This is a genomic window from Nocardia sp. bgisy118 (assembly GCF_057708605.1).
This window is the reverse complement of the sequence record NZ_JBYISM010000023.1, coordinates 55,862-111,619: the sequence shown is the minus strand read 5'-3', so window position 1 is coordinate 111,619 and position 55,758 is coordinate 55,862. Positions and strand designations below refer to the sequence as shown.

The window sequence follows — 55,758 nt, the reverse complement described above, 5'->3', positions numbered from 1 at the left end:
GCGCCGCGCGGTCGAACTGGGCGACGGCTGGATGCCGTTCGGCCTGAGCTCCGAGCGCATCGAGACCATGCTCGGTCGCGTCGAGTTACCCGCGGGATTCGACGTCGTGCTCGGCACCGGCCGCCCGCTCGACCCGCTGAGCGATCCCCGCGCTGCCGGGCGGACGCTCCAGCGCCTTCGCGACGCCGGAGCGACCGCCGTGACCTGCACCGTCCAGGCGACGTCCGCCGCGAACTACTGCGAGCAACTGGAAGCGTTGCGCGCCCTCACCGAAAGGATCGACCACTGATGACACCCGTGCCCACTGTCCCGGCGGAATGGGAGCGACGCCTCCGACGAGTCGAAGACGAACTGGCGATCGGCAAACTCGTCGCCCGCTACGGTCCCGCGGTCGACGCCGCCGACGCCGACGCGGCGGCGGAGTTGTGGACCGAAGACGGAACCTACGACGTCGAAGGCTGGTCCATGAACGGCCGCGACGAGGTGCACGCGATGGTCTGCTCCGCCGAACACCGCGGACTCGTCGAGCGGGGCTGCACCCATTTCCTCGGCCCGGTGGCGACCGTCATCGAGGGCGACCGCGCCACGGCGGTGTGCGAGTCGCTACTGGTCGTGCACCGCGACGGCCGCTTCGTCGTCTCCCGCGCCGGAGCCAACCGATTCGAGCTGACCCGCACCGCCGACGGATGGAAGATCCTGCGTCGCGTCACGCGTGCCCTCGACGGCACTCCCGAGAGCCGTGAGCTGCTCGCGTTGAACCGATGAGCGACCCAGGTCGATTCGGCGATGCGGCAGTTCCACTCGCACCGCCGAACCCGTAGCGGGCGACAAGGAGCCGCCGACGTCGCGCTGACCATGGACCCGGCGTGGGCGGAGAGGACGGTCCCGAATCCGGTGTCTCCCAATCCAAGGCGAACCTGCGCGTAGAGCACGAACGTGGCGAAGGCCGCGCACAACGGAATCTGCACAACTCCCCGGCGCCGATGGGCGCAGTTCTGTCACGTGCGAGCATCCGTCCGATATTCGCTGACGCGGCGAATCGCTGTCGGACGCATCGGTTCGCAGGTCGGCCCATCAGATCGGGGACCGGGCAACACAATCCGGCGAACACCGAGTTCGACGCGTACGCTACCGTCGGGGTCGCCGAGCCGGGCATGGAATGACGACGTCAGGACAGGATCGACTCCCGTGGTCGACAGCGCTGCCGGAGACCCCGCTCGGCGATCGAAGACGAAGGGTGTGACGCAGCACGACGCGGGTACGGCCAAGGTGATGGCGGACCGCGGCGCGGCAGCGCGAGTGGGTGAGTGATCATGAAGACGAAATCGGCGGAGACGGTGAAATGCCGAGGGTGCGAGTGCTGGTGGCCCTTGAGCGCGCACAACGTGTGCCACTGCTCCCAATGCCATCAGACATTCACGGGCGAAAAAGCGGCGAATCTACATCTGGTCGTGGACTACCGACACAAACCACACGTCGTCTGCCGCACACCGCAAAGCGTCGGCCTCGTCGACGCCGCCCGCGACTACCCCTGCTGGGGCTTACCGGAGAAGGCCCTCGCGTGAGCGTTCTCCGGCCCGGACGCTGGTTGCTGTCCATGATCATCGAAAACAGCCGCGCCCGTTGAGCGCGTTGACCTGCGTGGTCAGCCGTTACGCTCCCGCCGTGATGATCGCGGCGGGAGCTACCGCCCGAACCCCCGTCATCGAGAATCAACTGGGCCGCTGACGTATGGGCGGCGGGCAACACCACGGGACGCAGCGTAATCGTCAGGGCGTCAGCGGGCTGCGCGGGCGAAGCGACCGGGTGTGACGCCCGTCCAACGGGTGAAGGCGTGGGTGAAGCTGGAGGCGTCGGAGTAGCCGAGGCGGCCGGCGACGTCTTCGACGGTGGCGCCGATGGACAACAGCTCCTCGGCCAGCATCTGGCGGGTCTCGGCGACGAGTTCACGGTAGGAGGTGCCTTCGTCGGTGAGTCGGCGCCGCAGCGTGCGGGTGCTCATGCGCAGTTCGGCGGCGACCTCGTCCAGGCCCGAGGCGACACCGAGGGTGAGCAAGGCCTCCCGGACCTGGGCCGCGAGTCCCTGCCGCTTGCGGCGCTGCTGCATGATCTCGGCGGCTTGCCGCTCGGCGAAGGCGGCGGTGTACGGGTTCGCCTGAGGGAGGGGCAGATCGAGTAGATCCTGGGCCATGACGACCTTCGTCACCGGAGCGTCGAATTCCGGCTCCATGCCGAGCAGTGCGCCGAACTGGTCGGCGTACGGCGGTGGAGGACAGGCCAGCTCGACGCGGGTGGGCGTCACGGTACCGCCGAACACCTCCTTGGCGATCGCGGCCATCTCGGCGATGTCGCGTTCGAGCAGGAATGTGCGCACCCCGGCGGGGACGGCGGAGTCGTCGATGGTGGCGACCCCGTCGCCAGCGTGCACCTCGAAGCGCCAGCGGGCGAAGGAATAGCCGATATCGATGTGGTCGACGCCGATCCGCCAGGCATGCCGCACCGTGGGGCTGCTGATCACCGCGAAGGCCCAGATGCCGTGGACGAACAGGGGGTAGCGGCGGCCCGCCTCCAAACCGAGCGCGGGAACGTGCCCGATCGCGGTGACCAGGTTGTGAACCAGTCGAAGCTCTTGGCGCGCAAGGATTTCCGATTCCGGATCGGGCAGCGCGGCCGGGGCGATGCCCGTGCCGTCCAGGCACTGCTCGACGGTCATGCCGTGCTCCATGGCGAGTTCGACCAGAATCGCCGCGCTGGCGATCGAGCGCGGCATGTTGAGCCGGGTGGTCATCTGCCAACTGTCGAGAGCGTGGCCGAAAAAGTCAAGTTCTGGCCGTCGACCTCATGGCATGGACACGTCCGGCCTTCTAGCGTGAGAGCACATGACAACCACCGACCAACTCGCCGCCTTCGAACCCGCGTGCACCCGAGAGGCGGCATTGGCGCTGTTCGACGGACTTCCCCCGGTGCGTGCCACCGACCTCACCGGCCGATGGCACGGCAGGGAACTGGCGACGGGCCACCGCATGGACGGCCTCCTGGAAGCGTCGGGGTGGTACGGCAAGCAATTCGACGGCGTCGAGCGCGTCCACCCGCTCCTGTTCGTCGATGCTTCCGGCGAGATCTTCGCCGTCGACCCGAAGCTGGTGCCGCTCGGCGTCGCCCACCGGGTGTCCGCTTCGGTCGTCGGCCGAGGCCGGAGGCTGCTCGGCGCCGTGAAGCCCGCGGTGCGCACCAGGAAGTACCGGGCGCGCTTGCGTGAAATCGAGCATCGAGGCGTCGTGACGGCGGCAATGATCTACGACCATCTCCCGATCATCGACGTCTTCCGGCGAGTCGACGACGACACCGTACTGGGCCTCATGGACTTCCGCGACCGCCCGGAGCCGTACTTCTTCATCCTGTCCCGAGACTGACCGGGCGTTCGGCTCGAGAAATCACCATCGCAACGTTCGGCCGGCGATGGATGCGGGCTTCGGCGATCGCGATCTGCCCGGCATGTTCGACCAGGTCCGGTCCGCGCCGGTGCGATGATGCTGGAAGCCGACCGCTGTACCGCTGATCGCACCCTGCTGTCCGGTCTATTGGAAGGAAAGCCCTTGCCTCTCGACCTCTCGCCGGACGGCCACCGATCGCGTGGCGGGCGCGCCGCCGGGGAACCGGAGCGCGCGTGAACACGCCGCGCACCGCACTGGTCGTTGGCGCCGGGATCGCCGGGCTCAGCGCCGCCTATCACCTGGCGCGGCGCGGCGTCGACGTCACCGTCGTGGAAGCCGAGCACGTCGGCGCCGGTGCTTCACACGGCAACGCCGGTTGGGTCGACCCCGTCCAGACCGGACCGCTGCCCGAACCAGGACTGCTGCGGGATGGGTTGCGGCACATACGCTCTGCCGATTCGGCCACTCATATCGCGTTGCGGGACTACCCACGCCTCATGCCATGGCTGGTGTCTTTCGCGCGGCACTCCACCGCCCGCCGCTACCGTGACGGCACCCTGGCGTTGGCCGAGCTCGGCACCCGCTGTTTCCCGCTGCTGGATCAGCTCGCCGCCGACGGCGTCGAATTCACCCGCAGCGACGCCGGTTTGCTGGCCGTGGCGCGCGATATCCGCACCGTCGAGGCGTTCACCCACACCCTCGAACCGTTCCGCACCGCCGGATTCGCGATATCCCGGACCGTATTGGACGCCCACGCGCTGCGCGCGCTGGAACCCGCGCTGTCGGCGCAGGTGCGCTCCGGCGTGGAACTGCGCGATCACGTGCAGATCGACCCGGGCGCCTTCCTCACCGCGCTGGCCGCCTACCTGCGAACACAGGGAGTGCGCATCGAGGAAGACAGCCTCGTCGCCGGGTTGGCCGAGCCCGGCCCACGGGCCGGAGTCGAGATGCGCGACGGCCGCCGCTACGCCGATGTGGTGATCGTCGCGACCGGTGCGAGCACCGCGCTGATCGGCAAGCGATTCCCGCTGATCGGCGGGCGCGGCTACAGCTTCGATGTTCCCGTCGCCACCGCGGTGCGGCGGTCCATCCTGCTGCTCGACGCGCACATCGCGTGTTCGCCGATCGGTGGCCGCCTGCGCATCGCATCGGGCATGGACTTCGGCCCTTCGGCGCGGCTGAGCGCCGAGCGTCTGGCGCCGATCGCGCGCAACGCGGCGGTCATGCTCGACGGCATCGATTGGACCGATCGGCAGCGCCTTTGGAGCGGGCGGCGACCGTTGACACCCGACGGGCTGCCGATCATCGACCGCCTGCCCGGCCACCCCGACACCTACCTCCTCACGGGACTGTCCATGCTCGGCATGACCCTGGCCTCGCCCGCCGCCGAAGCGCTGACCGGCTACATCCTCGACGGCGCCTGTCCGCCAGTGCTCACACCGTTTCGCGCCGACCGGTTCCGCTGACGCAGGCATCCGGTACCCGAGGACTCATTTCTCGAAGTAGCGACGCGGATTGCGGACCAGGATCGCGTCGATGTCGTCGTCGGTGAGTCCCTTCGCCAGCAGCGCGGGGATGACGTCCTCGCTGATGTGGCGGTAGTTCCACTTGGGTGCCATCTGGGTCTTCGCCTCGTGCGGGAACCAGTCGATGAAGCAGGCCGCGTCGTGCGCGATGGCGATCTTGTCGCGGTAGCCGCGGCGCACCAGCTCCACGATCGTGTTCACCCGGTCCTCGAAGGGGAGCAGGACATCGACGCCGAAGCGGTCCATGCCGAGCAACGAACCGGCGTCGGCCAATTCGGACAGGTACTCGAGATCGGTGGAGTCACCGGAGTGCCCGATCACCACGCGGCTCAGATCCACGCCCTCCTCGGCGAGCACCCGTTGCGCAACGAGACCGGATCGGGTGTGCGGGTTGGTATGCACGGTCACGGGAGCCCCGGTGCGCACCGCGGCCTGCCCTACCGCGCGCATCACCCGTTCCACGCCGGGAGTCAGACCGGGTTCTTCGATGGCGCACTTGAGGAATCCGGCGCGGACGCCGGTGTCCGCGATGCCTTCCGTCAGATCCCTGACGAACAGGTCGACCATCGGCTCCGGTTGGTCGAATGTCAAACCCGGTCCGCTGTAATGGAATTGGAAGGGTACGTCGTTGTACGTGTACACGCCCGTGGCGACGACGATCTGCAATCGTGTCCGGGCCGCGATCCGCTGGATGCGCGGAATGTAGCGGCCGAGCCCGAGCACGGTCGGGTCGAGGATGGTGTCGATGCCGAGCGAATGGAGCTCCTCCAACTGGCGGACGGCGTCGTCGATGCGCGCGTCCTCGTCCCAGTCGCCGTAGTTCTGCTGGAACTCCGTGCCGAGCACGAAGACGTGCTCGTGGACGAGCACGCGGCCGAGCTCGCTCGAGTCGATTGTTCCGGTCACGGTGGGTACTTGTGTCATCCGGCGACCTTGTCCGTCGCGGCGGTGAACACGGTGGGGTCGAGCGCGCGTTTGAGGATCTTGCCGGTGGCGCCCTTGGGCAGCTGGTCGACGAAGGCGAAGCGGTGCGGGACCTTGTAGGCGGACAGGCGTTCCTTCGCCCAGGCCCGCAGCTCTTGCGGATCGAGACGCGCCCCGGGCGCGGCGGCCACGACAGCGCCCACCTCCTCGCCGTAGTGGTCGTCCGGAATGCCGATGACCGCCACTTCCACGATGTCCGGATGCTCGTAGAGCACCTCTTCGACTTCCCGCGGATAGACGTTGTATCCACCGCGAATGATGAGGTCCTTGGCGCGGTCGACGATATAGACGTAACCGTCGGCATCGACGCGTCCCAGGTCGCCGGTCTTCAGCCATCCTCCGGACAGTTCGGCGGCGGTGGCATCGGGGCGGTTCCAATACCCCTTCATGACGCTGGGTCCGCGGAGGAAGAGCTCGCCGACGGCGTCCGCGGGCAGGACGTCGCCCTCCGGATCGCGAACTTCGATCGAGGTCCCCGGCAACGCGACCCCCACCGATCCGACCCGCCGCTCACGATCCAGCGCGTTGTAGGTCGCGGCGCCACTGGATTCGGTGAGTCCGTAACCCTCCAGAATGGTGCAGCCGAACCGATCCGAGAAGGCGCGGATGACCTCGGCGGGAAGCGACGCCCCGCCGGAGGCGGCCAGTCGCAGGCTGGCGAAGTCGTCCGGGCCGTAGTCACCGGCGGTGTGCAGCATGGCGTTCCACATCGTCGGCACGCCGGAGACCACGGTGAGGCGGTGGTCTCTGATCATCTCGATCATCGCCTGCGGCTGGAACGGTGACACCATCGAGAACGAGCATCCCGCGTGCAGCGCCGTGATCAGGCACACCGCTTGGCCGTATACGTGGAACAGCGGCAATCCGGTGCCGAACCGTTCCTCCGGTGTGAGCTGCAGCTGGCCGATGAAGATCCGCGCGGTCTCGATCAGATTCGAGACGGTGAGCTCGACGCCTTTCGGCTTGCCCGTGGTGCCCGAGGTGTACAGCAGGATCGCGGTGTCGTCGGGGTTGCGCCGGACCGGTTCGGCGACCACCCGCGTCGGCTCGGTGTACGCGCCGGGTTCGAGCACGAGCAGCGGAATGTCGCGCTCGGCCGCCGCCTGCCGCGCTGCGGCCTGCGCCGCGTGCCAGGCGATGGCGAGGCGGGCGCCGGAATCGTCCAGCACATAGCCGATTTCGGGCGCGGTGGCCATGGTGTTCACCGGAATGGCGACGGCCCCCACGAGATGGGCCCCGAGGTAGGCGACGACGAACTCCGGGACGGTCGGCGCGACGAGCAGCACGCGGTCGCCCGCTGCCACACCGGAATCGGTGAGAAGGCCACCGAAGGCGGCGCTGCGATGTGCGAGGTCGAGATAGGTGATGCGCTCGTCCCCGATGCGCAGCGCGATGGCGTCGGGGCGCTCGGAGGCGTGCTGCCAGAAACGGTCGGCGACATTGGTCATGGCACATCCAGACAGGTTGAGACCGGACAGGGACAGGCGTGTGACGGGGGTCACGTACGGTCGCACGATATATGAATCCGGCGTCAACTTCAATCGTGTCGATTCGGCGAAGCGTGGGTTGTCGCGCCCGCCAAACTTCGGTGAAACCGCTATTGAACTTGACGCCAGATTCAATTAGAGTCCGCCCAGCGGATGTGTTGATCGTCACACCGAACCGTCCTCTCGGCTGATCCCGCCCCGCGGACCCGGTGACGATCGGCACATCGATCGCCGCCGGAACATCCTGGCCGACAGGAAGATCGGGAGAAGAATATGGCCGCCTTGCTGAGGGTGGAAGAACTGTCGCTGTCGTTGCCCGCAGTGGGCGGCCTGCTTCGCGACGTCGGGTTCGAAGTGGCCGTTGGCGAAGTCGTCGGGCTCGTGGGGGAGAGCGGCAGCGGGAAGACGCTGACGGGACTCGGCGTCCTCGGGCTACACCCGCCCGATGCCCGGGTGACGGGCCGCATCGACTTCTGCGGCGAGGATCTCCTGACGGCGACGCCCGACAGGTTGCGCGCCCTGCGCGGACGCGAAGTCAGCATGATCTTCCAGGAGCCGCGGTCGTCGCTCAATCCGGTCATGACGGTCGGACGTCAGATCGCGAATGTGCTTCGGGCGCACGAGAAGATGACATCGGCCCAGATCGGCGCACGGACCGCGGAGCTGCTCGAAAAGGTCGGCTTGGCCGACTCGGGGCGCCTGATTCGCTCCTATCCCCACGAACTGTCGGGTGGCATGTGCCAGCGGGTCATGATCGCGATGGCATTGGCGTGCAGACCGAAACTACTGATCGCCGATGAACCGACGACCGCACTCGACGTCACCATCCAGGCGCAGATCCTCGAGCTGCTCCGGGGGCTCACCGTGGACGAGGACTTGGCCGTGCTGCTGATCAGCCACGACATCGGCGTGATCACCGAGCTCTGCGATCGCGTCGTGACCATGTACTCGGGAGAAGTCGTCGATATCGCCGTCCGCGACGAGTTGCTGCGTCGTCCGGCCCACCCTTACGCACAGGCGTTGCTCCAGGCATCGAGTCGCGAGACCGCGCCGACGGTCGTGCGGCCGGCACACGAGTCCACGCGCGACGGGAACGGGTGCTTCTATCGAACCCGGTGCCAGTACGCCATCGATGCCTGCCGGACGACACATCCGGATCTGATCGGCGACGCTCGGTCGGCGACGCGCTGCCTGCGCGCCGGCGACCTCGAACTGGCCGGGTTGGCGGCCTGATGACCGAGATCCTGATGAACGTCCGCGATCTGGTCGTCGACTACGGCGGCGGCGCCGACCGGTTGCGCGCGGTCGACACCGTGAGCTTTTCTCTGTACCGCGGCGAAACGTTCGCCGTCATCGGCGAATCCGGCTCGGGAAAGACCTCCCTGGCCCACGCTCTCGCCGGACTCGTCACGCCGGCCGCGGGATCGATCGACCGCGTCCCGGGCGCGCACGACCGCACCGCGGGGACATCCCATGTGATCTTTCAAGATCCGCGGTCGGCGCTCGACCCCCGGATGGCGGTCTGGCAGTGTGTCGCCGAGCCGATGGCGCCGCGCCGGTTGCGGATACCGCGATCGGCGCGCCCGGCCGCGGTCGAGCTGCTGCGCCGGGTCGGCCTCGGCGACGAGCTGGCCGACCGCAAGCCCGCGCAGCTGTCCGGCGGTCAACGGCAGCGCGTGACCATCGCCCGGGCGGTGGCGTCGCGCGCGGAGTTGATCCTGTGCGACGAACCGGTCGCGTCGTTGGACGTGTCCCTGCAGTCCGAAGTGCTCGCGCTGCTGGCCGAACTGCGCGACGAGCACGGGCTGACCTACGTGTTCATCTCACACGACCTGGGTTCGGTGGCGCGCATCGCCGATCGAGTCGGCGTCATGTACATGGGCAAGCTGGTGGAGCTGGGACCGACCGCGTCCGTGCTCGAATCGCCACGGCATCCCTACACCCAGGCACTACTCGCGGCCGTGCCCCATCCGACTCGTGTGCGCAAGGACAGGCGCGGGCTGCTGCTGCGCGGCGAGATTCCCGATCGGCGTAACCCACCGTCGGGCTGCCGATTCCGTACGCGGTGCCAACTGGCCACCGATCGCTGCGCCGCGACCACCCCCGCACTGACCGACGACACCGAAAACCATTCGGCAGCATGCCATTTTCGCCAGCAAGCCATCGAGGCGTGGCAATCCGCGCTTGGTCCCGCCGCGGACCGGAAAGAAGAATCGCGATGAACCGGAAACTGATCGCCGCCGGGGCGGCGGCCGCACTCACTCTCGTGCTCGGCGCCTGCGGCGCCGACCCCTCCGCGTCCGCGCCGGACCCGAACGCGACCATCAAGGTCGCCACGCGGCAGACGCCCAGTTCGTTCGACCCCTGCCGGGGCAATTCGGGGTACGACCTGACCTATCTCAAGCTGCTGTACGCCCCGCTCATCGATACCGACCCGCAAACTCTCGCACCGCAACCGGGGATCGCCACCTCGTGGGAGTTCGCCGGAGCCGACAAACTCACCTTCACGATGAAACTCCGATCGGGCCTGACTTTCCACGACGGCACACCCGTGGACGCGGAAGCGGTGAAGGCCAGCATGCAGCATTGTCTCGGCACCGGTCTGGTGTCCGTTCCGTCGATCAAGAGCATCGACGTCCAGGGCGCGGACACCGTATCGATCAAGTTGAGCAGCCCGACTTCTGGGCTGCCCGGCTACCTCAGCACCCGTCTGGGTTTCGTCGTCTCGCCCGCCGCGCTGCGACAGTACGGTGACGAATTCGGTAACCATCCGGTCGGCGCCGGGCCCTACCAGCTCGCGCGCGCGGTGCCCAACAGCGAATACTCCTTCACGAGGTTCGCCGGATACCAGCCGGTGAGCGACCCCGCACCGCGAGCGGCGGGCATTGATATCGCGATCATCACCAGCGACACGGCACTGACGAACGCCTTGACCTCAGGGACAGCGGATTTCGCCTTCGGGATCGGCGAATCCGCGGCGCCCGCGCTCGAGCGCCTGCCGGGCATCACTGTGGAACGGCATCGGCAACTCGGCTTCACCGCGGTGGTGATCAACACCAAGAACCACCCGGTCGACAACCCGAAGGTACGGTTGGCGATGGAGTACGCGTTGGACCGCAAGGCCATCGCCACGGCCGCGCTGAACAGCGACGCGGGCACTCCCGCCTGGTCGGTCTACCCGCCGGGGGCGACCTTCCATGATTCCGCCAGCGACAACGCCTGGCCCTACGATCCGGACAAGGCGCGGCGGTTGCTCGCCGAGGCCGGCTACCCGAACGGCGTGCACGTGCGAGGCATCGCCGCCGCCGCGCCGCCGTTCTCCACCAACGCACTGCTGGTCGCGGAGCAGTGGAAAGCGGTCGGCATCGACGTCGAATTCACCAACGTTCCCGGTCCGCAGGCTATTTCGCAGTTCGTAGCGCACAACGGCGCGGACGTCTTCAGTGTCGGATGGCCTTCGCAGGCGTCGGCGCCGCTCAACTACAGCGCCCTGCTGGGTCCGACCTCCTACTACCGGCAGAACGCCGCGCCGAATCCGCAACTCGACCAGCTCATCGCACAGCTCAACAACACCTACACCGACGGCGAACAGCTCGAGGTCGTCAAGAAGATCAACCGGATCATCGTCGAACAAGCCGAATTCATCCCGCTCTACCACGGTCCCGCGGTGATCGCCTACACGCAGCGCGTGCAGGGAGTGGTTCCCTCGCTCAGCGGATCGCCCGAACTCGCGTACCTGGCCGTGTCATGAAGCGGATCCGTCCTCGTCGGCCGGTCGGGCCGATACTCGGGCGATCGGTGTCGATCCTGCTCACCGCGTTTCTGACGACGGTGATGACCTTCGGCCTGATCCATCTCGTGCCGGGCGGGCCCGCCGAGGCGCTGATCGGAGTGAGCAGCACCGATGTCGATCCCGCGGTCATCGAGCAGCGGCTCGGTCTCGACAAACCGCTGCCCGAGCAGTACCTCCGGTGGTTGAGCGGGGTGATCCGAGGCGACCTCGGGACCTCCCTGGTCAACAACGCGCCCGTCACCGATCAGGTGCTGCACCGCTTGCCGGTCAGCGCGGAACTCGTCGGGCTCGCGTTGGCGCTGTCGGCCGTGGTCGCGGTGCCGCTCGGTGTCTGGACCGCGTATCGGGCAGGCCGCCGGTCCGACGGGGTCGTTCGCGCGGCGTCCGGAATCGGGCTCGCGATACCGGAATTCTTCCTGGCCATCGTCTTGATCGACGTGTTCGCCGTCGGCCTCGGGTTGTTTCCCGCCTTGGGTTATGTACCTTTCGGCAAGGACCCGGTGGCGAATCTGCGCCACCTGGTCCTCCCCGCGGCGGCACTGGCGGCGGGCGCGAGCGCGATCGTGGTGCGTCAGGTGCGTGCCGCGATGATCGACGCGCTGTCCAGCGAATACGTGCGCGCCGCGCGGGCCATGGGACTGCGTGAGCGCACGATCGTGTGGCGTTACGCGCTACGTAACGTGTCGACGACCGTCGTGACGGTGTACGGGCTGCTCGCGATCGGCTTGCTCGGCGCCACCGTTGTGCTCGAGCAGATCTTCGTGCTGCCCGGCATGAGCGGCGCACTGGTCACCGCCATCGACACCCGCGACTATCCGATGCTGCAAGGCATCGTGCTGACCTACGTCGTGATCGTGCTCGGCATCAACGTGGTGGTCGACGCGGCCACCGGATTCCTCGATCCCCGGCTCCGAGCGGAGGCGAACGCATGAGCACCGTGACACTGGCCGGCGGAACTCGCTCGACCGGTGACGCCCGGCGGCGGTCCCGCACCGGGTTCTGGCTCGCCCTCGCGATACTCGGCATCCTGATCGTGCTCGCGGTGCTGGCGCCGCTGGTGACGCCGTACAGCCCGACCGACCAAGATCTGACGAACAGGTTCGCAGGCCCGAGCGGTGCGCATCTGCTCGGGACGGACAGCTACGGCCGGGATGTGCTGAGCAGGTTGATCTGGGGCGGACGGTCCTCCTTCGTCGCGGTGGCCATCGCGGTCGGCGTCGGGCTCGCGGTCGGGCTGCCATGGGGGCTCGGCGCCGGATACGGTCCGGCCTGGTTGCGAATGTTGTTGCTGCGCGCGGCGGATGCATTCCTGGCGTTCCCGGCGCTGGTGCTGGCTGTGGCCATCACCGGTGTGCTGGGACCGGATCTGGTGACGGCCATGTGCTCGGTCGGCGTCGTGTTCGCTCCCGTCATCGCACGGCTTACCGCAGGGGGAGTGGCGCAGATCAGGCGTTCGGAGTACGTGCTCGGCGCGCAGCTGGCCGGCTGTCCGACGCACGTCACGCTGCTGCGGCACGTCCTGCCCAACGCGGCGGGACCGGTGATAGTGCAGGCCACGCTGTTCTCCGGACTCGCCTTCGCCATCGAAGCCGCGTTGTCGTTCATCGGCCTCGGCATCCAGCCGCCGACGCCGAGCTGGGGCGGCGATTTGAACAACGCCTACCAGCACATACTCGGCGCCCCGAATCAGGTGCTCGCACCGGGCGCGCTGATCGCGGTCGCGGTCATGGCCACGTATCGGATCGGCGACGAAGTTCGAGATCGCTTTTCCGAGCTCGGCTCGGCCCGTGCGGCCGAACAGTCCCGGCGAGAAGCCGAATAGCCCTGGTACGGGCGCACTTCGCGCGCAGGACGGAGGTGCGTCCGACGCTGCCGGGGCGGTGATACGGTGAACACGTCAACCGTCCCATCGACCGACAGTGAGTGGCCAGCGTTGGTGTCCGAGCCCGTTGTGAGCGAGGCCGAGCCTCGGAAAGGCGTCCCGCGCACCAAGCGCGGCGAACGGACGCGCACCGCGTTGATCACCGCGGCACGGGAGGTATTCGAGCGCGACGGGTACCTCGACGCCAAGATCTCCGAGATCTCGAAAGCCGCCGGGACGGCCTCGGGGTCGTTCTACACCTATTTCGACAGCAAGGAAGAGATCTTCGCGGCGGTCGTCGAGCAGGTGCAGGAAGAGATGCTGCACCCGCACGTTCGCGAGCGCACCGGCGTCACCGACCCGCGCGACCTCATCGAGGCGGCCAACCGGGAGTACCTGCGCTCCTACAAGCGCAACGCGCGCCTGATGGCCGTGTTCGAAGAGGTCTCCTTGATCAACGAGGACTTCCGCAGGCTGCGCATCGAACGGGGGAAGGCTTTCGCGGCGCGCAACGCGAAGATGATCAGCGAGCTGCAGGAATCCGGCCGGGCGAGCGCCGACCTCGACCCCATGATCACCGCGCACGCTTTGTCGGTGATGGTCAGCCGGATGGCCTATACGGTCTTCGTCCAGGGTCATCGCATCCCGTTCGAGAAACTCGTCACCACCCTCACACAGCTGTGGGTGAACGCTCTGCAGCTCGAATCGGACTGATTCGCACTCTCCGAACCCTGTTTCCCTGGGATAGCCGGGCCGTGTGCCTGCTCCTTTCCCAATCGGCGGCCCCCCTTGTCCAAACTTGAAATTGACGTAGGATTCAAGTTTGTTGGATGCTCGGCCCGGCGTGGCCGACCGGGGGATCGCTCGCGCCAGGGGAATCTCGGAAGGAGATGTTCGTGAAGGTCGCTGGAAGAACCGCGATTGTCACTGGAGGCGGCGGCGGGATCGGCGGCGCGATCGCGCGGCTCTTGGTGCACGAGGGTGCGCGGGTGGTGGTCGCCGATCTGGACGCCGACGCGGCCGAGTCTCTCGTTCGGTCCATTCCGGAAGACGCCCCCGGCTCGGCGGTGGCTGTCGGGGCGGACGTGTCCGACGCGGCGCAGATCAGCGGGTTGATCGCGCGCGCGGAGGACGAGTTCGGTCCGGTCGACCTGTACTTCGCGAACGCGGGCGTCAGCGGACCGGTCGGTCTCGGCGACGACGCGGGCTGGGACACCGCGATCGATGTGAATGTCAACGCCCACGTGCGGGCCGCCCGGCTGCTGGTCCCCGGCTGGCTCGAACGGGGCGAGGGATACTTCGTCAGCACCGCCTCCGCGGCGGGATTGCTGACCCAGATCGGTTCGGCCGCGTACGCGGTCACCAAGCACGCGGCCGTCGGGTTCGCCGAGTGGTTGTCGGTCACCTACGGCGACAACGGAATTCGGGTGAGCTGCCTGTGCCCGATGGGCGTCGAGACGAAGCTGCTGCGCGCGGGAGCCGAGTCGGGAGACGTGCTCGGTGCGGCGGCGACCAGGGCGGTCACCACCGCCGGGGCGGTGTTGAGCCCGGAGGCGGTCGCGACGGTGGTACTGGACGCCGTCGACGAGGAGCGTTTCCTGATCTTGCCGCATCCCGAGGTGCTCCAGATGTACCGCGGCAAAGGGGCGGACTACGACAGGTGGCTGGGTGGCATGCGCCGCTACCAGGCCGCGCTGTTGCAGACGGCGGAGTGAATCGCGTCGTCGAACGGTGAACGTGGCCTGAACCTCGGTGCGAGCGGGGGTTCGGGCCGCGTGCGCGGGGAAACTTGATGATGAAATCATGTTCGATTAGCGTTCGACCTGGATGCAGGGCGAATCGAGAGGCGAGAGCGAGGGGTAGTGATGCCGAAAACGACGCGGGGTGACATCGCGGCGGAGGGCATCCCATCGCTTGCCGACACATCGGTCCTGCGCGAGCTGCCGATCACGGCGCGGGGTGCGCGAACGCGCGCGGCGCTGGTCGCCGCGGCTCGGACGGTATTCGAACGCGACGGCTATCTCGAGGCCAGGTTGTCCGATATCGCCGCGGAAGCGAAGTGCTCGACGGGCTCCTTCTACACCTATTTCGCGGGCAAGGAGGAGGTCCTGCAAGCGGTGCTCGACCTCGCCCAGGGCGAGATGCTGCACCCTGGCATGCCCCGGCTCGATCCGGACGAGGCGTCACCCGCGGCGGTCATCGAGGCGAGCAATCGGGCCTACTTCGAGACGTACAAACGCAACGCGAAGCTGATGGCCATCCTCGATCAGGTGGCCTCCATCGATCCGAAGTTCCGCGAGGCCCGTCGGCGGCGCAGTCGCGCCTTCTGGGAGCGCAACGCTCGCTCGATCGCGGAGCTGCAGGAGCGCGGGCTGGCCGATCCCGAGCTCGATCCGCACCAAGCGGCCCGAGCGCTGTCGGGCATGGTGGGGCGAATGGCGTACTACGCGTTCGTCCTCGGTGAAGAGGCAAGCATCGACGAGTTGGTGCGCACCGCCACGCGACTGTGGGTGAACGCGGTGCGTATCGGGCCTGCGGCGGCCTGAGCGCGGATCAGGCGCCGCGCCACACGGGCGGGCGCTTCTCGGCGAACGCGCGTGCTCCTTCCAGCGCGTCCGCCGAGGTGTTGACGGTGCGGACGATCTCGAGCTGGGCGTGGAACGCGTCCGTATCGGTGTATCGAATAGCTTGGGAGAGAACCTGTTTCGTTCCACGAATGGCAAGGGGTCCGTTCTCGGCGATGCGTGCGGCCAGTGCCTCGGCCGTCCGGAGGGCTTGTCCGGGTTCGGTGATCGCGTTGACAAGACCGAACTGGTGCGCGCGGACCGCGCCGAGGGTGTCACCGGTCAGGGCGATCTCCATCGCCAGCTGGTAGGGGAGTGTCTTCGGCAGCCGCAGGACGCCGCCACCCGCCGCGATCAGGCCTCGTTTCACTTCCGGCAGGCCGAACTTCGCGTCGGTGGCGGCGACGATGAGGTCGCACGCGAGCGCGAGCTCGAAGCCGCCCGCGAGGGCCCAGCCCTCCACGGCGGCGATGAGCGGTTTCGTCGGCGGTCGCTCGGTGAGGCCGCCGAATCCGCGCTCGGGCAGGACCGGATGCTCGCCGTCGGCGAATGCCTTCAGGTCCATTCCGGCGCTGAACGTGCCCCCGGCGCCGGTGAGGATTCCGACCGCGAGGTCGGGCCGGGATTCGAATTCGTCGATCGCGTCCGCCAGCGCGTGGGCGACCGCGCGGTTCACCGCGTTGCGCGCCTCGGGGCGGTTGATCGTGATGGTGGCAATGCCGTCGGCGAATTCGGTCAGAACGACGCTCACCGCGGACTCCTCTCGGGGGCTTCTCGTGGCCGCCGCGGGTGCGGCTCGGCCGCGTGATGCTCGGCGCCCGCGCGGTCGGCCGTGTCGCCGTGACGCTAGCGAAATCTGAATTCGAGTTCAACATCGTGTCGGTATCCATGGCATGACCTGGTCTTTCGAGTTCTTCGTGAGGCAAGTCACAGACGATTTCCGGGGTGCTCGGTATTGACGCGGCGGCACCCGTCCCGCAAGGTGGCGGGAGAAAAGTAAGCGCTTAGTTAGTTCCTGCACGCTCGGCACCTCACTGCAATTCCACGACAAGCAGATCGGCCTGGAAACGATGTGCGTCGGCGGTGGCCGGGGGCACGGCCATGGTGCTCGAACGACTGTCGTGACCGCAGGCAACAACCGAAAGGATCGACCCGACCCGTGAACAGGTTCGAAGGAAAGACCGCCATCGTCACCGGCGCCAGCCGTGGCATCGGCCTCGGCATCGCCCAGCGTCTGGTCGACGAGGGCGCGAAGGTCGTCATCACCGCCCGCAACGAGAAGTCGCTCGACGAGGCCGTCGAGACGCTGGGCGGTCCGGATCGGGCGCTGGCCGTCGCCGGGCGCTCCGACGACGTCGCCCACCAGGCCGAGACCATCGAGCGGGCGATCGAAGCCTTCGGCAGCGCGGACCTGCTCGTCAACAACACCGGAATCAACCCGGTCTTCGGCCCGATGGTGGAGCTGCCGCTGGAGGCTGCCCGCAAGATCGTCGAGGTCAACTGCCTGGCCGCGCTCTCGTGGGTCCAGCAGGCGTACCAGGCGTGGATGAAGGAGCACGGCGGCGCGATCGTGAACGTCTCCTCGGTCGCCGGGCTGAAGCCCGCGCCGGGCATCGGTTTCTACGGCTCCAGCAAGGCGATGCTGACCCACATCACCCAGGAACTCGCCGTCGAACTCGGCCCGAACCTGCGGGTCAACGCCGTCGCCCCAGCCGTCGTGAAGACCAAGTTCGCCAGCGCCCTGTACGAGGGCCGCGAGGACGAGGTCGCCGCGGCCTACCCGCTCAAGCGGCTCGGCGTGCCCGAGGACATCGGCAGCGTCGTCGCCTTCCTGCTCTCCGAGGACGCCGCGTGGCTCACCGGACAGCTGCTCGTCGTCGACGGCGGCGTCACCCTCACCGGCGGTGTCTGACGTGACGGCGATGAAGGCGTGGCGCGTCCACGAACTCGGCGAGCCGGGCACGGTGCTGCGGCTCGACACCGTGGAGCGCCCCGAGCCCGGTCCACGTCAGGTCCTTGTCCGCGTCACCGGCGCCGCGGCGAACTTCCCTGACGTGCTGATGTGTCGCGGCCTGTACCAGGTGCGCCCGCCGCTGCCGTTCACGCCGGGCGTGGAGGTGTGCGGCTTGGTGGTGGCCGTGGGGTCCGACGTCGCCGGGATCGCGCTCGGCGATCGCGTGATCGGCGGAACCGCCCTGCCGCACGGCGGATTCGCGGAATTCGCCCTGATGGACGCCGCGCAGACGTTCCCCGCGCCGCCCGCGCTCGACGACGCCGAGGCGGCCGCGCTGTACATCGGATACCAGACCGGATGGTTCGGATTGCATCGCCGCGCCGGTCTGAAGGCCGGGGAGACCCTGCTCGTGCACGCCGCGGCCGGTGGCGTCGGCAGTGCCGCCATCCAGCTCGGAAAGGCCGCGGGCGCCAAGGTGATCGGAGTCGTCGGCGGTCCCGAGAAGGCGGCATATGCCGCGAAGCTCGGCGCCGATGTGGTGATCGATCGCCGGACGGAGGATTTCGTCGAGGTCGTCAAGAAGGTGACGAACAATCGGGGCGCCGACGTCGTCTACGACCCGGTCGGCGGCGATGTCTACGCGCGATCGACGAAATGCATCGCCTTCGAAGGCCGGATTCTGGTCGTTGGCTTCGCCGGCGGGGAAATCCAAACGGCCGCACTGAATCACGCGCTGGTCAAGAACTATTCGGTCGTCGGCCTGCACTGGGGTCTGTACAACGCCTACGAACCGGCCGCGGTCGCCGAATGCCATCGCACGCTGACCCGGCTCGCCGCGGAGGGCGCGATCAGGCCACTGGTCAGCGAACGGCTGACGTTGGACGGCATCGCCGAGGGCGTGCAACGCCTCGCCGACGGCAAGACCGTCGGTCGAGTGGTCTACGCGCCGTAACCGCCGAACACACACCACAGAGGAGAACACCATGAGCAACCAGACGCCGCGGATCGCGGTCGTCACCGGCGCGGCGCGCGGCATCGGCGCGGGCGTCGCACGACGGCTCGCCGCGGACGGCATGGCCGTAGCCGTGCTCGATCTGGACGAGGCTGCGGCCAAGCCCGTGGCCGACGAGATCGAAGCCGCGGGCGGCCGCGCACTGGCCATCGGCGCGGACGTGGCCGACGAAGCCGCGGTGACGGCGGCCGTGGACCGCGTCGTCGCCGAACTCGGTCCCCCGACGGTGCTCGTCAACAATGCGGGCATCCTTCGCGACAACCTGCTGTTCAAGATGACCGTCGACGATTGGGACGCCGTCATGGGCGTGCACCTGCGCGGCGCGTTCCTGTGCACCCGCGCGGTGCAGCGCTACATGATCGACCAGGGCTGGGGGCGCATCGTCAGCCTCTCCAGCACGTCGGCGCTCGGCAACCGCGGCCAGGCCAACTACGCCGCGGCCAAGGCCGGTATCCAGGGCTTCAGCAAGACGCTCGCACTCGAACTCGGCAAGTTCGGCGTCACCGCCAACGCCGTTGCGCCAGGATTCATCGAGACGGACATGACCGCGGCCACGGCCGAACGAATGGGCGTGTCCTTCGAGGAATTCAAGAAGGTGGTGATTGCACAGATCCCCGTCGCTCGCGCGGGAACGCCCGATGACATCGCGCACACCGTGTCGTTCCTGGTGAGCGAGGGCGCGGGATTCGTGTCCGGCCAGGTCATTTACGTGGCCGGCGGACCTCGGGACTAGGACGGAAGGACATCGACCGATGAAGGTATTCCAGGGCTTGGCCGAGCTGGAGAAGGCCATCGGAACTCACCTCGGATACAGCGACTGGCACACCGTGACCCAGGAGCAGATCAACCTTTTCGCCGAGGCGACGGGTGATCACCAGTGGATTCACGTGGATCCGGTGAAGGCGGCGACGGGACCGTTCGGGACGACCATCGCCCACGGATTCCTCACGCTCTCACTGATTCCGATGCTGACCCAGCGGATCTATCGCGTGGACGGCTTGTCGATGGGCGTCAATTACGGCGCCAACAAGGTCAGGTTCCCGGCCCCGGTGCCGGTGGGATCCCGGCTGCGCGCGGGCGTCGAGTTGCTCTCGCTCACGCAGGCCACCCTGGGATTCCAGGCTGTCAGCCGCGTCACCGTCGACATCGAAGGCGCCGCCAAGCCCGCGTGTGTCGCCGAGACCGTCTCGGTGCTGGTGCCTTGATGAGCGATGGTCACGGCAAGGATCTGCCCGGCTTGGACATGGATCGCCTGACGGCATGGCTGGACGATGTCGAGCCGGGCCTGCTCACCGGGCCGCTCACCGGTCGCTTGATCGCCGGTGGGAGATCCAATCTGACCTACGAGATCAGCGACGGCAAATCGGCATGGATCGTGCGGCGGCCGCCGCTCGGTCACGTGCTGGCGACCGCGCACGACATGTCCAGGGAATACCGGGTCATGACCGCGCTGGCCGACACCGGCGTACCCGTTCCCATCACCTACGCGCTCTGCGAGGATCCCGAGGTCCTCGGCGCCCCCTTCTATCTGATGGAGCGGGTGATCGGGACGCCGTACCGCACGGCGGCCGAGCTGACGGCGGTCGGCGCGGAACGGACGCGAACCATCTCGGCCGGAATGGTCGACGCGCTGGCCGATCTCCACACCGTCGATCCGGCGAAGGCTGGACTCGCGGATTTCGGACGCCCGAGCGGATTCCTCGCGCGGCAGGTGCACCGCTGGAAGAAGCAAATGGACGCCTCCTACTCCCGGGAACTGCCGAGCGCGGACGAGCTGTACGGAAAGCTGGCGGCCCACCAACCCCCGCAGTCTCCGGACGGAATCGTGCACGGCGACTACCGGCTCGACAACATCCTGGTGGACTCCGGGGACCGGGTGGTCGCCATCATCGATTGGGAGATGGCCACCCTGGGTGATCCGCTCACCGATGTGGCGCTCCTGCTGCTGTACCAGCGCCTCGGCGATATCGGCGTCACCGGTGTGAGCGACGTGGCCCTCGCACCGGGGTTTCTCACCGAGACCGAACTGCTCGACCGGTACGCCGAACGCAGCGGCCGCGACCTCGCGCACTTCGGTTTCTATCTGGGGCTGGCCGCCTTCAAACTCGCGGCGATCCTCGAGGGCATCCACTACCGTCATCTCCACGGGCAAACCGTGGGTTCCGGCTTCGAGACCGTGGGATCCGGGGTCGAACCCCTGCTGCGCACCGGTATCGACGCCCTCGCGGAGAACACTCGATGACCGGCACGGTTCTCGACGACCTGCGTCGGCGCGTGCGCGTCGGCCTCGGCAGTCCCGGTGAGCACCGGTCGGTGCTCACCGAGCTCATCGATCTACGGCTGGGAGAGGACTGAATCCATGGAATCGACACAGATCCGGCTCGCCGCCCGGCCCGAAGGCGAGCCCAAAGACAGCGACTTCGCTGTCGCGACGGTCGACCTGCCGGAACTCGAAGACGGTCAGGTGCTGCTTCGTGTGCTCTACCTGTCGCTGGATCCGTACATGCGGGGCAGGATGAGTGCGGCCAAGTCCTACGCCGCGCCCGTGGAATTGGGCGAGGTGATGGTCGGCGCCACCGTCTGCGAGGTGGTCGAGTCCCGAGCGGATTCGCTCGTGCCGGGGGACGTGGTGCTGTCGTACTCGGGCTGGCAGAGCCATGCGGTCGCCGGCGCTCGTCACGTACGGAAATTGGACCCGGAGTCCGCGCCGGTCTCGACCGCGCTCGGCGTTCTCGGCATGCCCGGGTTCACCGCGTACGGGGGCCTGCTCGAAATCGGCCGCCCGCAGCCCGGTGAGACCGTCGTGGTCGCGGCGGCCACCGGTCCGGTCGGCTCGGCCGTCGGGCAGATCGCCCGAATCAAAGGCGCGCGCGCCGTCGGTATCGCGGGCGGACCCGAGAAGTGCCGCGCCCTGCTCGACGAATTCGGATTCGACGCGGCGGTCGACCACCGTGCGCCCGATTTCGCGGAGCGACTGGCCGAGGCGGTGCCGGACGGCATCGACGTGTATTTCGAGAACGTCGGGGGACAGGTGGCCGAGGCCGTCGTCCCGCTGCTCAATCGCTTCGCCCGGATGCCGGTGTGCGGCCTGGTGGCGCAGTACAACGCCACGGAACTGCCCGCGGGCCCCGACCGATTGCCCGGATTCATGCGGCAGATCCTGACACTGAGCCTGACGGTGCGCGGCTTCATCCAGGACGAGTTCATCCCCACCCGGCAAGCGGACTTCCTCCGCGACATGTCGGGGTGGATCCGCGACGGCTCGGTCCGATACCGGGAAGACGTCGTGGAAGGGCTCGAGAACGCACCCGAGGCGTTCCGGGCCATGCTGGCAGGCCGCAATTTCGGCAAGGCGCTCATCCAGGTCGGCGATTGAGCCCGAGCCGGCGATCCCACCATCGAACGGTGCCGTGACATGCCCTGTCACGGCACCGTTCGTGTCTGTGCCGCGTCTCGTCGCGCGGCCCAAAGTTGAATCCGATGTCGAATTCAAGTACGGTGCGAAGGAACCCAACAGTCACCACGAGGAGTTGCCATGTTCGAGTTCTCGGAGCGAGCGCGCCGATACCAGGAGGACTTGCTCACCTTCATGGACGAGCACGTCTATCCCGCGGAGTCGATCTATCACGCGCAGATGACGGAGTCGGGTGATCCGCACTTCCATCCGCCGATTCTCGAAGAACTCAAGACCGAAGCGCGCAAGCGCGGTCTGTGGAATCTGTTCCACCCGCACCCGGAGTGGGGGCCGGGCCTGACCAACCTGGAATACGCGCCGCTCGCCGAGATCATGGGCCGCAGCGCACACCTGGCGCCGGAGGCGACCAACTGCAACGCGCCGGACACCGGGAACATGGAAGTCCTGACGCTGTTCGGCACGCCCGAGCACAAGGAGACGTGGCTGCGGCCGCTGCTGGACGGCGAGATCGCCTCGGCGTTCGCGATGACCGAGCCCGCGGTCGCCAGCTCGGATGCCACCAATATCGAGCTACGCATGCGGCCCGACGGCGACGAGTACGTGCTCAACGGCCGGAAGTGGTGGACCTCCAACGCCTTGCACAAGAACTGCAAGGTCCTCATCGTCATGGGCAAGACGGATCCGGACGGGCCCGTGCACCGTCAGCAGAGCATGATGGTCGTCCCGATCGACACCCCGGGCGTGACGGTCCTGCGCAACCTGCCGGTCTTCGGGTACCAGGACCGGGAAGGGCACGCGGAGGTGGTGTTCGAGAACGTCCGCGTGCCGCGCACCGCGCTGCTGGCCGGTGAGGGCGACGGGTTCATGATCAGCCAGGCCCGGCTCGGGCCGGGGCGGATCCACCACTGCATGCGCGCGATCGGCATGGCCGAACGGGCGCTGGACCTGATGATCGATCGGGCGCAGTCGCGGATGACGTTCGGCGCGCCGGTGGCCGACCGCGCCAACATCCAGGATTGGATCGCCGAGTCCCGCATCGAGATCGAGATGGCGCGATTGCTGACCCTCAAGGCCGCCTATCTGATGGACACCGTCGGCAACCGCAATGCGCGCGTCGAGATCGCCGCGATCAAGGTGGCCGCGCCCGAGGTCGCGCTGAAAGTGGTCGACCGCGCCATTCAGGTCCACGGCGGCGGCGGCGTCTCCGAGGACTTCCCCTTGGCGAGCATGTACGCGCACCTGCGGACGTTGCGTCTGGCCGACGGACCGGACGAGGTGCACAAGCGCACGATCGCCCAGATGGAGCTGCGCCGCCGCGACCCCTCGTGGGGCAAGCGAAAGTAACCGAACGGAAGAACCGACACAACCCACTCCAAGAGGAGGAACCGATGGCCGAACCCTGCGTGGTGGTGGCGACCATGATCGCGAAGCCGGGCCAGGAAGAGCTGGTGGAGAAGACGTTGCGGGCGGCCGCGCCCGCCGTCCACGCCGAGCCTGGCTGTCTGCTGTACGCCCTGCATCGACGGATCGGTGAACCCGGCCGTTTCGTGATGATCGAGAAATGGGAATCGAAGGAAGCGCTGCGCACCCACGGCCAGGGCGCCGCACTGCGTGAGGTCGGTGCGGCATTGAGCGACGCGCTCACCGGTCCGGCCGAGGTGCTGGTCTTCGACGCGTTGCCCGCGGGCGATCCCGAACTGGGAGCGCTCTGATATCAGAACTCGCCGGTCGGGCGAGTCGGCTCGACGGCGTTGGACGTCGTGCCGCGAGATGGCTCGCGGCACGACGTCACGAACGAGAAGAGATCTCATGACGAAAACTCAGCAGGTGCGCCTCGCGCGGCGCCCGTCGGGACTGCCCGACGCCGACACCTGGAACGTGACGACCGAGGAGCTTCCCGAGCTCGCCGCGGGACAGATTCTGGTCAAGATCGACTTCATCTCCCTCGATCCCGCGATGCGCGGATGGCTCAACGACGTGCGCTCGTACCTGCCGCCGGTCGGGATCGGCGAGGTGATGCGATCGCTGGACATCGCGACGGTCGTCGAGTCGACGCACCCGGACTTCTCCGCCGGCGACACCGTCAGCGGAACCTTCGGGGTGACCGAGTTCGCGATCAGCGACGGGAAGGGCGTCCAGAAGGTCGACGCGGGCGTGGCATCGGGGCCCACCTGGCTCGGCACGCTCGGAATGCCGGGCATGACAGCCTATTTCGGCCTGCTCGAGGTCGGGAAGCTGCGCGCGGGGGAGACCGTCGTCGTGTCGGCCGCGGCCGGAGCCGTCGGCAGCGTGGTGGGGCAGATCGCGAAAGCCAAGGGCGCCACCGTCATCGGCATCGCCGGTGGAGCGGAGAAGTGCCGGTGGCTCACCGAGGAGCTCGGTTTCGACGCGGCCGTCGACTATCGGAACGAGGACGTCCTGCGGCGGTTGCGCGAAGTGGCCCCCAAGGGGATCGACGTCTACTTCGACAATGTGGGCGGCGACATCCTCGACGCCGCGCTCGCCAATCTCCGCTTCGGCGCCCGGGTTGTGCTGTGCGGGGCGATCTCGGCCTACAACGACGACAAGCTGCCGCCCGGGCCGTCGCGTTACATGTCGCTGTTGGTCTTCCGCGCGTCCATGACCGGATTCGTCGTCATGGACTACGCCGACCGCTACGGTGAGGCCGTCGCGGAGATCTCGCAATGGCTGGCCGACGGGACGCTCAAGAGCCGCGAGCACGTCGTCGAGGGCGGCGTCGGACGGTTCGGTGAGACGCTCAACATGCTGTTCGCCGGAGCGAACGTCGGAAAGCTCGTGCTAGCGCTCTGAATTCGAGGCGTCAGGGCCCCGCGCGACACCGCGCGGGGCCCTTTCCGGCGGCCGCCGGGGCGTTCACTTTGCCTAGCGGATCGTCCAGTTCAGGTCGTGGCCGGGGCACCGACGTGGATCCAGCTCTGCGTCGCTGGTCGATGGCGCAGAGCCGGTTCCCGAGAATTCAGTCGACCGAGGCGGGTCCGAGGGGGGCGAAGGCAGGCGGTCTGCGGTCGAGGTAGCTCGTGACGCCTTCGGTCGCGTCCGGATGGGCGAACGCCGCGAGCATCAGATCGTCGGCCAGGGCTACCGCGGCCGCGAAGTCGGAATCCATGGCGCGATGGACCTGGCTCTTGACGATGCTCATCGAGGCGGGGGAGCAGAAGTTCGCCAGGTCGGTCGCGTAGTCGACCGCGGATTGCAGCAGCGTCTCCTGCGGACAGAGGCGGTCGACGAGCCCCATCGCATGGGCCTCGTCACCGCGAATCACTCGGCCGGACAGCAGCAGATCCAGCGCACGGCTGCGGCCGATCACGCGGGGGAGCAGCCAGGCGATCCCGTACTCCGCGATCAAGCCGCGGCGAACGAATGCCGTCGTGAACTTCGCGTCGGGGGTGCTGAATCGCAGGTCGCAATAGAGTGCCTCGACCAGCCCGAGTCCGGCGACCGCGCCGTTGATCGCCGCGATCAACGGTTTGCGTACCGAGAGCGGGAACTCGCGGGGGCGCTGCCGTTCCGGGGCGGTGAGATCCGTCGCCGAACTCGCTGCGGCCAGATCGTCCATGTCCGCTCCGGCGCAGAAGCCCCGCCCCGCCCCGGTGACGACGATGGCTCGGACCTCAGGGTCGTTCTCCGCACCGTCCAGCAATTCGAAGTAGCGGCGCTCGAGCGTGTCGTTCCAGGCGTTGAGCCGGTCCGGCCGGTTGAGCGTCAATATCAGTACCGGGCCGCGTTTCTCGGCCAGAACGGTGTCGGTGGATGCCTGGGCGGTCGTGCTCATCGCCGTGTCCCTTCGTCGTGCTCGCTGACAGGTGCTTCCGGGTGGAGGTCGGTGGATCACCGGGCTCACGACCGGCCGAGAGCGGCCCAGAGCCGCTGAGTGGTGTCCGCCGCGTCGCGGTGCAGGACGCCGGCGAGTCCGGCGCGCTCGGCCGCGACGATATTCTGCGGCAGGTCGTCCACCATCACGGTCGCTCCTGGATCGACATCCAAACGGGCGCAGGCGATGTCGTACGCGCGCCGGGAGGGCTTGCGCACTCCGATCTCGCCGGAGATGGTGACGGCGTCGAACATCGAAGCGAGATCGAATCCGGCGTAGCAGTCGTCGCCCAGTGAATTCGACAGCAGCCCCACGCGGAACCCGGCATCCCTGACTTCGGCCACCAGCTCGATCATGGCGTGGTCGGCGCGCATTCCGGACTGAATACGGCGCACGAGCCCGCTGCCGTCCACCTCGACGCCGTGTGCCCGCAGCCGCACGGCGAAGCCCTGTTCGAACTCTCGCTCGCGCATGCGCCCTTCCTCGTGCGCGACCAGCAGTTCCCGCGCCTCCGCGTCGTCCCTGAACAGGCGCAGCGGTAAGCGTGGGTCGCAGCCGAGCGACTCGCCGAAGGCCTGGAACGCGTCGAAGACGCTGGACGTCAGCACACCCCCGAAGTCGAACAGCACAGCGGTCGCCCGGACGGGGTGCTCGGTGGTTGCGAGTGTCGGACTGGTCATGGGATTCCCTTTCCGCTCGGTGCCGCCGGACCGGACGGGGCGTCATGGTGTCGAGTGCGTGCGGCTGGCGGCGGCGCGGCCGAGCGCTTGGTGCGAGTGTCCAGTTTCGTTTCCGGAATCGAGCGTAGTTGAATCTGAGTTCATGTTCAATCCCGATGGCCGACCGTGAGCGGGCGTTTTGCTCGGCGGTGTGACCCGGCGGGCCATACCGGTCCGCAGGTTTCGGACGGATGGATGCGAGACTGTGCCGGTGACCGGATCAGAAGACCGCTCGCGCGCGGACGAGACGCGAGCACGGCTGTTGGAAGCCGCTGTCGCCGCGTTCGCCGAGCGTGGCTTCCACGGCTCGACGACCCGCGACATCACCTCGATCGCCGGCCTCAGCGCCGCGGCGATCTACGTTCATCACCGTTCCAAGGAGGAGTTGCTCTACCAGGTCTCGCGTGCGGGTCACCAGGACACCCTGGGCAGAATCCGGGGGGCCGTCGCCTCCGCGGACGACCCGGTGGGCCAGTTGATCGCGGTGATGCGGGAATTCTCGATCCATCATGCCCGCGCGCACACCGTGGCCAGGGTCATCAACTACGAACTCGCCGCGCTGAGTCCGGAACATCAGCGGGAGATCACGGCGATCCGGCGGCTCATCGACCGCGAGGTGCGCAGCCTGATCGAGCGCGGCGTCGCGGCGGGCGTCTTCGACAACCCGAATCCGCGCATGGCGGCGATCGCGCTGCTTTCGCTCGGCATCGACCTCGCGCGGTGGTACCGGGACGACGGTCCGTGGTCACCCGAGGAGATCGGCGACTACTACGTCGACCTCGGCCTGCGCATCGTCGGCGCGCGGAAACGGGACACCTGACCTGCCGCGGATTCGCGGGCTGCGCCCGTGAAGCCACCGACTCGGTGCGACTGCCTCCACTCCATCTCTTGAACTTGACATCGGATTCGGGTAATTGTCGAAGTCGAGTTTTCAGTACAACGAGATATCGGAGCAGTCTCTTGACAACGGTCTCCCCGCACAGTGCTCGTCTGACCTTCCGCGCCCTCGAGCCCATCCACGGAATGATCTACTTCACCCCGCACGGCGCCGACGCGTATCGCGACCTGGGCATCACGAATCCGCGGATGATGTACTTCGCATCCAGGTCCGCTGCCTTCGGTCCGGTGGCGGCCGATGTCACCGTGGCCGCGTTCTTCAACTTCAATCCGGCCGCGGTGCACGCCGTCCTCCCGGCCGCGTGGGAAATCGCCACTCCCGCGGCGATTCTGCGCGCCAGGTCGGTCGCCGCGGACCGATCGCTGCGACAGGCGTGGGGCGATGACGTCACCGGCGCCGACGTGCGCGAGGCCGCCGATCTGGCCCGGCGAGCCGCCGAACGCGCCTGCGAGCGGCCCCAGGGGCGTGCGCTGTTCGCGGCCCACGCGGCGCTGCCCTGGCCCGACGAGCCGCACCTGGTGCTCTGGCATGCCCAGACCTTGCTGCGGGAGTACCGAGGCGACGCCCACGTGGCCCTGCTCGCGACGGAGGGGCTCGACGGTGTCGAAGCGTTGATCACGCACAGTGCGACCGGCGAGATCGCGGCAGAGGTGCTGCGCGTGAGCCGAGCCTGGAGCGAGGAGGACTGGGCTTCCGGCGTGGACCGGCTCCGTGGTCGGGGATGGTTGGCGGACGGGGATCTCGCACTGAATGAGCACGGCGCGGCCCGGCGCGGGGCGATCGAGGAGAAGACCGACGAGCTGGCGGTCTATCCGTACGAGGCGATCGGCGAAGAGGGGTGCGCACGGCTGCGTGCGCTGACCTCGTCGTTGGCGATCCGGGTCATCGAAGGCGGCCTGGGATTTCCGCCTGCGCTGTCGGAGCGCTACCGGCAGATCCAGGCCGGATCTCGGTGAGGCGGGCGAATGTGGCGGCGGTGCGACCGGAGATCACCCAGGTACTCGCGATTCCCCCGGCCGTGGTCAGGGAGATCCCGCCGGAGTTCGAGGACGGCAACCGGCACATGAACGTGACGCACTACTTCGGGCTGCACGGCGAGGCGATGTGGCAGCAACACCGTGCGCTCGGTTACGCCGGGTCGGGCAGGTTCGGTCTGTTCGCGATGGAGCAGCACGTCGCCTATTACCGGGAAGTGCTGGTGGGACACGAGGTCTCGGTGCACGTGTGCGATCTGGGGCGCACCGACAAGGTCATGCGCGGCATCTCGTACTTGGTCAATCGCAGCGTCGGCGAGGTCGCGAGCTCGTTCGAATTTCTGAGCATGAACGTCGATCGGGTGTCTCGTCGCCCTGCGGAGTTCGAGGACACCGTCGCCGGGGCCTTGGACGCATCGATCGCGCGCGCTCGGTCGCTCGGTTTCGGTCCCGAGAACGGCGTGCTCGAATTGCGCCCGACGACGGTCCGGGCGCGGGACTGAGCGGCTCCGGGCGGCGGCGTAGCGGCTTCGCGACGCCGCCGCCCGATCGGGCCGCGCGCTGAAAGCTGTTGCGGTCCCGCTCTCTTCGATTCAGCCGAGGCTGCGGGCGAAGTCGATCAGGGCGGCGTTCACTTCGGCCGCGCGTTCCTGTTGGATCCAGTGCCCCGCACCCTCCAGGATGATCGACCCGCGCAGGTCGGACAGCACGGAGGTCATCTTGGCGGTCGGGGTGAACCGGATGACCGGGTCCTCCGACCCGGCGATGAACAGCGCGGGCCGGTCGATCTTCGCGTCGGCCAGGTCCGCGGTGAGCTCCCAGTTCCGGTCCAGGTTGCGGTAGTAGTTGAGCCCGCCGGTGAAGCCGGTGTCGGTGAAAGTCTCGACGTAGTAGCCCAGTTCGGCTTCGCTCGTCCAGTCCGGGACCGCGGGCTCCGCGCCGACGAGAGCACGGGCGCTGATGACGTCGTCCATGAGCAGGGTGCGTCGCACGTCCGCCGCCAGCGCGGCGTCGGCTACGCCCGGCTCCTGGAACCAGCACATGTAGAAGTCGTCGCCGAGCCGGGACCGCAGGATCGCCATCGGCGGCGCCGAGGAGCGCGGAGTGACCGGAACGCTCAGGCCCGCGACCGCCCGCACCCGGCTCGGATACCGAAGGGCGAATTGCCAGACCACCGACGCGCCCCAGTCGTGGCCGACGAAGATCGCGTCGTCGAGACCCGCGTCGTCGAGCAGGCCGACCAGATCGGCGCACAGGGCGGTGACGTCGTAGTCCTCGATCCGGTCCGGGCGGGCGCTGCCGCCGTACCCGCGCATATCCGGGGTCAGCGTACGGAAGCCTGCCTCGGCGAACGCGAAAACCTGATGGCGCCAGGAAAATCCGAGCTCGGGGAAGCCGTGGCAGAAGACGACCGCGGGCCCCTCGCCGTGGTCGACGACCCGCAACTCGATCCCATTCGTCGCGACCTGGCGGCTGCCGAGTCGCAGCCACTCATCCAGCAGATTGCGTGTTTCCATCCCGGAGTCCACCTCGTGTTCGGATGCTGTGTCGCTCATCGACGGTATTCAATTTTGACGTCGAATTCAACTAGCTCGACGGGTCGTGCGGCGGTGGCTGCCCGCCACGCCTCAGACGAACAGGTCGGGGTCGGAAGCGGTGATCTGATCCCACAGCGGCTGGGCCTGGAACCAGCCCGCACGGTGGGTGCCGACCTGTTCTCGCGTGATCAGAGCCGTCTCCCGGTCGATCAGCTTGGGACGTCCCGCGGCCATCGCCAGGAGCTGAGCCTGGCAGGAGCGTTCCATCGTGATGAACCACCACACGGCCTCGGCCACGGAGTGCCCGACCGTGAGCAGGCCGTGGTTCTGCAAGATGACGGCCTTGCAGGAACCCAGCGCGCCGGCGATCCTGCGTCCCTCCTCGGCTTCGTTGACGACGCCGCGGTAGTCGCTGTAGACAGCGTGGTCCTCGAAGAACGCGCACGCGTCCTGGGTGATCGGATCGAGCGGGATGCCCAGGCTGGAGAACGCCTTGCCGTGTACGGAATGCGAGTGCGCCGCCGCCACCACATCGGGACGGGCGGCATGGACGTGCGAATGGATCACGAAAGCCGCCCTGTTGACGGGCCGGTCGCCATGTAGCACTGCGCCTCGGTGATCCACCAGCACTAGGTCCGAGGCCTTGATATGGCTGAAGCTCATGCCGAATGGATTGACCCAGAAGTAGTCCGGGTTCTCGGGGTCGCGGACGGTGATGTGTCCCGCGACCCCTTCGGCGAAACCGAATCTGCCGAAGAGGCGGAATCCCGCGGCGAGCTGTTCTTTGCGGTACTGGCGTTCGGCCTCGATCGAATCGAACGTCGGCGGCGTCGGCAAGGCCGCGCCTTCGGACTGCGGACCGATGGCTGCGATGTGCGGGGCGTTCACGGAGGCCTCCTGAGGGTCGCGCGGGTGGGCGTCGACCGGTGCGATGGCGTGCCGGTGCGCCGTGGATGTGCGCGCGAGGCCGCCGGGCGGCTCAGTGGCGCGCAGCGCTCAGCATAGGCGAATGTGACGTCAGATTCATGTTTATCCGAAAGGCCGTCGGCGGGGAATTCGGGCGAGGCCACCCCTGGAAACGGGTCGGGCAGGGCCGACGCGGTGCGCCGGTCCTGCCTGATCTCGTGTGGTGTCGCCCGTGTCCCCGTCTTCCAGCGTGAGGACGGACGCGACTACGTGTCAGCTGTAGTTGTAGAAACCGCGGCCGGTCTTGCGGCCGAGGCGGCCCGCGTCGACCATCCGGCGCAGCAGCGCGGGCGGGGCGTAGTGCGGCTCGGCGAACTCCGCGTACAGCGACTCCGCGGCGGCCAGGGCGATGTCGAGGCCGACGGTGTCGAGCAGGGTCAGCGGGCCCATGGGGTAGCCGCAGCCGCCCTTCATGGCCGCGTCGATGTCCTCGGCGGTGGCGTACCCCGACTCCAGCATCCGCACCGCCTGGCACAGGTAGGGGATGAGCAGCGCGTTGACGATGAAGCCCGACCGGTCGCCCGCCTGCACGGTGGTCTTACCGAGGGTGTTCTTCGCGTAGTCGGTGACGGCGGCGGCCGTCTCCGGCGCGGTCACGAGGGTGGAGATGATCTCGACCAGCGGCATCACGGGGACCGGGTTGAAGAAGTGCACGCCGACGACCCGCTCGGGGCGCTGGGTGGCGCCCGCGACCTTGATCACCGGGATCGAGGACGTGTTGGTGGCCAGGATGCCGGACGGCTTGACGATCTTGTCGAGCTTGCCGAAGATCTCGTACTTCAGCGACTCGATCTCCGGGGCGGCCTCGATGACCAGGTCGCGGTCCGCGAACTCGTCGATGTCGAGGGTGACGCGCACGCGGGCGATCGCCGCGTCCGCCTCCTCCTGGGTGATCTTGCCCCGGGCGACGCCGCGAGAGATCGACGCGGCGATGCGCTGCTGCGCGGCATCCGCGTACTCCTGCTTGGTCTCGAGCACGAGCACCGAGCTCCCGGCCTTGGCGCATACTTCCGCGATGCCGGCGCCCATGGTGCCGCCACCGATCACTCCGACCAGCTCCACTGTCATCTCTCCAAACTCGAATCCGTCATCGCTAACGGGACCATCCACAACTCCCCGGTAGCGTACTTTCCTTCGTCTGCCACCTCTGACGGTAGGAGGAGGTCGCGACGGCCGGAGTGGGGCGCGTCACACGCCAGGTGCACTCGGCCGAGGCGTGCTCAGAAGGTCGCGTCGCCGACGATCCCGGCGCGCTCCATCTTCCGGACCGCGGGCCAGTAGTCCTGGACCGCGTAGTGCTGGGTGGACCGGTTGTCCCAGATGGCGAAGCTGTTCTTCGTCCACCTCCAGCGCACCTGGTACTCGGGAATGCTCGCCTGTCGCATCAGGTAGTGCAGCAACTCGGCGGCCCCCGGGGCGTAGTCGGCGCCGAAGCGCACGTTCTCCGGGGTGTGGTAGTTGACCAGGTGCGTGGTGAAGGAGTTGACGAACAGGATCTGCTCACCGGTCTCGGGGTGGGTGCGCACCACGGGGTGTTCGGCGTCGGGGAACCGTCGTGCGAGGTCGTGCCGCTCGTCGATCGGCATGGCCGCGCCGAAGCTGGCTTCGATGCTGTGCCGGGCACGCAGGCCGCGGATACGCTCCTTGACCCGGTCGGGCAGCCGCCGGTGCGCCTCGGCCATGTTCACCCAGATGGTGTCCCCGCCGACCGGCGGTGTCTCCACGCAGCGCAGGACGCACCCCATGGGCGGGTGCTGCCGCCAGGTCGCATCGCAGTGGTAGGCGTTCTCGAAGTGCTCGGGCGGGCTGTCGAGATCCTTGTAGATGCGGACCAGGCCCGGATGGTCCGGGTCGCTGCCCGCCACGGGGTGGTCCTCCAGCGGACCGAAGCGGCGTGCGAGAGCGACGTGCTCGGCGCGGCTGATGTCCTGGTCGCGGACGAACAGCACTTTGTACTCGAGGAGCAGGGCGCGCAGTTCGGCGAACAGAGCGTCGTCGCGAGCCGCCTGCGCGAGGTCGACGTCGTACAGTTCGGCGCCGATCGTGCAGGTCAGGGGCCGCGCCCCGATCGACCTGCGGACTGTCGAATTCCTATGGGGGGCAATGCTTGTCATGAGAATCTTCTCCTCTGGGTCGAGTCGTGGCTACGGTTGTGCGTCAGAGCGTGAACACCGAGGAGCCGATGCTCCGGCCGGATTCCAGGTCGCGGTGGGCGTGCGCGGCGTCGGGAAGCTCGTAGCGCTGGTTGACTTCGATGCGGATTCGTCCCGCGGCGACGTGGGAGAACAGTTCGTCGGCCAGTTCGGCGCGCTCGGCGGGATCGGCGATGTAATCCGCGAGGGCGGGCCGGGTGACGAACAGTGACCCCTTGACCGCCAACTGCATGGCATCGATGGGCGGCACCGGCCCCGAGGCCGTGCCGAAGCACACCAGCAGCCCTCGGCGCGACAGCGAATCCAGCGACGACGCGAACGTGGCCTTGCCGATGCTGTCGTACACGACGGGCACACCGGCGCCGTCGGTGATCTCGCGGACTCTGGCCGGGACGTCCTCGCGGGTGTGGATCAGCACGTGATCGCAGCCGTACGCGCGGGCGATCTCGGCCTTCTCCGGACTCGACACCGTTCCGATCACGGTGAGCCCCAACAGCTTCGCCCACTGCGTGAAGATCAGTCCCACGCCGCCCGCGGCGGCGTGCAGCAGCACGGTGTCCCCGGCGTGCAGTGGATGAATGCGGCGCAGCAGATAGGCCGTCGTCAGGCCGCGCATCGTCATCGAGGCGGCCACATCGAAACCGATCCTGTCCGGCAATCCGATCAGATGCTCGGCGGGCATCACCCGCTCGGTGCTGTACGCGCCCAGCGGGCTACCGGTGTAAGTGGCACGGTCGCCGGGCCGGAAATCGCGCACGCCGGGGCCGACGGCTTCGATCACACCCGCGGCCTCGACACCCATGCCCGCGGGCAGCGGCGACGGGTAGAGCCCGCTGCGGAAGTAGGTGTCGGCGAAATTCAGTCCGACGGCTTCGTGCCGGATGCGTACTTCGCCGGCGCCGGGCTCGCCCACTTCGACATCCTCCCAGCGCAGCACCTCGGGTCCGCCGGTCTCGTAGAAGCGAACAGCTTGTGCCACAGTGGATCTCCTCCTCGATGCCGCACCGCGATGGCGCGGCGGGTCTCTTGTCTCCGACGAACGGTGTCCGGAATCCGCCATGCACACCCGGCGTGCGCGGGTCGTGACTATCGGCGGCGGAGCTGCGGAAGGTCGTATCCTTTTCCGCTGGTCACCGTCGGGGTATGTCATCCACAGTAGGGCGGGCGAGCCGGAAGTGCTTATCCTTAGGGGACGAGTTCATGTTCATTCCGGGACATCAGGAGGTCGTGTTGAAGCCGCTGGCTCGCTACGCCGCGCTGCACAGTTATGTGGAGCTCGGCCGGTCGCTCGGCATCGACCCGGTCGGGTTGATCAGGGAAGCCGGTCTCGATCCGGCGGGCGTGAGCATGCAGGATCGCTGGGTTCCGGCCGCCGCCATCGCTGACCTGCTCGAACGCTCCGCGCGCGCCTCGGGGCGCGAGGACTTCGGGCTGCGCCTGGCCGAACGTCGCCGCTTCGCCAACCTCGGGCCGCTGAGCCTGGTCATCCGCGATGAACCCGATGCCCGTAGCGCGCTGCGCGTCATGTCCCGGCACGAGCACCTGTACAACGAGGCCATCCACACGCGTCTCACCGAGCGCAACGGCATCGCCACCATTCGCCTTGTCCTCGACCTCGGCGAGCCGGGGGAGGCCAGGCAATCGACCGAACTGGCGATCGGCGTGCTGCACGGACTCCTGCGGGGGTTCCTCGGAACCGAGTGGCAGCCAAGGGAAGTCCGCTTCGCCCACGCCGCGCCGCGCGACAGCGGCACCCACCACCGGCTGTTCGGGCCACACGTCGCCTTCGATCAGGATTTCCACGGAATCATCACCTACACAACCGATCTCGACGCGCCGAACGCGATGTCGGACCCCCAGCTCCGGCTCTACGCCCAGCAGCAGTTCGACTCGGCCCCGAGCCCTCCGGCCGCGACAACGGTGGATCGGGTTCGCGAACTCATCGAACTGCTCCTCCCGGCAGGCCGCTGCTCGGCCGACCAGATCGCCAGGAGCCTCGGCGTCGACCGGCGCACCATCCACCGCCATCTCGCCGCCGAAGGCGAAACCTTCACCTCGCTGGTGGATGCCACTCGTGCCGAGCTCGCCCAGCATATGGTCGCCAGTCGCCGTCACTCGCTGACCGAGGTCGCCGAACTGCTCGCCTTCTCCTCGCCCGGCAACTTCTCCCGCTGGTTCCGCCAACGCTATGGGTGCAGTCCCACGCAATGGCGTGCGGCTGCTGAGGGGCAGTAGAAATCGTTCTGCCACAAGGCATGTCGTCCCAGGCGAGCACCTAGAGCGGCGGATCGCCGGGGGCGCAACCGAAGTCAGCCCCGACTGGTGCGAGGGAGTTGATCGGTTCGACTCGGCATGTACGGGGGAGCGAGGTTGAACCGGCGGCAGTCGGCGCACTTCCGCGACATCGAGTCGGCCGTGCCCGTGTGGTGGAAAACCGCCTGGGTCGGGACGATCTCGAGGGTGTAATCCCGCAGCGCGGCGTGACCGTCGACGATGAGCACGTGCCCACCCGGCGTGTGGGGCGGCCACAGCAGGGTGACGGCCGGGTTGGCGATGATGTTTCGGCAGGTCACCGGGCCGGGCGCGGCGATATGGAACCGGTCGCTGTCCAGGACGGGATGCTGCGGCGTGGTGTGCGGTCCCCAGTCGCCGATGCTGACCAGGAAGGCGAGCTCGTACCGACCGATCAGATCGACCAACTCGGACGGAAGATGCGGCGCGCTCATTCCCCCAGATTAGGGGAATTTGCGGAAGTATCGCCGTGAATGAGTGATTGTTGGCCTGTATTCACCGTAGATGAGGTTACTCGATACCGAGAGTGACCTCGGTCGCCTTGATCAGAACCTTGACCACCGAGCCCTCGGCGAGGCCGAGGTCGTCGGCGGCGGCGCGAGTGATCGACGAGGTGATCTCGTCGCCTCCCGTGAGGCGGACGCGAACGACGGCCATCGCTTCACCGCGGGTGACCGAGACCACGGTTCCGTCGAGTTGGTTGCGGGTGCTCAGGCGCATGGGCGCGACGATACGCGCCGCCGTCGCGGCCGTTCGGTATCGCCGCGCCGGTCGGCGAGTTCAGTAGACATCGCGCACGTAGCGTTTGTCGTCGGTGAGTCGCTTGACGTAGGCGTCGGCATCCTCGGCCGTCATGTGGCCGTGGTGCGCGACGATCTCGCGCAGCGCGGTGTCGACGTCCTTGGCCATGCGGGTGGCGTCGCCGCAGATGTAGAAATGCGCCCCGTCGTCGAGCCATCTCCAGAGGTGGGCGCCGTGTTCGCGCATCCGGTCCTGGACGTAGACCTTGGTGCGCTGGTCGCGGGAGAACGCGAGGTCGAGGCGGTCGAGAACGCCGTGGTGCCGCAGCTGCTCGAGCTCGTCTCGGTAGTAGAAGTCGGTCGCGCGGTGCTGTTCACCGAAGAACAGCCAGTTCTTGGCCTGGTCGCCGCGCGCCCGGCGGTGGTCGAGGAATCCGACGAAGGGGGCGACACCCGTGCCGGGGCCGACCATGATCGCCGGTACGGCCGGATCCTCGGGTGGCCGGAAATGCGGTGATCGTTGAATGTGCAGTGCCAGAGGGCGATCGGGCTCGCTGTCGGCGAGAAAGGTCGAGCAGAGCCCGCCGCGCGGTCGCCCGGTCGGGCCCGCGTAACGGACGACCGACACGGTGGTGCGGACGACGGCGGGGTCCACCAGCGGGCTCGACGAGATCGAATAGAGCCGCGGCCGGATGCGTTTGAGCATGTCCACCCAGCGTTGCGGGTCGGCGATCATCGGGTGGTCGGCGGCGATATCGGCCGGCTGGCGGCCCCAGAGCCATTTCGCCAGCTCGCCCTTGTTGTCCGGGCGCAGCAGCGTCTCCAGGTAAGGGTCGGCGGTGTGTTCGACCAAGTGCCGCAGGAGTTCAGGCGTGATCTTGGTCAGATCGAGATGCTCCTCGAGCGCGACGGCCAACGGCAGCGGACCGGCTTTGGGCACCTCGACGACGGCCGCGGGGTCGAGGCCGGTCGTGGCGAGGAACTCCCACACCAGCCCCAGATCGTTGGCCGGGCGCACGCCGAGCGCATCGCCGACGTCGTACCGCAGTTCGGTGTCGCTGAGGTCGAAACTGAACTGCCGCACCTCTTTCTGCGCGCCGTCCAGGCTGAGCAGGCGGTTGCCCACCAGTCGGCCGAGCGGCCGGTCCGTTTCGGTGCGGCCGGCGGTCTGCGCGGTGGCGGCACCGGGTTCGACGCTCACCGCCGTAGCCGACCCAGCCCGAGCGGTCGGCTGCTGCGCGGGGGTCGTGACCTGTTCGACAGGCGCGGCGGACGGTGGAACGGCCCCCGAATCGATCGGTGCTGTGAGAGCCGACAGCAGCTGTTCGAGCCAGGCGGTGGCGGTCTCGTCGAAATCGGGTTCGCAGTCCGCCCGAGCGACGAGCCGTTCGGCGCCGAGTTCGCCCAGGCGTTGGTCGAGGCGTTTGCCGTGCCCGCAGAAGGCGTCGTAGTTGGAATCGCCGAACGCCAGCACGGCGAATCGCGTTCCGGCGAGCGCTGATTCGGGCAAGTCGACGAGCGACTGCCAGAACCCGGCGCCGTTGTCCGGGGCGTCGCCGTCACCGAAGGTGCTGCTCACCACGATGAGGTCGGCTTCACGGGGCAGGTCCCCCGAAGAGAGGGCGTTCATGGCGTGGACCGCGGGCTGGACGCCTCGCTCGGCCAGCGTCTTGGCGAGGGTTCCGGTGGCGAATTCCTCGGCTTTGCCGGTCTGCGACGCCCACAGGACCAGCAGTGGTCGTGTCGCGGCGGATGCTTCGGGGCCCGTCGCGGGAGCCGGTGCGGAGGCCGTGGCCGGAGGAAGAACGGCGACCGTCGCCGGTCGGTCGATGCGGAGATGCGGTGTGTACAGTCCCGCCAGCATGCCGTCCACCCAGGCGGCGGCGCTCGGCCGCAGCGGGGTGGACTGTGGCAGGGCGGGCAGGATGCCGGTGTCCCCGGTGCGCTGCACGGCGGCGAGAAACCCGGTCAGATAGGCGGATTCGAGGTCGCTGAACTGCGGCGCGGCAAGGTCGGCGATACCGAGCAGGGACGCGGCTGTCACTACGTGCGTGGCCGACGGTGGGGCAGTGATTGGCTGTTCGGGGGCAGGGACGGACGGCGTCTCGGGCTCGAGTACCAGGTGTGTCTCGACGGGTGCGGCGACCTTCGCCAAGGCGACCGCGCAGACCTTGAATTCGGGTTGGTGGGAGATCGGATCGACCGCGTCGTTGGTGACCGCGTTGATGGCGCGGTACTCGCCGAACAGATCGTTCCAGTGGAACGGTGCGAACGTAGTACCGAGTCGTACCCGGTCGGTGAGCACGGCCGGGAGCACCGCCCGGCCGCGCCGTGAGGCGACCTCCACCCAATCGCCTTCGGAGACGCCGATTTTCCCGGCGTCGTCGGGGTGTATCTCGAGGAAAGGGCCGGGGTTGAGCTTGTTGAGCTTGGCGACCTTGCCGGTCTTGGTGAGGGTGTGCCACTGATGCTGCACCCGACCGGTGTTGAGGACGAAAGGGTAGTCGTCGTCGGGTAGTTCGGCGGCGGGTAGATGCGGACGAGGGAAGAACACCGCGCGCCCTGAGGCGGTGGGGAACCACAGCCGTGGCGTCGACCCGTCCGGGTGCGCGCGTACTTCCTGGCTGATGCCGTCGTTGTGGTAGCGGATCGGGTTGCGCGCGGGCCCATCCGGGGCGATCGGCCATTGCAGCGGGCCTTCGCGCAGCCGCTGGTAGCTGACCCCGCGTAGGTCGTAGCCGGTCTTCGGATTCCAGGCCCGCTTGATCTCGTCGAGGATCTCCTCGGCATGCGTGTAGCCGAAGGCATCGGAGTATCCCATCGCACAGGCGATGCGCGCGATGATCTGCCAATCGGGGATGGCTTCGCCGGGTGCGGGCAGCGCCTTCCGCACGAGGGTGAGGTTGCGCTCGGAGTTGATCATCACCCCTTCGCCCTCGACCCAGAGGGTGGCGGGCAGCGTGATATCGGCGTAGGCGTTGGTCTCGGTGTCGACGAAGACGTCCTGGGTGACGACCAGTTCCGCGGCTTCGAGTCCCGCCAGTACGGTCTTCCGATTCGCCACGGTGGCAACGGGATTGGTGCAGATGATCCAGCAGGCTTTGATCTCACCGGCCGCCATCCTGGCGAACATGTCGACGGTGCCGGTGCCGACGTCGGTGCGCAGTGTGCCCTGCGGCAGGTCCCAGAGCCGTTCGACGAACTCGCGGTCGGCGTCGACCAGCACCGACCGCTGGCCGGGCAGGCCGGGGCCCATGTAGCCCATTTCCCGCCCGCCCATCGCGTTCGGTTGCCCGGTCAGCGAGAACGGGCCACTCCCTGTGCGGCAGATCGCACCCGTCGCCACATGCAGATTGATCAGTGCGTTGGTGTTCCAGGTGCCGTGCGTGGACTGGTTGAGTCCCATTGTCCAGCAACTCATCCAGTTGTCGGCGGCGCCGATCAGTTCGGCGGCCCGCCGGATGTCGTCGGCGGCCAGCCCGGTGATCTCGGCGACCGTGGCGGGCGGGTAGTCGCGCAAGAACTCCGGCATCACCTCCCAGCCCTCGGTGAACTCGGCGATGAACTCCGTGTCGGTGTGGCCGTTCTCGACGAGCAGATGCAGCAGCCCGTTCAGTAGTGCGAGATCGGTGCCGGGCGCGATCTGGAGGTACAGGTCGGCTTTGTCGGCGGTGGCATTGCGGCGCGGGTCGACCACGATCAGTTTCGCGCCTGCCTTGACGCGATCCATCATGCGCAAGAACAGGATCGGATGGCAGTCGGCCATGTTCGCGCCGATGACGAAGAAGACGTCGGCGTGGTCGAAGTCGTCGTAGGACCCTGGTGGACCGTCCGCCCCGAGCGACAGCTTGTATCCGCTGCCCGCGCTGGCCATACACAGCCGGGAGTTGGACTCGATCTGATTGGTTCCGATGAAGCCTTTGGCCAGTTTGTTCGCCAAATACTGTGCCTCGAGGGTCATCTGGCCCGAGACGTAGAGGGCGACCGCGTCGGGGCCGTGTTCGTCGACGAGAGCGCGCAGCCGCCGCGCGGTCTCGGCGATCGCGTCGTCCAGCGGCACAGGCTGTGCGGCGCTGCCGCGCTCGGCGCGGACAAGGGCGGTGGTGAGCCTGCCACCGGCGGCGATCATGTCCGCGTGGCTGCCGCCTTTGGTGCACAGTCGGCCGCCGTTGGCGGGGTGATCCTTGTCGCCGGTCGCCTTGCGTATCCGGCGGCCGTCCGCCGCGCCGTCGAGTTCCAGCGTGATGCCGCATCCCACACCGCAGTAGGAGCACACCGTGCGCACTGTGTTCGCCCCAGCTCCGGATTCGGCTGCCGCCACCGTGATTCCTCCCCGCTCGCATCGTCGTGCTTCGTCGTCCTCCGGACTCACGCTAGGAACGCCCTGTTACCGGCTCGTCACATGCGCGGTTACGGTCACCTCCCCGTCCGGGTAGCGCGGATGTGAGGAGCGGCGAGTCCGCACAATACTCCTCATGCGCGGGTGAGATTCTGGAAATTGGTAGGCAATTGCGGTGAAAGAGGCAAGAAATCTCCGTATGTGAGGATTTAGGATCGCACTGGTTGTCACTGGTTGTCATTAGGGAAGGACTGATGCGTGGGCGCGGTACACACCGGATCCCTCGATGCGGGAACCCGATCGGAGGTCGGTGTCGAGGAAATCGACACGGTGCTGCGCTCGGCGCTGACCCCGGTGCCGGTCAGGTACCACCCCGTCGCCGACGCGGTGGGCGCCACGCTCGCCGAGCCCGTGACGGCGGCTTGCTCCTTCCCGATCGCCGATACCGCGGCGATGGACGGATTCGCGATCAGCGGGCACGGCCCGCGGTGGACGCTGCGCATCGGGTTGTGCACGGCAGGTCAGCAGTCGACCATCGTGCTCGCCGACGGTGAAGCCGTCCGCATCTCGACCGGAGCGCCGACCCCGCGCGGCACCACCGCGGTCGTGCGATCGGAGCACATGCTGGTCGAACGGAGTGGCAGACAATGGATTCTGCGATCCGCCCCCGGAGTCCCGCGCGCCAATGACACCCGGGTACTCGGCCAATACTGGTCAGCCGGTGACGAACTCGCCTCGACCGGGGTTCGCGTCGACCCGGCGCTGGTTTCTGTCGCGCTGAGCGCGGAAGTCCCGACCGCCGCGATTCGCGGGCCGCTGCGTGCCGATGTGCTCATCACCGGCGACGAGATTCGCGCGTCCGGACATCTCGTACCCGGGCAGGTTCGCGATGTGCTCGGGCCGGTACTGCCGCAGTATCTGCGCGGCTGTGATATCGGTTGCCGCAAGCTGTGGCGGCTGCCCGATGACCGCGCGCTGCTGCGATCCTGGTTCGAACTCGACACCGACGCGGAGCTCGTCATCAGCGTCGGCGCCACGGGCCGGGGCACGGCCGATCGGCTACGCGACGTGCTCGACGAGATCGGGGCGCACATGCTGATCGACGGCGTGCGCATGCGGCCCGGTGGCTCGCAGATCGTCGCCCGCCTCGCCGATGGGCGGGTCCTGCTGGCCCTGCCGGGAAATCCCTTGGCGGCCATCGCGGCCACGCTCGTGACCGGCAGATCGGTGGTGCGCGCTCTCACGGGCCGCCGCCCGTCACCCCCGCTGCGAGGGCGGATACTCGACGCGGCGGCGCCGGACCGTGAACTGACCCGGGTCGTGCCCGCCTGGCAGGTCGACGGCGGCGTCTGGCGGACCAACGGTGCGGTGAGCACTCCGCATCTGGCCGATCTGCTCGGCGCGCACGCACTGGCGCTGTTGCCACCCGGGGTAGGCCGGGGTTCTCTGGTCGAGATCCTGCCGCTCCCGCACTGAATCACACCGCAGGAACCATTGTTCGCGTGGGTTTTTCACCAACGGAGTCGCCGACCGAGCCAGTCAGTGGTGACCCTGGCCGAGCGGGCTTGGTATCGGCGGAGGCTGGGTGATCGTGGTGGCGCGGGCTCACGGCTTTTCGCGGCCCAGTAGCCGGCCAAGGCGCAGAGGAATGCCGAGACCGCGACAGGATCGATGTCACTGGTCACCGGATGGGTGGCGAGGAGCCGATCGGTATCGATTCCGTGCGCGGCGATGGCCGGGCTGAGTGCGACTAGGTCGATCCACGCGGCTCCGCGGCAGGGCCATGCCCAGTCGAGGACCGCGATGGCGCCGTCGGGTCGGAGCAGCATGTTGTCCGGGCGCAGGTCGGTGTGCAGCAGTGTTTCGCCTGCGGCGTGGTCGGTCCAGGTCGATTCCAGCTCGGCGAGCTTGTCGAGGTTGCGCCGCGACCAGTCGTCCAGGTCGGCGGGTGGCTGGTGTTCGGCGAATCTCCGCCAGCTCGGCTGGTCGATCGAGCCGGGGATGGTGACCGGGTACGTAGTCGAAGATCGCGACGAGCCAACCGGGGGTGTCGAGGCTGAATCGCAGCGCCGGCGCGGGAGCCGTCGACGGCAGACGGGCGGCGGTTTCGAGCTCGGTCCGGTACATCGCGGCGAGACTGTCGTCGGAGTCGATCGCCTTGACGAAAACGTCTCGGCCGTCGCTCAATTCGAGCCGGGCGGCCAAGCCGTGGCTGAATCCGCCCGGTTGCGTGGTGGCCGCACGCACTCGCGCGCCCGAACGGTGCTCGATCTCGGCGCGCACGACGTCGGGAAGCTCGTTCCATCGGATCCGGTTCGCGCTGTTGTCGTTGCCGTCCATGCGACCATCGTGGTGCGGGCGCCTTGCCGGTTCCAATTCTTTTCACCCGGTGCCGACAAGAGACTACGACCGAATCGGGACGACTCAGTGTTCTGTTCCGGGGTCCCGCCCCTCGAACGCGGCGCCGCCGAAGGTTTCGAGGGTTGCCGCGGGGTCGCGCCAGAAGGCGGTGACGAGGTCGGCCAGCAGTTCGGGTGCTCGGATGAGGGGACCGACGTGCCCGGCGGCGGGGAGCAGGACGAGCGAGCCGTTGCGGAGCCGGTGAGCCGCGGTTTTCGCGTCCGCGACGGTCCACATCGGATCCGCGGGTCCGGTGGTGAGCAGGGTGGGCGTCTCGATGGTGGCGAGGACCGGCGTGAGGTTCGGCCGGGCCAGGCTCAACGCCGAGACCGCGTGCAGCATGTCGGTGCGGCGGGCTCGGCGAAACGCGTCGCCGACCAGTGCCGCGCCCGCGGGGTCCGCCGCGCGGGCGTCGGGACCGAGCAGGACATCGACGAGAAGGGATCGGATCGGCCGGGCGCCGACCAGGAGATAGAGCACGGTCAGCGACCGGACCCGGCGTCGCTCGGCCGGGGTGAGCGCCGGGATCGGCGCGCCCACGGCCGCGAGCGTCCGGCAGCGGCGCGGATGCGCGGCCGCGAACAGGATGCCGACATGTCCGCCCCAGGCGTTGCCGAGCCAGTCGACGGGCTCGTCGATACCCAGGTGGTCGAGGACGTCCTCCGCGACGCCCACGCAGTCGTCGAGGGTGAAGCGGCGCGTGGGTGGCGGGTTCCCGCCGTGGCACGGCCCGTCGACGAGGAGGAGCGTGCGGCTCTGGGCGAGGCGGTTTTCGACGCGGGCCCAGGTGGTGGAGTCGACGAAGAGACTGTGCCACAGCAGCGCGGGCGGACCGGAGCCGAGCGTGCGGACGTGCAGCGAGCCGAGCCGGGTCGGAGTGAGCGTCACGCCTGGGCTCCGGCCGCGGTCACCGTCTCCTGTTGCAGTACTTCGCTCGCCGCCCGCTCGCCCGAGCGAACGGCTCCGTCGACCCAACCGCACATGACGGCGGAGCTCTCGGTGCCTGCCCAGTGGACGCGGCCGCACGGTTCGCGCAGGGCAGGACCGAACTGCGTCAGCACACCGGTCGGCGCGTGGCTGAGCATCCCGCCACCGGAGTACCGCTCGACACTCCAGTCCTGCTCGACGTAATCGACGGGCAGGCTTGCCTTGTCGCCGAAACGTTCGGCGAGCGAGCCGAGTATCGCCCTTCTCCGCTCGGCCGGATCGAGTCCTCCGATACGCCGCGCGATGGGTCCCTCGGTGATGACACACAGGATCCCGGGTCGTCCGGTGTCCGTGCACGCATCGATGGTGATGGTCGCCGGTGAGCCCGGCGCCGCCGACTGTCCCGTCAGCCCGTCGTCACGCCAGAACGGCTCGTCGTACACGGCAGCGATCTTGAGGATCGAGCCGCTCGGCATGCGCTGATGCAGGAACGAGCGATTCACCGGCAGCATCGGCTCGTAGAGAATCTGGCTCGCGATCGCCAGGGGAACCGCAACGATCACCCGGCTAGAGCGCACCGTCAACTCGTCGGAGCGGACCGTCACGCCGTCGGCGTCCTGATCGATGCGCCGGACAGGCTGGGACAAGTGGATCGCATCGCCCAGCTGTGCCGCCATGGCGCCGGAGATCGCGCCCATGCCTCCGACCGGTCGCGCATCCTGGGCGCCGTCTTTGACCCCCAAGACGAAGCCGGGCCCGCCTCCCGACGCCATCTGGTACAGCACGAACAGCAACGACACCTCCGAGCCATCGGAGGTGTAGAGGCCGGCGATCGCGGTCTCGAGCAGCTCACGCGCGGGTTTGGAGAGCACATTGCTGTCCAGCCAGTGGGCCAGGCTGACCCGATCCCACTTGTCGGCATGCTTCGCCGCCCACGGCCTTTCGAGCGGAATCGCCTTGCACATGTGACCCAGCTCGAGCAGTACCGTGCCGAGGTTCAGCGCCGCCCACGGACTCATCGTCCACGGGATCGTGCCCTCGTAGCGGTGCCGCTTGCCGTCGACCACCATGAGGGCCTCGCCGTCGGTGTACTGCTGGTAACTCGATATTCCGAACTCGGTCATCAACGCCCGGATCCGGTCCTGCCCCGGCCCGATCCAGGCGCCGCCACGATCGATCCAGGACCCGTCCGCACGCACCTCGGTGAACGTGCGTCCGCCGAGCCGGTCGCGAGCTTCCAGCATCGCCACCGATCGACCCGCCTGTTTCAGCCGCAGCGCGGCGGCCAATCCGGCAAATCCCCCACCAACTACGCAATAGTCGACGTCTGTCATGAGCGCCGCCTCGTGTTGAAGTTCCGCGCGAAGACCGCCGTGCGGCCGGGCGCTACTTGCCGCACCCTCGACACACCGGGTGCACATCGCCTTCGATCAGGCTCGAGCGTCGAATTCGTCCAGCAATTCTATAGCAATCCGGGGATGCGTTCCCGGCCTCGCGCGGGTTTGGGAAGGTCGGGAATCGCGGTGGCGTAGCGGTCTTCGAGCTCGTCGACGGCGTCGTCGATGTAGCGGGCCAGGAGCTGGACCTCGGGCAACGCCGTCGGGCACGCGGTGAAGCCGAGGTGCATTCGACCGGCGTAGGACACCGCGGTGATGTTGAGTGCTTCACCCTTGAACAGCAGCGACAGCGGGTAGAGGCCCGCCATCCTCGCGCCGGCGAGGTAGCGAGGCTGCGATGGCCCCGGCACGTTCGAGACGATCAGGTTGAACGCCGGTGCGAGGCGCTCGACGGCGCCGGGTGTGAGCTGCCGGATCGTGTGCGGCGCCATGGCGAGAATCGAGTAGGGGAGCAGCGCCGCGTGCGGCAGGGCGGCCTGATGGTTCTTGGCCGCGGTCGTCGAGCGGGAAATCGTCGTCAGCCGGGCGGCGGGATCGGGCTGGTCCGTGGCGAGGTCGGCGAACATGATGCCTATCGAACTGTCCGCGTTCGATCCCTCCGGCGCCGCGATGGAGACCGGGCAGCCTGCTATCAGCGGCTTGTCCGGCAGTCCGCCGATGTCGAGCAGGTAGCGGCGCAACGCGGTGGAACACGCGGCGAGCACGATGTCGTTGGGACTCGCTCCGCTGGCCTTCGAGAGATCCTTGATCCTGTTCAGATCGATCGAGGCCGTGCAGACGCGGCGTCGCGGGCCGATGTCGACATTGAGACGCGACCTCGGTGCGGTGAACGGACCGGTCAGCGGTGCGTTGGTTCGCCACGCCAGGAACAGCGTGCCGACGGCCTTCGCCGCGGCGAACAACGCTCTGGCCGGATTCGGCCGGGATTTCGTTGCTCGACGGGCCTCGATATCGGCCGGTCGCGGACGGCCGATCGTCCAGACCGGAGTCGCCACCGGCGCGCCCCCATCGGTGGCGAGGGAGCGGCTCAGCAAGCGGACCGCGTCGACGCCGTTGATCAGCGCGTGATGGGCCGCCAGGTAGACGGCGAATCGATTCCCGGACCGTCCTTCGATGACATGGACCTGCCACATCGGGCGGCGGGTATCGAACCGGCTCGACCGCAGTTGTGAAACGAGTTGTGCCAGTTCGGATTCGCCCCCGGCGGCCGAGAGTGTGTGATGGCGGAGGTGGAAGTCGAGGTCGATGTCGTCGACCAGTGCGCGCCGAGCTCGCCGGGGGAACCGCCGCATGCGGATGACCGTCCGGAACCGGGGATCGACGTCGGTCCGCTTCCTGAAGTCCGCCAGAATGCGTCGCACGACCTCCGCGGCCGGTTCGCCGTCCGTCTCGAACGTCGCGAGCGCCGCGACGTGCATCGGCGTCGTGGGCGATTCGAGCCAGACCCAGAACGACTCGTCGATACGGAGGTGCTTGCTTCTCTTCTGGCGACCCACGATGTTCCCCTTGCGCTCGGCGGCGATTCGATGCGACATCGGCGGCGCGTGATCGGGTTGGCGGCGGCAGACTCCAGCCCGATGATGATGATTTCATCATCCATGATGGAATGGGTCAAATTGTGGGGTGTCGGCCGAGTGCTCTAACCGGCGGGGCTGTGTGCCGGTGTCGGCTCATATTTCTCCAAAGAAGCTGCTGCTCTGGCAATTTCGCCTGCTTCGACGGGGGGGACGCCCAAGGTGATCAAGCAAGCGCGGGCCGCGGCCACCTCGGGCTCGGGGTCGGTCCAGGTTTCGTCGTTGCGCGCCTCGAGCAGGGCGAGGACCAGGCCGGCGAGGGCGCGGGACAGTACCTCGGCGGGAAGGTGGTCGGAGAAGACGCCGAGGTGCTGTCCGTGGCGCAGCGTCTCGGCGCCGTTCTCGTGCACCGGCGCCAGTCGCTCTTCGATGCGCGTCCCCAGCGTCGTTTCCGCGAGTCTGAGTAGCAGGCGGTACTTGTCGCCGACTCGCCACAGGGCGATCGTGCAGCGCGCCGAGGTGACGGCGACCGGTTCGTCGGGGTCGAGCGAGCGCAGGGTTCGGGCGATGTCCTCCGAGGCCAGGTCGAGGATGCCGTCGATCAATGCCTCGCGGGTGGGGAAGTGGCCGTACAGGGTTCGGCGCACAACGCCTGCGGCGGACGCGATTTCCTCCATGCTGGCCGCGGGGTTGCGTGCCAGCTCGCCCGCTGCGACGTCGAGGATGTGCCGTCGATTGGCATGCGCGCGGGTGCCCGGTGTCGCGGATGAAGTCATGGTTCCTGTCGTCGTCGTGTGAGTCCCTTCACGTTCCAGGGTCGCACGGTTGCACGTTGCTGTGCAAATTCCGTAGATTGCACAACAACGTGCAATTGCACGGCAGTGTGCATTTACCGAGAGGAACGGACGTGTCTCTGCTAGTCACCACGCCGGTGGAACCGGGCGCCGTCTACGGCAGGCGATGGGCCGCGCTGGCGGTGCTGTGCCTGAGTGTGCTGATCGGCGTCATGACCAATACGTCGCTGATCGTCGCCGCGCCGGATATGACCGTCGACCTGGGATTGTCGAGCCAGGATCTGCAGTGGATCATCGACGCGTACACCATCCCCTATGCCGCGTTGATGCTGCTCATGGGCGCGATCGGCGACAAGTACAGCCGCCGCGGCATGCTGCTGGCGGGTCTCGCCGTCTTCGCGGGCGGCGCGGCGCTGGGATCGGTCGTCGACAGCGCGGACCTGGTGATCGTCGCCCGCGCGATCATGGGCATCGCGGCCGCGATGATCATGCCCGCGACGCTGTCGCTGCTCGTGGCGACCTTCCCCAAACGCGAACGCGCCGTGGCCATTACGATCTGGACGGCGACCACCGGACTCGCCATCGCGGTCGGGCCGCTGGTGGCGGGCTGGCTGCTCATCGACAACGGATGGGCGTCGACCTTCCTCATCAACGTTCCCATCGCCGTCGGCTCGTTCGTCGCGGCGCTGGTGCTGGTCCCGCCCTCGCGGGCGCAGGCGACGCAGCGGCTGGACCTGATGGGCGGTGCACTGTCGGTCGTGGCCGTCGCGGCGCTGGTCTACATGATCATCGAAGGCCCGCGCAACGGCTGGCACACCGCCGCGGTGATCGCCGGTGCGCTGGCCGCTCTCGCCGCCGCCGCGTTCACCGCCTGGGAACTGCGCCACCCCAACCCGATGCTGGACATCCGCAAGTTCCGCGACCGCGCGTTCGCGGGCGCGAATCTCGCTGTGCTGCTGTTCTTCCTGGCCGCGTTCGGCGCGATCTACTACATCACGCAGCACCTGCAGTTCGTCCTCGGCTACGACCCGCTGGACACGGGTGTGCGGCTGCTGCCGCTGGCGGGCGCGGTGTTCGTCGGCTCGGCGATCACCGGTGTGCTGACCCCTCGGCTCGGACTGCGGACGATGGTTGTCGCGGGTATGACGGTCGGGACTCTGGCGCTGATGATCCTCACCCGCGTCGATGCCGAGTCGGGGTACGCGGCGTTCGTCGGGCCGCTGATGCTGCTCGGCCTCGCGATCGGGCTCAGCGTCTCCCCGGCCACCGACACCATCATGGACGCCTTCCCCGAACGGCTGCTCGGCGTGGGAGGCGCGGTGAACGATACCTCCGTCGAACTCGGCGGCACGCTGGGCATCGCCATCCTGGGTTCCCTGCTGGCGAGTGCCTACAGCGACGAGATCGGTCCTGTCGTCGCGGGCCGTCTGCCCGCGGAAGCAGCCGACGCGGCGCAGGATTCGATCGGCGGCGCGCTCATCGTGGCCGAGCGGATCGGTGCGGCCGGAATGCCGGAGCAGGCCGCGCAACTCGTCTCCGCCGCCGATGCGGCCTTCGCCCACGCGGTCTCGCAGACCAGTCTGATCGCGGCGATCGTGCTCGCGATCGGCACCGTCACCGTCGGGGTCCTGCTCCCGGCGCGGCGCAAGCCCGCACCGGCTCCCGCCGCGAGCGCGACCGAGGAGCTGGTGACGGTCGGCTGATGCTTCGGCACGCGGTGCGGGAATTTCCGCCGCGCTGTCCGTGATTCGTTGCGATCCGTCCTCCGCATGTCGATGCGGAGGACGGATCGCTTCCCCGTCGGCCGTGGGAACGCCGCCACGCTCCGAGCCGGCCCGACTGTCGCCGGTGGGATCGGGAGCACAGGGCAGCGACACCGCGCTCGGTGGCGGGCGACGCGACGAGCGTTTCGGCAGCCTGTACCTACGCGTCGGCCGGAGCGGAGAGTGTCCGACGGGCGCCGCGCCGCTTGGCGGCATACGGCTGTACGAACATGTAGAGACCGGAGAACAGGAGTGCGGCGAGCGGGAGCAGCGGGAGGTAGGACACCCAGACGATCGGCTCTTCCGGCGCCAAGGCCACGAAGGTGGCGAGAACGGTCGAGAGGAAAACGATCGCCGACCAGCGGTGCAGCTGCCGGATCCACTGGGCCGTCGAGCGACCTCGGTTCGCAGCGGCCTGCCGGGATGGGATGTCCGCGGCTCGTCGATTGCGTCCGATGGCATACGGCAACACGAAGAGGTAGAGGCCGGAGAACAGGAGCAGGGCGAGCGGGAGCAGCGGTAGATACGACACCCAGACCGGACCCTCTAGCGCCAAGGCGGCGATGGTGACGACGACGGTCGCGGTGAAGGCGATGGCCAGCCACCGGTGCGTCAGCCGAATCCGCTTGTTCCAGTTCATTGAGTCCTCCTCCGAAGGCGAGCAACCCGGCGATCTGCCGGGTGGACGTCGATAGCGAGAACGTTAGCTACGGCCCGGTGACCTGCGCTTCTCGATTCCTGATCGTTCTCGTCGCTTGCTCGGCGAGCGTGCCCAGCCCGGTGAGAAGTCTCCGAGAGTCGCACCCGGGGCCTTGCGGCAAAACCCCGGGTGTGCCGCAGAATCGCCGGCCGAACGTCGGAATCTGCGAGAAGGGGAGTAGCGAGCATGCGTGAGTTGTCGACGACCGAGGACGCGACGAAGGACTCCGAGGGGAGTGGGCGAGTGAAGCGCTGTCGTGCTGGTTCGGCGCACCCCGGAAAGCGACAGTGCCGATGTAGTTGTCGCGCGTCTCCGGTTGTCGGCAGGTGTTTCTACAATCCGTCCGTGACGCTCACCCTCGCCGACCTCGTCGGCTACACCGACCGTGATCTCGACGCCGACCTGGCCCGGTGGTTCCCCGATGCCAGCCCCGTCCACGTGCCGGAGGAAACCCGCTCGGTCGCACCGTTTCTCGAGCGCCTGGCCCCCGCCGACGCGACGGCCTTGGCCGCGCTCGACCGCCGGGTCCGCTCGGGCCGGTTGCCGCAGTTCTTGGACATCTTCGACTGGTCCTACGGTTTCGAGTTCGCGGAAAACGATTGCGGCATACGCGATTCGGACTACACGACCGAGCTCACCGACGACGATGTCTACTCGGTCGGCGCGGACGGCGGCGGCAATCTGTATGTCGTGCTCGCGAACGGTCAAGTGGCCGTGTGGTTTCACGAAGAGGAGGTGCTGGAGGGTGGCACCCGTTTCGACAACCTCGACGTGTTCCTGTGGTCGTTCGTGCGCTACCGCGCGGTGCGCGCGGGGAAGCTCGAACGCTCGGAGGTGGAGGCGGACTTCCTGGCGCTCGGTCAGGACGGTGCGCTCGAACCGAACCTGGGCCTGCTGAAGTTCATGAAATAGCGGAAGCATTCGCCGTCGGAGCGGCGCCCGGCTGATGGTCGGACGCCGCTCCCGTCATGTCAGGCCGGTGACGTTCCGACGCGGCCGAGGTGCCGGACGAAGAACCAGACCGCACGACCTCGGTTCAGCCGGCCGATTCCGCGGCGCCGTCCGATACCGCTTCGCGCTCCCGCTCTGCGCCGCGGACCCGCCAGCTCCGATATCCGCGATGCACGGCGAAGGCTCCGATGATCGCGGTGACGCACCAGACCGCGATGGCGGAATAGGCAAGGGGCGCCGACAGATCGCCGATCGACGCGCCGAGCGCGGTGTAGACGAATGCCCGCGGCGCCGATCCGATGAACGATCCGACGGCCATCTGCCACAACGGAACTCCGAAGGCGCCGAACACATACGACGCCAGCGCATCCGAGATACCGGGGACGAAGCGTTGCCCGACGATGGCCCACAAGCCGCGCTGCTCGATCTGCGCATCGATACGAGCGGCGCGTTCGGCGCCGAGCAACCCGCGCGTACTCTCGCGGCCCGCCCGGCGCCCGAGGAAGCTGGTGATGACCGCCGTCCCGACGGCCGACCCCAGCGTCACGAACGTTCCGAGCAGCGGTCCGAAAAGAAACCCGCTCCCAGCCGCCAGAATCGGGCCGGGAACGAAGACGGCGCCGAGCGCGGCCGACACCACCACGTAGGCCAACGGCGCCGCGGGCCCGGTCGCCGCGATCATGCCGCGCACGCCGTCGACGTCGATCACTCGCGCGATGGCGACGAGATAGAACATCGCGAGCAGGAACGCGACGGACACCGCGAGCCGCACGATGTGCCGCCGTCGGCTGGTGGGGGAGAAATCGTTGTCGTCGGGCATGGTGAACCTGTCACTTGTCGTCGGCGCGGCGCAGGAGTCCGTTGGCGGCGAGGCCGAGCAGGGTCTCGGCGCGTTGTGCCGGATCGGGAAGGGATTCGGTGGCCAGGGATATGCCGTTGGCGAGTTGCAGGACGTCGTCGACCGCGACACCGGAGGCGATCGAGCCCTCGCGTCGGGCGCGATCGACGAGTTGTCGTGCCGCTTCCCTGATCATGGCGTGGGGCGAGAACCCCGGATCGGAGTTGTACCCCGTCAGCGCCGGTCCGAGACCTCGTGCGGTGGCCGCGTGCGCCACGACATCGCGCAGCCACATCACCAGGGCCGCACTGGCATTCGGCGCGGTCAGCAGATCCTCGGCCCGTGTGCACAAGACCTCGACGCGTTCGCGCAGCACCGCTTCCAGCAGCATCTCGCGGCTCGGGAAGTGCCGGTGCAAGGTGGCCGATCCGACCCCGGCGCGGCGGGCGATCTCCTCCAGGGACGCGTCGGCTCCGGCTTCGGCGATCACGGCACTCGCCGCGGTCACCAGCCTGTCGCGGTTGCGTCGCGCATCGGCCCGCATGCGACCCGATGAGCTGGGGTTCTCTCCCATCTGTTCGACTGCCTTCTTGCTAAATGGGGTGGGCACCCCGTATCGTACCCGGCGATAAATGGGGTGGGCCCTCCGTTTCGCGTCGCGTCCGATGCGCTCGTCGAATCGGCCCACGGATTCCGAAAGGTGACGAGATGCCGGACATCACCGTGGCGGACCGCGTCGCGATTCACGAAACGATCGCCCTGCACGGGCATTTGGCCGACGATCGTGCGTGGGATCGGCTCGATGAAGTGTTCGCCGACGACGTGGTCTTCGACCTGACGGACTACGGCTACGGCACGCTGCATGGACTGCGGGCGATGCGGGACTTGGCGCGCGGCAGTCGGGATGCGGCGAATCAGCCGATGGGGCATCACGTCACCAATATCGTCATCGTCGGCCAGGATTGCGAGAACGTGCGGGTGCGGTCGAAGGCTCTGGCGGTCGCGGCCGACGGGACGAGCGCGTCCGCGGTGTATGAAGACGTGCTGCTGCGGGAGCCGCGGGGGTGGCGCATCGGCTACCGCAAGGTGGTGGCGCGTCGCGGGCCGGCCGTCGGGTAGTCGGCGCTGCGCGGTTCGACGCCGACGATCGACATGAGGCGCACGTCTTCAACGGGTTAGCCGAAGGTGTGCCATCGGGGGAATTTCGCTGCAGGAGGGCCGACTCGCTCGATATCAATCGACCGCTTGGTGGTACCTACGTCGAGGGCGAACCACCTTGGTAGCCGCTGTTTCTCGGATTCCGCTCGGTCTGTTTCGGCAAGGAGGTAATGCCTCCCATCCGTCCCATTCCGCCGCACGAATAGTGAGGTAGCTGAATATTCACTCACAATGAAAGGGAGGTGGTAACGGAATGTCGAGTTGCCGCGTGGCCGTGATCGGAGCCGGATTCGGTGGTATCGGGATGGGAGTGGCTCTGAAGCGGGCGGGATTCGAGGATTTCGTGATCTTCGAGAAGAGCGCCGACGTCGGCGGGGTCTGGCGGGACAACACCTATCCGGGTTGCAACTGCGATGTCCCCTCGCACCTGTATTCGTTCACCTTCGCGCCCTATCGCGACAGGCACATCCGCTATCCCGGACAGCGACAGATCCTCGAGTACCTGCGTCGGGTCGCTGTCGAGTGCGATCTGATGCCGCACCTTCGGCTGGGCACAGCCATCACCGCGGCCACCTACCTCGAGCAGCAGGGCCGCTGGGAGCTGGCCACGGCCACGGGCCGGTCGGTGGCCGATGTCGTCGTCTTCGCAGTCGGCCAGCTGCACCGCCCGTATCTGCCCGACATCGAGGGGCGGACCGACTTCGCCGGGTTGTCGTTCCACACCGCCGAATGGGATCACCGGCACGACTTGCGCGGCCGCGACATCGCGGTGATCGGCACGGGATCCAGCGCCGCCCAGATCCTGCCCACCCTCGCGGCCGCCGCCGCGCGGGTGCACCTGTTCCAGCGCACACCGCACTGGGTGCTGCCGAAGCCTCCGGCCGAGTTCGGGCCGTTGGCCCGAGCGGGCCTGAGTCTGCCTGGCGCGCACCACTTTTACCGGCAGGCGCTCGACCACGGTGCGGACGCCCTGCTGGCGCCGATCATGCGGCGGGGGTGGTCGGCGCGGCCCGCCGCATGGCTGGCCCGCCGGTACCTGCACCGCCAGGTCCCCGACCCCGCATTGCGTGCGAAACTCACACCCGACTATCCCATCGGTGGCAAACGCATCATCTTCGACAGCCACTACTACCCGACCCTCAACCGCCCCAACGTCGAACTGGTCACCGAGCCGGTCACGGGCATCGTCGGCGACGGTCTGGTGACCGCCGACGGGACCTGCCATCGAGTCGATGTGATCGTCTACGCCACGGGTTTCCGGGCGCCGGAATTCCTCGTCCCGGTCGTGGTGCGCGGGCGGGAAGGGAGGGTGTTGCACGAGCAATGGCGCACCGGCGCGAGCGCGTTCTTCGGCTTGGCCGTCCCCGGCTATCCGAACGCCTTCCTGATCGCCGGGCCCAATTCGTTCAACCCCGCGGGCAGCAACCCCGCCATGAAAGAACGTCAAATCGACTACATCCTCGACTGCCTGCGCTTGCGCGACCGGCTCGGCGCCGCGGCGATCGAAGTCGACGAGGAGGCGATGCGCGCCCATCGGCGATGGCTCGATCGGGCGATCGCCAAGACGGTGTGGCCCATCACCGGGCCGAGCTGGTACAAGGATCGCGCCGGGCGCGTCACCAACCCGTGGCCGGCCTCGGCGCGGACCTACGAGCGGATGCTGCGAAATCACCGGCCCGTGGCGTGCTTCCGCGCGGTCTCGGCGGACACGCCATATCCCAGACACGGTCGCCCGGCCCCTGCGGTGACCCGATGTTCGACGCCGGTCGCGTCTCCCGCGGTGTCCTGACCGGGCGCCCTCGACCGGCGTCGGCCGGTTGAGTTCGTGTGGAGCCCAGCATGATCGACAGACAGCGCGGCCGCGTCCGTTGCCGCGCTGTCAGCCCTCCGTACTCAGGCGGCGGCGTGGGCGGTCCGGTCGCGGGTGAGCGCGCCGTCGGTCATGCGGTAGACCGCGTCCATGCGAGGCAGGTGGGTGTGGTCGTGGGTGACGAGGAGGGTGGCGGCGCGGTGGTCGTCGGCGACGGTCAGGATGAGGTCGATGATCGCCGCGCCGCGTTCGGAATCCAGTGCGCTGGTCGGCTCGTCGACGACGAGCAGCGCCGGATCGTTCATCAGCGCGCGGGCGATGTTCACGCGCTGACGTTGGCCGCCGGACAGCTGCGCGGGGCGCTTCGCCGCATGCTCCGCCAGCCCGACGGCATCCAGGAGTTCCCTTGCCTTGGCGCGGGCTTCGCAGCGTCGAGCCGGTGTCGTGAAGACTCGTCCGCCGAGATGGTGCATCATCTCGAGCTGTTCGAGGGCGGTGAGCGCGGGAACGAGATTGGCCTGCTGGAAGACGATGCCGATGGACGAGCGGCGTAGCGCGGCCGCCTCGCGGCGGCTGAACGATACCAAATCGACTGCGGTCGAGGAGGTTTCGAGCAGCACCCGGCCGGAATCGGGTCGGGTCAGCGTCGCGACCACGGCGAGCAGGCTGGATTTGCCCGAGCCCGAGGGGCCGGTGATCGCGGCGACGGTGCCCGCGTCCACGCGAAGGCTCACACGGTCGAGTGCGGTGAGCCGGTCCGCGCCGTCGGGGTAGGTGAGGGTGACGTCGTCGACGGTGAGGGTCATGAGGTGCTCCGGTGTGTCAGCGGGCCGCGCCGAGCGCGGCGAGCGGGTCGGTGGTGAAGAGGAAGCGCAGGGCGAACGCGGCGCCGAGCAAGCCCAGCACGACGAGCGCGGCCGCGGGCAGCACCGTGGTCGCGGGCGTCACCACGAACGGGACCGCTTCGCCGACGAAAGACGCTGCCGCCAGGGTGATTCCGAGTCCGGCGACGACGCCCGCGACAA

55 protein-coding genes (2 of these 55 only partly in view) are annotated in these 55,758 nt (G+C 68.1%); 31 read left to right on the top strand and 24 right to left on the bottom strand.

Features of this window, described 5'->3' with window-relative positions; translation table 11 throughout:
• From AC3EO7_RS25810 to AC3EO7_RS25800, 3 genes are all read left to right on the top strand, one after another.
• On the top strand, nucleotides 1–289 hold the 3' end of the coding sequence (locus tag AC3EO7_RS25810) for a TIGR03619 family F420-dependent LLM class oxidoreductase (RefSeq protein WP_431970554.1). The gene continues 545 nt to the left of window position 1, outside the view; the window shows 289 of its 834 coding nt (coding positions 546–834); the start codon falls outside the window, past its left edge; its stop codon occupies nucleotides 287–289.
• Nucleotides 289–765 (top strand): nuclear transport factor 2 family protein, encoded by a 477-nt coding sequence (locus AC3EO7_RS25805; protein WP_435592599.1) that lies wholly within the window; start codon nucleotides 289–291, stop codon nucleotides 763–765. The genes AC3EO7_RS25810 and AC3EO7_RS25805 overlap by 1 nt, the downstream gene beginning before the upstream one ends.
• A gap of 548 nt (nucleotides 766–1,313) precedes the next feature.
• Nucleotides 1,314–1,565 carry an FDXHR family putative zinc-binding protein gene (locus AC3EO7_RS25800; RefSeq protein WP_431970552.1) on the top strand — a complete coding sequence of 84 codons (252 nt, stop codon included), beginning with the start codon at nucleotides 1,314–1,316 and terminating at the stop codon, nucleotides 1,563–1,565.
• 212 nt (nucleotides 1,566–1,777) lie between these two features.
• On the opposite strand, the gene AC3EO7_RS25795 is transcribed toward AC3EO7_RS25800, so the two are convergent.
• Nucleotides 1,778–2,788 (bottom strand): AraC family transcriptional regulator, encoded by a 1,011-nt coding sequence (locus AC3EO7_RS25795; protein ID WP_435592598.1) that lies wholly within the window; start codon nucleotides 2,786–2,788, stop codon nucleotides 1,778–1,780.
• 91 nt (nucleotides 2,789–2,879) lie between these two features.
• Between AC3EO7_RS25795 and AC3EO7_RS25790 the strand changes: the two genes are divergently transcribed.
• Both AC3EO7_RS25790 and AC3EO7_RS25785 read left to right on the top strand, forming a co-directional pair.
• Complete coding sequence (locus AC3EO7_RS25790) at nucleotides 2,880–3,413, top strand: DUF4334 domain-containing protein (protein WP_431970550.1); 534 nt, start codon at nucleotides 2,880–2,882, stop codon at nucleotides 3,411–3,413.
• Between the two features lie 254 nt (nucleotides 3,414–3,667).
• Nucleotides 3,668–4,900 (top strand): NAD(P)/FAD-dependent oxidoreductase, encoded by a 1,233-nt coding sequence (locus AC3EO7_RS25785; RefSeq protein WP_435592597.1) that lies wholly within the window; start codon nucleotides 3,668–3,670, stop codon nucleotides 4,898–4,900.
• Between the two features lie 24 nt (nucleotides 4,901–4,924).
• Here the strand turns inward: AC3EO7_RS25785 and AC3EO7_RS25780 are convergent, their stop codons facing one another.
• Complete coding sequence (locus tag AC3EO7_RS25780; protein WP_435592596.1) at nucleotides 4,925–5,884, bottom strand: phosphotriesterase family protein; 960 nt, start codon at nucleotides 5,882–5,884, stop codon at nucleotides 4,925–4,927.
• Entirely contained in the window at nucleotides 5,881–7,392 is a 1,512-nt protein-coding gene (locus AC3EO7_RS25775) for an AMP-binding protein (protein WP_431970547.1), read from the bottom strand. Before AC3EO7_RS25775 ends, AC3EO7_RS25780 begins: the two co-directional genes overlap by 4 nt.
• Before the next feature lie 312 nt (nucleotides 7,393–7,704).
• Here AC3EO7_RS25775 and AC3EO7_RS25770 point away from each other — a divergent pair, with 312 nt between their 5' ends.
• From AC3EO7_RS25770 to AC3EO7_RS25735, 8 genes are all read left to right on the top strand, one after another.
• Nucleotides 7,705–8,664, top strand: coding sequence for an ABC transporter ATP-binding protein (locus AC3EO7_RS25770; RefSeq protein ID WP_431970546.1), 960 nt, complete (start codon nucleotides 7,705–7,707; stop codon nucleotides 8,662–8,664).
• A complete protein-coding gene (locus AC3EO7_RS25765) occupies nucleotides 8,664–9,653 on the top strand; it encodes an oligopeptide/dipeptide ABC transporter ATP-binding protein (protein ID WP_431970545.1) in 990 nt (329 codons plus the stop codon). The genes AC3EO7_RS25770 and AC3EO7_RS25765 overlap by 1 nt, the downstream gene beginning before the upstream one ends.
• Entirely contained in the window at nucleotides 9,650–11,182 is a 1,533-nt protein-coding gene (locus AC3EO7_RS25760; protein ID WP_431970544.1) for an ABC transporter substrate-binding protein, read from the top strand. The genes AC3EO7_RS25765 and AC3EO7_RS25760 overlap by 4 nt, the downstream gene beginning before the upstream one ends.
• Nucleotides 11,183–11,229: 47 nt before the next feature.
• The gene (locus AC3EO7_RS25755; protein WP_431970543.1) at nucleotides 11,230–12,156 is read left to right on the top strand and encodes an ABC transporter permease; all 927 of its coding nucleotides are present in this window, start codon (nucleotides 11,230–11,232) and stop codon (nucleotides 12,154–12,156) included.
• Complete coding sequence (locus tag AC3EO7_RS25750; protein ID WP_431970542.1) at nucleotides 12,153–13,046, top strand: ABC transporter permease; 894 nt, start codon at nucleotides 12,153–12,155, stop codon at nucleotides 13,044–13,046. Before AC3EO7_RS25755 ends, AC3EO7_RS25750 begins: the two co-directional genes overlap by 4 nt.
• A gap of 114 nt (nucleotides 13,047–13,160) precedes the next feature.
• A complete protein-coding gene (locus AC3EO7_RS25745) occupies nucleotides 13,161–13,799 on the top strand; it encodes a TetR/AcrR family transcriptional regulator (RefSeq protein ID WP_431970541.1) in 639 nt (212 codons plus the stop codon).
• 182 nt (nucleotides 13,800–13,981) lie between these two features.
• Nucleotides 13,982–14,800, top strand: coding sequence for an SDR family oxidoreductase (locus AC3EO7_RS25740; RefSeq protein ID WP_435592595.1), 819 nt, complete (start codon nucleotides 13,982–13,984; stop codon nucleotides 14,798–14,800).
• A gap of 150 nt (nucleotides 14,801–14,950) precedes the next feature.
• Nucleotides 14,951–15,631, top strand: coding sequence for a TetR/AcrR family transcriptional regulator (locus AC3EO7_RS25735; protein ID WP_431970539.1), 681 nt, complete (start codon nucleotides 14,951–14,953; stop codon nucleotides 15,629–15,631).
• 7 nt (nucleotides 15,632–15,638) lie between these two features.
• Here the strand turns inward: AC3EO7_RS25735 and AC3EO7_RS25730 are convergent, their stop codons facing one another.
• Complete coding sequence (locus AC3EO7_RS25730) at nucleotides 15,639–16,400, bottom strand: crotonase/enoyl-CoA hydratase family protein (RefSeq protein WP_431970538.1); 762 nt, start codon at nucleotides 16,398–16,400, stop codon at nucleotides 15,639–15,641.
• A 408-nt stretch (nucleotides 16,401–16,808) separates the two neighbouring features.
• Between AC3EO7_RS25730 and AC3EO7_RS25725 the strand changes: the two genes are divergently transcribed.
• The 9 genes from AC3EO7_RS25725 to AC3EO7_RS25685 all read left to right on the top strand — a co-directional run bounded on the left by AC3EO7_RS25725 (nucleotide 16,809) and on the right by AC3EO7_RS25685 (nucleotide 24,841).
• Nucleotides 16,809–17,561, top strand: a complete 753-nt coding sequence (locus AC3EO7_RS25725) for an SDR family oxidoreductase (protein ID WP_431970537.1) — start codon at nucleotides 16,809–16,811, stop codon at nucleotides 17,559–17,561.
• Nucleotides 17,562–17,571: 10 nt separating this feature from the next.
• Entirely contained in the window at nucleotides 17,572–18,555 is a 984-nt protein-coding gene (locus tag AC3EO7_RS25720) for an NADPH:quinone oxidoreductase family protein (protein WP_431970631.1), read from the top strand.
• A gap of 31 nt (nucleotides 18,556–18,586) precedes the next feature.
• Nucleotides 18,587–19,348, top strand: a complete 762-nt coding sequence (fabG, locus tag AC3EO7_RS25715) for a 3-oxoacyl-ACP reductase FabG (protein ID WP_431970536.1) — start codon at nucleotides 18,587–18,589, stop codon at nucleotides 19,346–19,348.
• Between the two features lie 19 nt (nucleotides 19,349–19,367).
• Nucleotides 19,368–19,820 (top strand): MaoC family dehydratase, encoded by a 453-nt coding sequence (locus tag AC3EO7_RS25710; RefSeq protein WP_431970535.1) that lies wholly within the window; start codon nucleotides 19,368–19,370, stop codon nucleotides 19,818–19,820.
• Nucleotides 19,820–20,857, top strand: a complete 1,038-nt coding sequence (locus AC3EO7_RS25705; protein WP_431970534.1) for a phosphotransferase family protein — start codon at nucleotides 19,820–19,822, stop codon at nucleotides 20,855–20,857. Before AC3EO7_RS25710 ends, AC3EO7_RS25705 begins: the two co-directional genes overlap by 1 nt.
• A 117-nt stretch (nucleotides 20,858–20,974) precedes the next feature.
• Nucleotides 20,975–21,991 (top strand): NADP-dependent oxidoreductase, encoded by a 1,017-nt coding sequence (locus tag AC3EO7_RS25700; protein ID WP_435592594.1) that lies wholly within the window; start codon nucleotides 20,975–20,977, stop codon nucleotides 21,989–21,991.
• Nucleotides 21,992–22,150: 159 nt separating this feature from the next.
• Nucleotides 22,151–23,374, top strand: coding sequence for an acyl-CoA dehydrogenase family protein (locus tag AC3EO7_RS25695; RefSeq protein WP_435592593.1), 1,224 nt, complete (start codon nucleotides 22,151–22,153; stop codon nucleotides 23,372–23,374).
• Between the two features lie 44 nt (nucleotides 23,375–23,418).
• Nucleotides 23,419–23,742 carry a putative quinol monooxygenase gene (locus tag AC3EO7_RS25690; RefSeq protein ID WP_431970531.1) on the top strand — a complete coding sequence of 108 codons (324 nt, stop codon included), beginning with the start codon at nucleotides 23,419–23,421 and terminating at the stop codon, nucleotides 23,740–23,742.
• Nucleotides 23,743–23,839: 97 nt separating this feature from the next.
• Entirely contained in the window at nucleotides 23,840–24,841 is a 1,002-nt protein-coding gene (locus AC3EO7_RS25685; RefSeq protein WP_431970530.1) for an NADP-dependent oxidoreductase, read from the top strand.
• A gap of 166 nt (nucleotides 24,842–25,007) precedes the next feature.
• On the opposite strand, the gene AC3EO7_RS25680 is transcribed toward AC3EO7_RS25685, so the two are convergent.
• Complete coding sequence (locus AC3EO7_RS25680) at nucleotides 25,008–25,823, bottom strand: enoyl-CoA hydratase-related protein (RefSeq protein ID WP_431970529.1); 816 nt, start codon at nucleotides 25,821–25,823, stop codon at nucleotides 25,008–25,010.
• A 65-nt stretch (nucleotides 25,824–25,888) separates the two neighbouring features.
• Nucleotides 25,889–26,542: an HAD family hydrolase gene (locus AC3EO7_RS25675; protein ID WP_435592592.1), complete on the bottom strand. Its 654-nt coding sequence runs from the start codon at nucleotides 26,540–26,542 to the stop codon at nucleotides 25,889–25,891.
• A gap of 250 nt (nucleotides 26,543–26,792) precedes the next feature.
• Between AC3EO7_RS25675 and AC3EO7_RS25670 the strand changes: the two genes are divergently transcribed.
• The 3 genes from AC3EO7_RS25670 (at nucleotide 26,793) to AC3EO7_RS25660 (ending at nucleotide 28,956) form a co-directional block, all read left to right on the top strand.
• The gene (locus AC3EO7_RS25670) at nucleotides 26,793–27,401 is read left to right on the top strand and encodes a TetR/AcrR family transcriptional regulator (protein ID WP_431970527.1); all 609 of its coding nucleotides are present in this window, start codon (nucleotides 26,793–26,795) and stop codon (nucleotides 27,399–27,401) included.
• Between the two features lie 140 nt (nucleotides 27,402–27,541).
• On the top strand, nucleotides 27,542–28,435 hold the full coding sequence (locus AC3EO7_RS25665) for an SCO6745 family protein (protein WP_431970526.1): 894 nt from the start codon (nucleotides 27,542–27,544) through the stop codon (nucleotides 28,433–28,435).
• Between the two features lie 11 nt (nucleotides 28,436–28,446).
• Entirely contained in the window at nucleotides 28,447–28,956 is a 510-nt protein-coding gene (locus AC3EO7_RS25660) for a thioesterase family protein (protein ID WP_431970525.1), read from the top strand.
• Nucleotides 28,957–29,046: 90 nt separating this feature from the next.
• Here the strand turns inward: AC3EO7_RS25660 and AC3EO7_RS25655 are convergent, their stop codons facing one another.
• The 5 genes from AC3EO7_RS25655 to AC3EO7_RS25635 all read right to left on the bottom strand — a co-directional run bounded on the left by AC3EO7_RS25655 (nucleotide 29,047) and on the right by AC3EO7_RS25635 (nucleotide 34,089).
• Nucleotides 29,047–29,970, bottom strand: a complete 924-nt coding sequence (locus tag AC3EO7_RS25655) for an alpha/beta fold hydrolase (RefSeq protein WP_435592615.1) — start codon at nucleotides 29,968–29,970, stop codon at nucleotides 29,047–29,049.
• 111 nt (nucleotides 29,971–30,081) lie between these two features.
• Nucleotides 30,082–30,879: a class II aldolase/adducin family protein gene (locus AC3EO7_RS25650; protein ID WP_431970524.1), complete on the bottom strand. Its 798-nt coding sequence runs from the start codon at nucleotides 30,877–30,879 to the stop codon at nucleotides 30,082–30,084.
• A gap of 291 nt (nucleotides 30,880–31,170) precedes the next feature.
• The gene (locus AC3EO7_RS25645) at nucleotides 31,171–32,019 is read right to left on the bottom strand and encodes a 3-hydroxybutyryl-CoA dehydrogenase (RefSeq protein ID WP_431970629.1); all 849 of its coding nucleotides are present in this window, start codon (nucleotides 32,017–32,019) and stop codon (nucleotides 31,171–31,173) included.
• Between the two features lie 158 nt (nucleotides 32,020–32,177).
• The gene (locus AC3EO7_RS25640; protein WP_435592591.1) at nucleotides 32,178–33,071 is read right to left on the bottom strand and encodes a TauD/TfdA dioxygenase family protein; all 894 of its coding nucleotides are present in this window, start codon (nucleotides 33,069–33,071) and stop codon (nucleotides 32,178–32,180) included.
• 43 nt (nucleotides 33,072–33,114) lie between these two features.
• Nucleotides 33,115–34,089: a quinone oxidoreductase family protein gene (locus tag AC3EO7_RS25635; protein ID WP_435592590.1), complete on the bottom strand. Its 975-nt coding sequence runs from the start codon at nucleotides 34,087–34,089 to the stop codon at nucleotides 33,115–33,117.
• 251 nt (nucleotides 34,090–34,340) lie between these two features.
• Between AC3EO7_RS25635 and AC3EO7_RS25630 the strand changes: the two genes are divergently transcribed.
• Entirely contained in the window at nucleotides 34,341–35,345 is a 1,005-nt protein-coding gene (locus AC3EO7_RS25630; protein WP_435592614.1) for an AraC family transcriptional regulator, read from the top strand.
• A 74-nt stretch (nucleotides 35,346–35,419) separates the two neighbouring features.
• On the opposite strand, the gene AC3EO7_RS25625 is transcribed toward AC3EO7_RS25630, so the two are convergent.
• The 3 genes from AC3EO7_RS25625 to AC3EO7_RS25615 all read right to left on the bottom strand — a co-directional run bounded on the left by AC3EO7_RS25625 (nucleotide 35,420) and on the right by AC3EO7_RS25615 (nucleotide 40,463).
• Nucleotides 35,420–35,836, bottom strand: a complete 417-nt coding sequence (locus tag AC3EO7_RS25625) for a pyridoxamine 5'-phosphate oxidase family protein (protein WP_435592589.1) — start codon at nucleotides 35,834–35,836, stop codon at nucleotides 35,420–35,422.
• Nucleotides 35,837–35,912: 76 nt separating this feature from the next.
• Nucleotides 35,913–36,122 carry a TOBE domain-containing protein gene (locus AC3EO7_RS25620; protein ID WP_431970520.1) on the bottom strand — a complete coding sequence of 70 codons (210 nt, stop codon included), beginning with the start codon at nucleotides 36,120–36,122 and terminating at the stop codon, nucleotides 35,913–35,915.
• A gap of 60 nt (nucleotides 36,123–36,182) precedes the next feature.
• Nucleotides 36,183–40,463: a bifunctional nitrate reductase/sulfite reductase flavoprotein subunit alpha gene (locus AC3EO7_RS25615; protein WP_435592588.1), complete on the bottom strand. Its 4,281-nt coding sequence runs from the start codon at nucleotides 40,461–40,463 to the stop codon at nucleotides 36,183–36,185.
• Nucleotides 40,464–40,739: 276 nt separating this feature from the next.
• Here AC3EO7_RS25615 and AC3EO7_RS25610 point away from each other — a divergent pair, with 276 nt between their 5' ends.
• Nucleotides 40,740–41,957: a molybdopterin-binding protein gene (locus AC3EO7_RS25610; RefSeq protein WP_435592587.1), complete on the top strand. Its 1,218-nt coding sequence runs from the start codon at nucleotides 40,740–40,742 to the stop codon at nucleotides 41,955–41,957.
• Nucleotides 41,958–41,992: 35 nt separating this feature from the next.
• On the opposite strand, the gene AC3EO7_RS25605 is transcribed toward AC3EO7_RS25610, so the two are convergent.
• The 5 genes from AC3EO7_RS25605 to AC3EO7_RS25585 form a co-directional block, all read right to left on the bottom strand.
• Complete coding sequence (locus AC3EO7_RS25605; RefSeq protein WP_435592613.1) at nucleotides 41,993–42,472, bottom strand: phosphotransferase family protein; 480 nt, start codon at nucleotides 42,470–42,472, stop codon at nucleotides 41,993–41,995.
• A gap of 433 nt (nucleotides 42,473–42,905) precedes the next feature.
• The gene (locus AC3EO7_RS25600) at nucleotides 42,906–43,769 is read right to left on the bottom strand and encodes an alpha/beta fold hydrolase (RefSeq protein WP_435592586.1); all 864 of its coding nucleotides are present in this window, start codon (nucleotides 43,767–43,769) and stop codon (nucleotides 42,906–42,908) included.
• Complete coding sequence (locus tag AC3EO7_RS25595) at nucleotides 43,766–45,142, bottom strand: flavin monoamine oxidase family protein (RefSeq protein WP_435592585.1); 1,377 nt, start codon at nucleotides 45,140–45,142, stop codon at nucleotides 43,766–43,768. The genes AC3EO7_RS25600 and AC3EO7_RS25595 overlap by 4 nt, the downstream gene beginning before the upstream one ends.
• 128 nt (nucleotides 45,143–45,270) lie before the next feature.
• The gene (locus AC3EO7_RS25590) at nucleotides 45,271–46,740 is read right to left on the bottom strand and encodes a wax ester/triacylglycerol synthase family O-acyltransferase (protein WP_435592584.1); all 1,470 of its coding nucleotides are present in this window, start codon (nucleotides 46,738–46,740) and stop codon (nucleotides 45,271–45,273) included.
• A gap of 104 nt (nucleotides 46,741–46,844) precedes the next feature.
• The gene (locus tag AC3EO7_RS25585; RefSeq protein ID WP_431970514.1) at nucleotides 46,845–47,495 is read right to left on the bottom strand and encodes a TetR/AcrR family transcriptional regulator; all 651 of its coding nucleotides are present in this window, start codon (nucleotides 47,493–47,495) and stop codon (nucleotides 46,845–46,847) included.
• A gap of 131 nt (nucleotides 47,496–47,626) precedes the next feature.
• Here AC3EO7_RS25585 and AC3EO7_RS25580 point away from each other — a divergent pair, with 131 nt between their 5' ends.
• Nucleotides 47,627–49,216 (top strand): MFS transporter, encoded by a 1,590-nt coding sequence (locus AC3EO7_RS25580; RefSeq protein WP_435592583.1) that lies wholly within the window; start codon nucleotides 47,627–47,629, stop codon nucleotides 49,214–49,216.
• Between the two features lie 220 nt (nucleotides 49,217–49,436).
• On the opposite strand, the gene AC3EO7_RS25575 is transcribed toward AC3EO7_RS25580, so the two are convergent.
• Entirely contained in the window at nucleotides 49,437–49,916 is a 480-nt protein-coding gene (locus tag AC3EO7_RS25575) for a hypothetical protein (RefSeq protein WP_431970512.1), read from the bottom strand.
• A 405-nt stretch (nucleotides 49,917–50,321) separates the two neighbouring features.
• Here AC3EO7_RS25575 and AC3EO7_RS25570 point away from each other — a divergent pair, with 405 nt between their 5' ends.
• Entirely contained in the window at nucleotides 50,322–50,888 is a 567-nt protein-coding gene (locus AC3EO7_RS25570) for a hypothetical protein (protein ID WP_435592582.1), read from the top strand.
• Nucleotides 50,889–51,012: 124 nt separating this feature from the next.
• On the opposite strand, the gene AC3EO7_RS25565 is transcribed toward AC3EO7_RS25570, so the two are convergent.
• Nucleotides 51,013–51,747, bottom strand: coding sequence for a TVP38/TMEM64 family protein (locus tag AC3EO7_RS25565; protein ID WP_435592581.1), 735 nt, complete (start codon nucleotides 51,745–51,747; stop codon nucleotides 51,013–51,015).
• A 10-nt stretch (nucleotides 51,748–51,757) separates the two neighbouring features.
• The gene (locus AC3EO7_RS25560) at nucleotides 51,758–52,339 is read right to left on the bottom strand and encodes a TetR/AcrR family transcriptional regulator (protein ID WP_431970509.1); all 582 of its coding nucleotides are present in this window, start codon (nucleotides 52,337–52,339) and stop codon (nucleotides 51,758–51,760) included.
• A gap of 134 nt (nucleotides 52,340–52,473) precedes the next feature.
• Here AC3EO7_RS25560 and AC3EO7_RS25555 point away from each other — a divergent pair, with 134 nt between their 5' ends.
• Nucleotides 52,474–52,884 carry a nuclear transport factor 2 family protein gene (locus AC3EO7_RS25555; protein ID WP_435592580.1) on the top strand — a complete coding sequence of 137 codons (411 nt, stop codon included), beginning with the start codon at nucleotides 52,474–52,476 and terminating at the stop codon, nucleotides 52,882–52,884.
• Nucleotides 52,885–53,191: 307 nt separating this feature from the next.
• Nucleotides 53,192–54,712 carry a flavin-containing monooxygenase gene (locus tag AC3EO7_RS25550; protein ID WP_435592579.1) on the top strand — a complete coding sequence of 507 codons (1,521 nt, stop codon included), beginning with the start codon at nucleotides 53,192–53,194 and terminating at the stop codon, nucleotides 54,710–54,712.
• Nucleotides 54,713–54,816: 104 nt separating this feature from the next.
• On the opposite strand, the gene AC3EO7_RS25545 is transcribed toward AC3EO7_RS25550, so the two are convergent.
• Together AC3EO7_RS25545 and AC3EO7_RS25540 are read right to left on the bottom strand one after the other, a co-directional pair.
• Nucleotides 54,817–55,539, bottom strand: a complete 723-nt coding sequence (locus AC3EO7_RS25545) for an ABC transporter ATP-binding protein (RefSeq protein ID WP_435592578.1) — start codon at nucleotides 55,537–55,539, stop codon at nucleotides 54,817–54,819.
• Nucleotides 55,540–55,555: 16 nt separating this feature from the next.
• Nucleotides 55,556–55,758: the 3' end of an ABC transporter permease gene (locus AC3EO7_RS25540; protein WP_435592577.1), read on the bottom strand. 844 nt of this gene lie beyond the right edge of the window; only the last 203 of its 1,047 coding nucleotides appear in the window; the start codon falls outside the window, past its right edge; it ends in the stop codon at nucleotides 55,556–55,558.

Excerpts from the sequence above, each read along its gene's own strand:
- AC3EO7_RS25765 (WP_431970545.1), top strand. The coding sequence starts at position 8,664 with ATGACCGAGATCCTGATGAACGTCCGCGATCTGGTCGTCGACTACGGC.
- AC3EO7_RS25555 (WP_435592580.1), top strand. The coding sequence starts at position 52,474 with ATGCCGGACATCACCGTGGCGGACCGCGTCGCGATTCACGAAACGATC.
- AC3EO7_RS25790 (WP_431970550.1), top strand. The coding sequence starts at position 2,880 with ATGACAACCACCGACCAACTCGCCGCCTTCGAACCCGCGTGCACCCGA.
- AC3EO7_RS25620 (WP_431970520.1), bottom strand. The coding sequence starts at position 36,122 with ATGCGCCTGAGCACCCGCAACCAACTCGACGGAACCGTGGTCTCGGTC.
- AC3EO7_RS25565 (WP_435592581.1), bottom strand. The coding sequence starts at position 51,747 with ATGCCCGACGACAACGATTTCTCCCCCACCAGCCGACGGCGGCACATC.
- AC3EO7_RS25750 (WP_431970542.1), top strand. The coding sequence starts at position 12,153 with ATGAGCACCGTGACACTGGCCGGCGGAACTCGCTCGACCGGTGACGCC.
- AC3EO7_RS25655 (WP_435592615.1), bottom strand. The coding sequence starts at position 29,970 with ATGGAAACACGCAATCTGCTGGATGAGTGGCTGCGACTCGGCAGCCGC.
- AC3EO7_RS25775 (WP_431970547.1), bottom strand. The coding sequence starts at position 7,392 with ATGACCAATGTCGCCGACCGTTTCTGGCAGCACGCCTCCGAGCGCCCC.
- AC3EO7_RS25770 (WP_431970546.1), top strand. The coding sequence starts at position 7,705 with ATGGCCGCCTTGCTGAGGGTGGAAGAACTGTCGCTGTCGTTGCCCGCA.
- AC3EO7_RS25625 (WP_435592589.1), bottom strand. The coding sequence starts at position 35,836 with ATGAGCGCGCCGCATCTTCCGTCCGAGTTGGTCGATCTGATCGGTCGG.
- AC3EO7_RS25760 (WP_431970544.1), top strand. The coding sequence starts at position 9,650 with ATGAACCGGAAACTGATCGCCGCCGGGGCGGCGGCCGCACTCACTCTC.
- AC3EO7_RS25640 (WP_435592591.1), bottom strand. The coding sequence starts at position 33,071 with ATGACAAGCATTGCCCCCCATAGGAATTCGACAGTCCGCAGGTCGATC.
- AC3EO7_RS25690 (WP_431970531.1), top strand. The coding sequence starts at position 23,419 with ATGGCCGAACCCTGCGTGGTGGTGGCGACCATGATCGCGAAGCCGGGC.
- AC3EO7_RS25700 (WP_435592594.1), top strand. The coding sequence starts at position 20,975 with ATGGAATCGACACAGATCCGGCTCGCCGCCCGGCCCGAAGGCGAGCCC.
- AC3EO7_RS25595 (WP_435592585.1), bottom strand. The coding sequence starts at position 45,142 with ATGACAGACGTCGACTATTGCGTAGTTGGTGGGGGATTTGCCGGATTG.
- AC3EO7_RS25695 (WP_435592593.1), top strand. The coding sequence starts at position 22,151 with ATGTTCGAGTTCTCGGAGCGAGCGCGCCGATACCAGGAGGACTTGCTC.
- AC3EO7_RS25795 (WP_435592598.1), bottom strand. The coding sequence starts at position 2,788 with ATGACCACCCGGCTCAACATGCCGCGCTCGATCGCCAGCGCGGCGATT.
- AC3EO7_RS25545 (WP_435592578.1), bottom strand. The coding sequence starts at position 55,539 with ATGACCCTCACCGTCGACGACGTCACCCTCACCTACCCCGACGGCGCG.
- AC3EO7_RS25780 (WP_435592596.1), bottom strand. The coding sequence starts at position 5,884 with ATGACACAAGTACCCACCGTGACCGGAACAATCGACTCGAGCGAGCTC.
- AC3EO7_RS25585 (WP_431970514.1), bottom strand. The coding sequence starts at position 47,495 with ATGACTTCATCCGCGACACCGGGCACCCGCGCGCATGCCAATCGACGG.
- fabG (WP_431970536.1), top strand. The coding sequence starts at position 18,587 with ATGAGCAACCAGACGCCGCGGATCGCGGTCGTCACCGGCGCGGCGCGC.
- AC3EO7_RS25675 (WP_435592592.1), bottom strand. The coding sequence starts at position 26,542 with ATGACCAGTCCGACACTCGCAACCACCGAGCACCCCGTCCGGGCGACC.
- AC3EO7_RS25680 (WP_431970529.1), bottom strand. The coding sequence starts at position 25,823 with ATGAGCACGACCGCCCAGGCATCCACCGACACCGTTCTGGCCGAGAAA.
- AC3EO7_RS25800 (WP_431970552.1), top strand. The coding sequence starts at position 1,314 with ATGAAGACGAAATCGGCGGAGACGGTGAAATGCCGAGGGTGCGAGTGC.
- AC3EO7_RS25575 (WP_431970512.1), bottom strand. The coding sequence starts at position 49,916 with ATGAACTGGAACAAGCGGATTCGGCTGACGCACCGGTGGCTGGCCATC.
- AC3EO7_RS25685 (WP_431970530.1), top strand. The coding sequence starts at position 23,840 with ATGACGAAAACTCAGCAGGTGCGCCTCGCGCGGCGCCCGTCGGGACTG.
- AC3EO7_RS25735 (WP_431970539.1), top strand. The coding sequence starts at position 14,951 with ATGCCGAAAACGACGCGGGGTGACATCGCGGCGGAGGGCATCCCATCG.
- AC3EO7_RS25710 (WP_431970535.1), top strand. The coding sequence starts at position 19,368 with ATGAAGGTATTCCAGGGCTTGGCCGAGCTGGAGAAGGCCATCGGAACT.
- AC3EO7_RS25720 (WP_431970631.1), top strand. The coding sequence starts at position 17,572 with ATGAAGGCGTGGCGCGTCCACGAACTCGGCGAGCCGGGCACGGTGCTG.
- AC3EO7_RS25805 (WP_435592599.1), top strand. The coding sequence starts at position 289 with ATGACACCCGTGCCCACTGTCCCGGCGGAATGGGAGCGACGCCTCCGA.
- AC3EO7_RS25705 (WP_431970534.1), top strand. The coding sequence starts at position 19,820 with ATGAGCGATGGTCACGGCAAGGATCTGCCCGGCTTGGACATGGATCGC.
- AC3EO7_RS25560 (WP_431970509.1), bottom strand. The coding sequence starts at position 52,339 with ATGGGAGAGAACCCCAGCTCATCGGGTCGCATGCGGGCCGATGCGCGA.
- AC3EO7_RS25590 (WP_435592584.1), bottom strand. The coding sequence starts at position 46,740 with ATGTCGCATCGAATCGCCGCCGAGCGCAAGGGGAACATCGTGGGTCGC.